Genomic DNA, 51128 nt, shown 5'->3' on the forward strand with positions numbered 1-51128 from the left:
CCGGACGACCGGCGAAATAAATCGACCGCTGAGGCGCGTTCCCGACGGCCGGACCCTGGCCTCGCTTCTTATTTTTACCCTCACCCTAACCCTCTCCCTGGAAGGGAGAGGGAATAAATAATGTACCCCATCGTCTGTTTTCCCCCTCTCCCTCTGGGAGAGGGCTGGGGTGAGGGAATATTTGTTCCCGGCGATCATCGCGGCGGGTTCACCGTGCTCCGAGCGTGCAGGGGAAACAAATGTACAGGGGAATGGAATAACTGCGGAGCGAAAGATATCTCCTGGAGAATTTGAAAGGAAAATGTGTATAAGTGATAGCCTCAACGCCCCCAGCCCACTTGCCGTCAGTATCCCGTCGGGCGTATCATCACGCCAATTGATTGGAGAAATAATGACTATCAAAGAAAATGATTTCCGCAAAATCGATCTTAATTTGCTGATCGCTTTTGCGGTGCTGTTCCGCGAGCAAAGCGTGTCGCTGGCTGCCGACAAGCTGCACCTCGGGCAGCCCGCAGTGAGCGGCGCGCTGGCAAGGCTGCGTGATATGTTCGACGACCCGCTGTTTATCCGCAGCGGCCACCGCATGCAGCCCACCGCCCGCGCAAGCGAACTGCACACCGAGCTGATGCCCCTGCTGGAGCAGCTGCAAAGTGCCCTTTTCCAGCAGGCGGAATTCTGCCCGGCCAGCGCCAAAGCCACCGTCACCATCGGCATGACCGACTGGGTCGAAATGTGGCTGATGCCAAAACTCATTCCCGCGCTGAAACAGGATGCGCCGGGCATGCGCATTAACGTCGTGGCAAGCGATCCGTTTACCGATGCTCAAAGGCTGGAAGGCGGCGAGCTGGATATGGCGATAAGCGTGGCGAATCAAAGCGCCCGCTGGCTGGAGCGCGAGGTGCTGACCAGCATGGGTTTTGTGACGCTCTGGCAACCGCAGCAAGTAGAGGCCAGCGCTTCGCTGTCGCTGGAAGAGTACGTAGCCCATCAGCACGTGCTGGTCAGCTATCGCGAAGCCAACAGCAGCCAGATAGACACTCTGCTGGCGAAGCTCGGGCAGACGCGCCACGTCAGCTACACTACGCCGCATTTTGCCGCGCTGCCGGGCCTGCTGATGCAAATGCCCGCGCTGGCAACGGTGCCTGCGGGGCTGTCAGAGAGCTGGCAGAAAACCTGGGGGCTGACTGCCAGCCCGGTTCCCGTTGAAATACCGCCGTTTGAGGTCGCTCTGCTCTGGCATCAGCGCCATAACAGCGACGCCGCGCTGATGTGGCTGCGCGGGTTTATTCAGCGGCTGGTGAATGTCGCCTGACAGAGGGCAAGGTGAAGAGCCCTCCTGTGGTTACAACTTAGCGCTTGAGGCTGCCGCCGTTGGTGGCAATAACCTCTTTGTACCAGTGGAAGCTTTTCTTTCTTGAACGCGCCAGCGAGCCATTTCCCTGGTCATCACGGTCCACATAGATAAACCCGTAGCGCTTCGACAGCTCGGCCTTCGAGGCGCTGACCAGGTCGATAGGCCCCCAACTGGTGTAACCCAGCATTTCTACACCGTCCTCAATTGCCTCGCCCACCTGCACCAGATGGTCGTTCAGATAGCTGATGCGATAGTCATCGTTGATCGTACCGTCGGCTTCGGGTTTGTCTTTCGCCCCCAGGCCGTTTTCAACGATAAACAGCGGCTTCTGATAGCGATCCCACAGCGTGTTGAGCAAAATGCGTAGCCCTACCGGATCAATCTGCCAGCCCCACTCGGAGCTTGCCAGATGCGGGTTCGGCACCATGCTGAGAATGTTGCCTCGCGCCTTTGCGTTAAGCTCTTCATCCGCCGTGACGCAGCCGGTCATGTAGTAGCTAAACGAGATAAAATCGACGGTATTTTTCAGGATCTCACGATCGTTCTCGCTGATTTCAAGCTGAATGCCGTTATCACGGAAATAGCGCAGCATATAGCCCGGATAGCTGCCCCGGCACTGAACGTCGCCGAAGAATAACCAGCTACGGTTTTCCTGCAGCGTTTCCAGCACGTCGTCTGGCTTGCAGGTGAGCGGGTACATCAGGCCACCCAGCAGCATATTGCCAATTTTTGCGTCAGGAATGATTTCATGGCAGGCCTTAACCGCCAGGCTGCTGGCAACCAGCTGGTGATGAATAGCCTGGTAAACTGCGCCTTTCTCCGGCTCGCCTTCAAGCCCAACGCCGGTCAGCGGCGCGTGCAGCGACATGTTGATCTCATTGAACGTCAGCCACAGCTTTACCTTGTGCTGATAGCGGCTGAAAACGCAGCGCGCATAGCGTTCGAAGCAGTCAATAACTTTGCGATTGCCCCAGCCGCCGTATTGCTTAACCAGGCCCCACGGCATTTCGTAGTGGGACAAGGTCACCATCGGCTGAATGCCATGCTGCGCCAGCTCATCAAACAGCTTGTCGTAAAACGCCAGCCCGGCCTCGTTCGGCTCAAGCTCGTCGCCCTGCGGGAAGATACGCGTCCAGGCGATAGAAATTCGCAGGCAGCTGAACCCCATTTCGGCAAACAGCGCAACATCCTGCGGGTAACGATGGTAGAAATCGATGGCGATGTCTTTGATCCCGTTATCCCCCGGCACGCGCTCTTTCTGCGCGCCAAAAACCCCCTGCTGCATGACGTCCGAGGTAGAAATGCCCTTCCCGTCCTCCTGCCACGCGCCTTCGACCTGATTGGCGGCAATAGCGCCGCCCCACAGAAATGTCTTCGGAAATGCTGTCATATCATTCTCCTTTGCTTAACGTTCTACCGTCAGGAACGGCATACCTGAATTGAGGGTGGACTGCTGCGCCACGCGCGTCACACCCTGGTAATCATCGCTATTGCTGACGATTATCGGCGTGGCGAGATCGTACCCGGCGGCAAGGATCGCCTCGCGGTCGAATTCAATCAGCAGATCGCCGGGTTTAATTTTGTCCCCCGGCTGGACGTGTGCGGTGAAGTGCTGTCCATCCAGCTTCACCGTGTCGATACCAACGTGGATTAAAACTTCGATACCGCTGTCGCTCAGCAGGCCAATGGCGTGGCGAGTCTGGAACAGCGAGGCAACCTCACCGTAAAACGGCGCGCGGACTTCATTGTTCAGCGGAATGATGGCCGCGCCCTTGCCTAACAATCCCCCGGCAAAAGTGGCGTCAGGGACCTGGTCCATCTCCAGCACGGTGCCGCTCATCGGGGCCAGAATGCTGTCATCTCCGGCTATGGCCGTTGGTAATGAAGCGGACTGCACGCTGCGCGGCAGGCCAAAGGCCCAGGTCAACCCGCAGGCCAGCACCAGCGACAGTACGGTACCGATAATCGCGCCCCAGACGGTGCTGTCCATGCCGCCAGGAGGCAGCATTTGCGCCAGGCTGAAAATGCTCGCCAGCCCGAAGGAGTAGAGGTTGCTCTGGCTAAAGCCGACGATAGCCCCGCCGATGCCCCCCGCAATACAGCCAAAAATGAAGGGGCGGCGATTGGGCAACGTCACGCCATATACAGCGGGTTCTGTTATGCCAAAGAGCCCGGCGGTGACCGCCGAGCCGGACAGCACTTTAAGTTTGGCGTCTCGCGTGGAGAGGAAGACCCCGAGCGTGGCCCCCACCTGCCCCATCACCGCCGGAAGCAGGAGCGGCATCAGCGTGTCGTGACCCAGCACGCTGAGGTTGTTGATCATGATGGGCACCAGCCCCCAGTGCAGGCCGAAGATCACGCAGATCTGCCAGATAGCCCCCATCACGGTTCCCGCCAGCCACGGTGCAAAGGCGTAAATAGCCTGATAGCCGTGTGCCAGCATCTGGCTAAGCCAGGTTGCCGCCGGGCCAATCACCAGAAACGTAAGCGGAACCACGACGCCCAGGCAGACCAGAGGGGTGAAAAAATTCTTCATCGCCGCCGGGAATACCTTATTGCAGCGCTTTTCGAGCCAGCAGCTGGCCCAGGCGGCAAAGATAATCGGGATGACAGACGAGCTGTAGTTGATAAAGGTCACCGGAATACCAAGAAAACGTTCCGGCTGGGATGCGGCTTCAAAAGCCTGAGTAATCAGAGGGTGCGTTAAAGCCCCGCCGATGGCCATGGTCAGGAACGGGCTGCCGCCAAATTTTTTCCCGGCCGTGTAGCCCAGAACCAACGGGAAGAAATAAAACAGCGAATCACTGGCCGCAAACCAGATTTTATAGGTGGCTGATTCGGTATTCAGCCAGCCACAAACGACGCTAAGCGACAGCATCCCCTTGAGAATACCGGAGGCGGCCATAACGCCAAGGAAAGGTGTAAAAATAGCCGAAACAATGTCGATCAGCCGGTTCAACGGATTGTTTTTTTCCCCTTTGCTTTCCTGTGGCGAGGCGTCTTCATTGATGCCCGCAGCCAGACACACTGCCGAATAAACATCGTGCACGTGGTTGCCAATCACCACCTGAAATTGCCCACCGCTCTCCACTACCATGATAACGCCGGGATTATTCTTTAGCCCGGCGTCCGCGAGGGCGTTGTCTTTCAGCTTAAAGCGCAGCCTGGTCGCACAGTGCACCAGGCTAACGATGTTCGCCTTCCCGCCGACATGCTTCAGAATGTCCTGCGCCAGCCCTTGATAGTCCATAACCGCTTTCCTTTTACGTCACGCCCGCAGGCGAAATGTGCTGAGTAAGGTTAAAAAAAAACCTGAGCCGGCCGCCCCGCAGGGAAGCTAATGCTCAGGTTTTGCCTGCCGAAGCAGTAACAATCCGTCTTGTTGTTTAAGCCTTTTGGCTCTCTTTACGTACTCGCTCGATATGAATGGCGAGGAACATTATTTCTTCGTTGGTCAGCTCACGCTGATAGCTTTTGGCCAGGTGGCGCTGAAGTTTTTCCGCACAGCGCCACGCCAGCGGATAGTTCTCTTTCACCGCCACGTGCAGCGTTTCGTCGTCATCCGCGACGGTGGTACGATTTAGCATTCTTTGGGCAAAAAACTTCAAATGCGTCACGAAACGCTGGTAGCTCAGGCTCTCTTCCTGGTACTCAATTTGCAGCTGGTACTTCACGATATGCAGAATTTCCTGCATCACGCGAGTAACGTCCATGACCTCCGGCATCTCTCCTGCAAGCTGGGCGGTCACCAGGTGCAGCGCAATAAACCCTGCCTCATCTTCCGCCAGCCGCACGCCAAGGCGCTGGTCGATAATGCCAAGCGCCTCAACGCCCAGGGAAAACTCCCTGGGATAAAGGCGCTTGATCTCCCAGAGCAGCACGTTGCGAATGGCCATGCCCTTTTTCTGACGCTCAATCGCAAAGTGGCAGTGGTCGGTGAGCGAAATGTAGAGACTTTCCTGCAGCTTGCCGAGCCGCTCACGCGCCAGTTGAATAATCCTGTCGCAGGCGGTCATCACCTCCAGCGGGATCTGGTTCAACAGTTCACTTAACCGCGCCACCAGCTCATCGCTTTGCAGGGCAAAAACCTTTTCTATCTTGCTGCGGTCGAGGCTATCGCCCGGCTGCTTTTGAAACCCCAGCCCCTTTCCCATTACCACCTGCTCGCGCTGGTGTTCGTCGAGGATAACCACTACGTTGTTGTTCAGTATCTTGGCAATTTCCATGGTTACCCCAGAAACAAAAAAACCTGACCTCTGGCAGAGCCAGATAATCAGGTTTTGCCTGCTAAGCGCAGTAACAATCCAACTTCCGCACTCTATCACGGAGAATATATCGCTCAAGCGCGCAGGGCGAAAAGCGTGATAACGATCGCGGCACCGGGTTGCTATTTGGCTTCAGCCTCCACGGAAAACAGCTTGCGGTACTGTTCGTCAAACTGCGGGGCGTTCCACTCTCCGTCAAAAACGGTCCAGGTGATGTACCCGCGGTTCAGCCAGCCGGTATCGGTGTCAGTGTCCACCGGCGTCAGCACTTTTTCACTCATGATTTGCTGAGCTTTGCCGTCCGGGAGCAGCTTGTAATAGTGCTGCGGCACCGGGTTACGCTCGTTCTCAACAAATTTCACGCCCTTAACGGCCTTCTTTTCCAGCGGCGGATAGTTGATGCTTAAACCTGACCCCGCGGGCAGAACCGGCTTGCCCGGCTGCCAGGTTTTTGCCAGCGTATCCACCAGGCCGGAGACGTAATCGACGGAATCCGGCCAGTACTTATGGGTACTTGGCCAACCAGCCTTCATCTCCTGCTCGCTGAGAATATAGCCAATGCTGGCGGCAATAGACGGGTAGCCGTAACGAACAGCACGAGCGGCAGCACCAATAGTGCCCGAATTAAGCTGCGCGACGCCGGTGTTTGGCCCATCATTAACGCCGGAGATAACCAGATCAGGAGGCGTCTCTTTCATCACGCCCAGCACGCCAAAATCAAGGGAGTCTGCCGGCGTACCCGGGAAGCAGTAGCGCTTATCAGCGACCTTTTTGACGTCGAAAATTTTATTCGGCTTGAAGGTAATGGCCGAGCCAATACCGCTTTGATTAGTGGCGGGGGCAACCATCCAGACGTCATACCCTTTCGCCGCCAGTTTCTCCTGCAATGAGGTGGTCCCCACCGACTGGCAGCCATCGTCATTGACTAACAGAATACGCATGGGGCGCTCGGCGGCAAAGGCAGAGCCCGCCATTAACGTAAGCACCAGTCCGGCGATAATATTCTTTTTCATATTTACTCCTTATTTATAACGTTATCAAAGTAGATTAAACCGATATTCAATGCGCACACTTCCCCCAACGCCTTTCGCACGACGGAAAGTACTATTATCACTGGCGAGAGAAGGCGCTCCGGCAGAGGTTAATTTCCAGCTATAGCTCGGGCCGAACCCGGCAAATACATTCAAGCCTTTAATCTGCGGGCTATTCCAGAGAAAATAGCCGCCATACTCCCACTCTTTTAAACTCACGCCTTTATATTCCATTCCAAAGCCGTAATTACCGTACACGCCGACTAATAGCTCAGGCAGGAGCTGATACTGGCTGTATAAATACAGCATCTGCTCCCCGTCATTGATATAGTCATTACCTTCACCGTCGGCTTTGCTATTAAAGGCACCTCGCGTATTTTTACCAAAATGCCAATAGAAGTGGCCTAAACCATTATCCAGACTGGCCTGGGTATGCGACCAGCCGAACCCGGATTCAGAACGCCCGTACTGATAGCCGACAAGTGCAAACAGGTGTTGTGCGCTGCGGCTAAACCCACGGGCACCCTCCCATTCGCTAAGGCCGCGGGCGTAATAGTAGGTGCTCCTTGCCAGCAGGTTGAAGTCATCCGTCAGCGGCACGAGAGCGTTGGCCTCAAGCCCGTGACGCAGAAGATAGCTATCACTCTCGGCGGCGATATAGCTGATTTTACTGCCCTTAGCGGGTACCCAGCTCAGCTCTCCGGTGGCGATATAGTCTATTTGCTTGTTGGATTTCAGGGTTCTAAAACGGCGCTTTTCCGGCTCATCTCGTTCCGAAAAACGGTTAACGACGGCGGCCTTTGCGCCAAAGGCATCCCAGGCTAGTTCAGAGCTAACGCCTTCCCAGGTACTCGGCGCGGCGCGGCTGCGGGTCACATTTAGCGCGGCAAATTTATAGAGCTGCCGCCAGCCTGCCCACAGCGACAGGTGGCGTTGTGGATCGCCCCAGCGCGCTTTGGCGTACAGTTGCCCGAGCTTATTGAAGCCCTGTGCTTTACCGTTTTTATCCCGCAGTAAATCCCTGCCGTAGAACGCGTCGTTAGCATAGAGTTTAGCCACCCCATACCACGAAGCATCGACCCCAACATGATCCCACAGCCAGCCGCTTTGCCAGTCCAGGTGCAGCGCCTGAGCCCAGGCAATCTGGTCCCCGATGCCCCGATCTGCCATCGCATCTGACGTGTTAAGCATCCAGACATTTTTTAACGTAGCGTCAAGATGGCTGTCCGTGAGCAGCCCGCCGTCATAGTGGGAATAATCCGCTAAAGCATCTGGAATTCCTCCCAAACTCAGCAGCAGCATCATGCCGCCTGTTATTTTTGTGTGTGAGCACATGGTAAACGTCCCTTGTTTTAATAAAAAAAAGTTAAAAAAAAACCTAAGTTTCGCCCCCGACTACCGGAGAAAAAACTTAGGTTTTGCCTGTTAGACAGTAACAATCCTTTATTTATTTTACGCCGTCATACTGTCATCTCACTGAAATAAGCTCCAGCATTAAAAAGAAGAAAGATGGAAATTTGTGAAGCCGATTCAGAATTGAATGTAAGAAAGGAAGTTATACAACAAAAAAAGCCCATTAATTAAAGCATCAATTAACGGGTTCTATAGGAAAATTTATTTCAACGCACCAATCACGTGGGCGATATCTCCAGACGTTTTTAGCGTACGAATAACCGTAAACAGCTCCGTTGCCTCTACGTATTCTTTACGTAAATAGCCAAGCCACTGCTTAATACGCGCCACGTGGTACATGCCTGTGTCGCCCTGTTTTTCGAGGCGGCTGTATTTTTGCAAAAGCGTAACGACGTCGGCCCACGGCATACGTGCTTCGTTATATTTAATCACGCGGCTCAGGTTCGGTACATTTAACGCCCCGCGGCCGATCATCACAGAGTCACACCCCGTCGCCGCAAGGCAGTCCTGCGCGCTCTGCCAGTCCCAGATTTCACCGTTAGCGATGACCGGAATCGACAGCCGCTGGCGAATTTCGCCGATAGCACCCCAGTTGATAAGCTCGGCTTTATAGCCATCTTCTTTGGTGCGTCCGTGAACCACCAGCTCCGTCGCCCCCGCCTGCTCCACCGCATCGGCAATTTCAAACTGCCGCGCGCCGCTGTCCCAGCCAAGGCGAATTTTTACCGTGACCGGTAAATGCGCGGGAACGGCCTCACGCATGGCTTTCGCCCCACGATAAATAAGTTCAGGATCTTTCAGCAGAGTAGCGCCCCCGCCGCTGCCGTTGACCAGCTTAGACGGGCAACCGCAGTTCAGGTCAACGCCCCAGGAACCCAGCTCGACCGCGCGAGCGGCGTTCTCAGCCAGCCACTGTGGGTACTGCCCTAACAGCTGAACGCGGACCAACGTTCCAGACGGCGTGCGGCTGGCGTGGTTAAGTTCAGGGCAAAGTTTGAGAAAGGATTTAGCCGGTAAAAGCTGATCGACCACGCGAAGGAATTCGGTGATACAGAGATCGTAGTCGTTAACCTCGGTAAGAAGTTCGCGAACTAAAGAGTCGAGAACGCCTTCCATCGGGGCAAGAAGAACACGCATGACGCATCCGATAATATTTGTGTTGTTGTCCCCTCACCCCGGCCCTCTCCCCAAAGAGGAGAAGGGGGAAAACATAGCCCCTCGCCCCGAAGGGGAACACAGGACGTCTTTAATCCCCTCTCCCTTTTAGGGAGAGGGTTAGGGTGAGGGTATAAAAAACTTACTGCGCCGAGGCTGGCTTACGCGGTGGACGACGACGACGGGCGTTTTCACCTGCCGGCTTCGCTGCACCTTCGCCCTGCGGTTTACCGCTGCGACGCGGGCCGTTGTTACGATCGCCGGAGGCATTAGCGCTACCGCCGTTGCCGCTGCGACGTTGGCCCTGACCCTGGCTTTGACCACCGCGACCGCCCTGGCCACCACGACCGCCGCCGCCGCCACGCTGCTGGCGACCGTTCACGATAGGCTCGGCTGGAATCGACGGATCAACCGCGTATCCCTCCAGCGCCATACGTGGGATCTCACGCTTCAGTAGACGCTCAATATCGCGCAACAGCTTATGCTCATCGACACAAACCAGAGACAGCGCTTCGCCCGTGGCCGCTGCACGACCGGTACGGCCAATACGGTGCACGTAGTCTTCCGGGACGTTCGGCAGCTCGTAGTTAACGACGTGCGGCAGCTCTTCGATATCCAGACCGCGAGCCGCGATATCGGTCGCAACCAGCACGCGAATGCCGCCGCTTTTGAAGTCGGCCAGCGCGCGAGTACGGGCACCCTGACTCTTGTTACCGTGGATTGCCGCCGCGGTAATGCCGTCTTTTTGCAGCTGCTCAGCAAGGTGGTTAGCGCCATGCTTGGTGCGGGTAAACACCAGCACCTGCTGCCAGTCGCCTTCGCCAATCATCTGCGACAGCAGTTCCCGCTTGCGCTTTTTATCCACAAAGTGAACGTGCTGAGTGACCTGCTCAGAAGCCGTGTTGCGGCGAGCCACTTCCACTTCTTCCGGGTTATGCAGCAGCTTTTCAGCCAGGCCTTTAATGTCGTCGGAGAAGGTTGCCGAGAACAGCAGGTTCTGGCGACGCGCAGGCAGCTTAGCCAGCACGCGGCGGATATCATGGATAAAGCCCATGTCCAGCATGCGGTCGGCTTCATCCAGTACGAGGATCTCGATCTGGTCGAGTTTCACGGCGTTCTGATGCTCAAGATCCAGCAGACGACCCGGGGTCGCTACCAGCACATCCACGCCACCGCGCAGCTTCATCATCTGCGGGTTAATGCTCACGCCGCCGAAGACAACCAGCGAGCGGATATTCAAATATTTGCTGTAGTCGCGGACGTTCTCACCAATCTGCGCCGCCAGTTCGCGGGTAGGGGTGAGGATCAGCGCACGCACCGGGCGACGGCCCTTCAGGTGAGGCGCGCTGTCGGTCAGACGCTGTAACAGCGGCAGGGTAAAACCTGCGGTCTTGCCGGTACCGGTTTGGGCACTGGCCATCAGGTCACGGCCTGCTAACACTACCGGAATTGCCTGACGCTGGATTGGGGTAGGCTCACGATAGCCCTGCTCTTCCACCGCACGCAAAATATCGGCATTCAGGCCGAGAGAATCAAAAGACATAGGAACTCCAGAACCGCCCTGACCGCAATGTGCGGTGTAGTTTCCAGGGGGAACATCACGCGCCAGCGCTAAGCTGGCGAAGAGAGGAGGCGCAAACCACGGCGCCGTTCGCGAGCAGTGTAGCAGTTTTTGTGATCTTCCGCATAAATTCTCACTTTCGGCGCAGTCAACAGAATAAAGCCTTGTGCTGGACAGGCTCGATAACTTTGCTTACGCTTAATCAATCGATTGATTAACTTTTAAGAGGTCGGTATGACACCTTCGCCGACGCCCGTCACCAGCCGCGGAGAGCAGGCTAAAAATACGCTAATTACCGCCGCGATAGCGCAATTTGCCGAATACGGCATGCATGCTACTACGCGCGATATCGCCGCTCAGGCCGGGCAAAATATAGCCGCCATTACCTATTACTTTGGCTCCAAAGAAGCGCTGTATATGGCCTCCGCTCAGTGTATTGCCGACTTCATCAGCGGTAATTTTCACGAGCACGTTGCCGCCGCAGAAGCACTGCTGAGCCAGACCGAGCCGGACCAGCAGAAAATACGCCATCTTATTCATACCGCGCTCGGGCAGATGATCGCCCTGCTGACCGCGGACGACACGCTTAATCTGAGCAAATTTATCTCCCGCGAACAGCTTTCCCCCACCGCTGCCTATCAGCTTATTCACCAGCAGGTTATCGACCCCATGCACTCCCTGCTGACCACGCTGGTTGCGCACTACACCGGGCGGGATCCTTTTGATACCGACACGATTTTGCATACCCATACGCTGCTCGGCCAGGTGCTGGCCTTCCGGCTTGGGCGAGAAACGATTCTGTTACGCACCGGCTGGCCGCAGTTTGACCAGGCAAAGGTGCAGCAAATAAGCCGCGTGGTGCTGAGCCACGTTGATTTCATCCTGCAGGGATTATCCGTAAACAGAGGACACGTTAGTGATGAACAGTAAGAAGCCGGTGATTGCCGTCATTGTCATTTTAGTGCTCGTGGCCGCGGCCTTTGGTGGCTGGAAATGGTATCAAAGCCAGCAGAACAGTGAGCTAACGCTTTACGGCAACGTGGATATTCGCACCGTTAACCTGAGCTTCCGCGTTGGCGGTCGTCTTGCAGCGCTTGAGGTTGACGAGGGCGATGCCATCAAGGCCGGTGAGCCATTGGGGTTGATTGACAAAGCGCCTTATGAAAACGCCCTGCGTCAGGCAGAGGCAAACGTGGCGGCGGCGCAGGCCAAATACGATTTGATCATTGCCGGCTATCGCGATGAAGAAATTGCTCAGGCGGCCGCTCAGGTTAATCAGGCCCAGGCCGCCTATGATTATGCGCAGAACTTTTACCAGCGCCAGCAGGGGCTTTGGGCGACAAAAACCATCTCGGCGAATGACTTAGCCAACGCCCGCTCCTCAAGCGACCAGGCAAAAGCCACGCTGAAAGCGGCCCAGGACAAACTCAGCCAATACCGCAGCGGCAACCGCCCGCAGGAAATTGCTCAGGCTCAGGCCAGCCTGCAGCAGGCCAAAGCGCAGCTGGCACAGTCTCAGCTCGACCTGCAGGACACCACCCTGCTCGCTCCTTCTGACGGCACGCTGTTAACCCGCGCCGTTGAGCCCGGCAGCATGCTTAACGCAGGCAGTACGGTACTCACGCTTTCACTTACCCGCCCGGTGTGGATCCGCGCCTATATCGACGAAACCAATCTTGGGCAGGCCAAACCCGGCAGCGAACTGCTGATTTACACCGATGGCCGCCCGGACAAGCCTTACCACGGCAAGGTAGGTTTTGTGTCACCGACTGCGGAGTTCACCCCAAAAACGGTTGAAACACCGGATCTGCGCACGGATTTAGTCTATCGCTTACGTATTATCGTCACCGATGCAGATGACGCGCTGCGCCAGGGCATGCCGGTCACGGTGAAATTCAACGGCGGAACACAGCATGAGCAGCAATGACGCGGTAATTCGCCTGCAGGGGCTGGTAAAACGCTTCCCCGATCTGGAAAAACCGGCGGTCGCCAGCCTTGATTGCGAAATTCACGCGGGAGCGGTGACCGGGCTGGTTGGCCCCGACGGCGCGGGGAAAACCACGCTGATGAGGATGCTTGCCGGTTTGCTGCAACCTGGCGAAGGAACGGCCTCGGTTATCGGCCTCGACCCGATTAAAGACGATCGCGCCCTGCGTGCTGAACTGGGCTATATGCCGCAAAAGTTTGGCCTGTACGAAGATTTAACGGTGATGGAAAACCTCACGCTTTATGCCGACCTGCGAGGCGTGACCGGGGAGCAGCGTAAGAACACGTTTGCCCGACTGCTGGAGTTTACATCCCTGGGGCCATTTACCGGGCGCCTGGCGGGCAAGCTCTCCGGTGGGATGAAGCAAAAACTTGGCCTCGCCTGCACCCTGGTCGGCCAGCCTAAAGTGCTGCTGCTGGATGAGCCCGGCGTGGGCGTTGACCCTATCTCAAGACGCGAACTATGGCAGATGGTGCACGAGCTGGCGGGTGAAGGCATGCTGATCCTCTGGAGCACGTCATATCTGGACGAAGCCGAGCAGTGCCGGGAAATTTTGCTGATGAACGAAGGTGAGCTGCTTTATCACGGCGCGCCGAAAGCGCTGACGCAGAAGATGGCCGGGCGCTCGCTGCTGGTCAGCCATGAGCACGAAAACAACCGCCAGCTTCTTCAGCGGGCCCTGAAGCTGCCGCAGGTCAGCGACGGTGTGATTCAGGGACGCTCGGTACGGCTTATCCTTGCTAAGGATTCCAACATCAGCGAACTGGCTAACGCGTTGAATGTCTCTGAGTCCAGCCTGAAAGAAACCGACCCGCGCTTTGAAGACGCCTTTATTGATTTACTGGGCGGGGCCACTACTAACGAATCCCCGCTCGGCGATATTCTTCATACCGTTGAAGGCGAGTCCGGCGAGACGGTAATTCAGGCCGAAGAGCTGACCAAAAAATTTGGCGACTTTGCGGCAACCGACCACGTTAACTTTGCCGTTAAGCGCGGTGAAATCTTCGGGCTGCTCGGCCCCAACGGCGCGGGGAAGTCCACCACCTTCAAGATGATGTGCGGTTTGTTAGTCCCCACTTCGGGTAAGGCGCTGGTGCTGGATATGGACCTGAAAACCAGCTCAGGCAAGGCGCGCCAGCATCTTGGCTATATGGCTCAGAAATTCTCGCTTTACGGCAACCTGACGGTAGCGCAGAACCTGCGTTTCTTCTCCGGGGTTTATGGCCTGCGTGGACGTGCCCAACAGGACAAAATTAACCGCATGAGCGAGGCGTTTGCGCTGCAGCCTATCGCCAATAGCACTACGGACTCGCTTCCACTGGGCTTTAAGCAGCGGCTGGCGCTCGCCTGTTCGCTGATGCACGAACCGGACATTCTGTTTCTTGACGAACCGACTTCCGGCGTCGACCCGATCACCCGACGCGAATTCTGGCTGCATATCAACAGCATGGTGGAGAAAGGCGTCACGGTGATGGTGACCACTCACTTTATGGATGAGGCCGAATACTGCGACCGTATAGGCCTGGTGTACCGGGGCAAGCTGATTGCCAGCGGCACGCCGGACGACCTGAAGCAGCAGGTGGCGGATGACGAAACGCCGGACCCGACCATGGAGCAGGCGTTTATCGGGCTGATTCACGAATGGGATAAGGAACATAGCGATGAGCGAACATAGCCAGAGGGTATCGTGGCGCCGCGTCCGTGCCCTGTGCGTGAAAGAAACGCGGCAAATTGTGCGCGACCCCAGCAGTTGGTTAATCGCCGTGGTTATCCCTTTGCTGCTGCTGTTTATCTTCGGCTATGGCATCAACCTCGACTCCAGCCGCCTTCACGTCGGCGTTCTGATCGAGCAGCAGAGTGAAGACGCTCTGGATTTCACCCATGCCATCAGCGCCTCGCCGTTTATTCAGCCCACCATCAGCGATAACCGCGAACAGCTTATTCAGCAGATGCAGGCCGGGAAAATTCGCGGCATGGTCACTATTCCCACCGACTTTGCACAAAATATGGCGCGGCCCGGCGCCACGGCCCCGATTCAGGTCATTACCGACGGCAGTGAACCGAACACGGCTAACTTTGTTCAGGGCTATATGCAGGGGATCTGGCAGCTTTGGCAACAGCAGCGGGCGGAAGATCGCGGCGAACATTTTGAGCCGCTAATCGACGTGCAGCTTCGCTACTGGTTTAACCCCGCCGCCATCAGCCAGCACTTTATTATTCCCGGTGCGGTGACCATCATTATGACAGTTATCGGCGCGATACTGACCTCACTGGTCGTGGCCCGGGAATGGGAGCGCGGCACCATGGAGGCGCTGCTTTCAACCCAGGTGACGCGCACCGAACTGCTGCTCTGCAAGCTGGTGCCTTACTACGTGCTGGGCATGCTGGCGATGCTGCTTTGTATGCTGGTGACGGTGTTTATCCTCGGCGTGCCCTGGCGCGGCTCGCTGATTCTGCTGTTCCTGATAACCAGCCTCTTTTTACTCAGCACGCTGGGCATGGGCTTGCTGATTTCCACCATTACCCGCAACCAGTTCAATGCCGCGCAGGTCGCGCTTAACGCCGCCTTTTTGCCGTCCATCATGCTGTCAGGCTTTATTTTCCAGATAGACAGCATGCCGGCCATTATCCGGGCAGTAACCTATGTTATTCCGGCGCGCTACTTCGTCAGCACCCTACAAAGCCTGTTTTTGGCCGGCAATATCACCTCGGTGCTTATCGTCAACACGCTGTTTTTAATTGCCTCGGCGGTGATGTTTATCGGCCTGACGGCGCTGAAAACTAAACGTCGGCTCGATTAAGGGAGAAAGCATGTTTTATCGTTTATGGACGCTAATTCGCAAAGAGTTGCAGTCGCTGCTGCGCGAGCCGCAAACCCGCGCCATCCTTATTTTGCCGGTGCTGCTACAGGTGCTTTTGTTTCCGTTTGCCGCCACCCTTGAGGTGACTAACGCCACCATCGCCATTTATAACGAGGATAACGGCAGCCATTCGATTGAGCTGACCCAGCGCTTTGCTCGCGCCAGCGCCTTCAGCAACGTGCTGCTGCTAAAAAGCCCGCAGGAAATACAGCCGACCATCGACAACCAGAAAGCGTTACTGCTGATTCGCTTCCCGGCTAATTTCTCGCGCGACATCGCCAGCCAGCAGCCGGCGAAGCTGCAAATTCTGCTCGACGGGCGCAACTCAAACAGCGCCCAGATTGCCGCCAACTATCTCCAGCAAATCGTTAATAACTACCAGCAAGAGCTGATGACGGGCATGCCGAAGCCAAACAATAGCGAGCTGACGATCCGCAACTGGTATAACCCAAACCTGGATTACAAATGGTTCGTGGTGCCGTCGCTGATAGCGATGATAACCACTATCGGGGTGATGATCGTGACATCGCTTTCCGTCGCCCGTGAACGTGAGCAAGGCACGCTCGACCAGCTGCTGGTTTCTCCTCTGGCGACCTGGCAAATCTTTATCGGCAAGGCGGTTCCGGCACAGATTGTGGCACTGGTTCAGGCCAGTATCGTTCTGGCGGTAGGGATTTGGGGGTATCACATCCCCTTCTCCGGCTCGCTGCTGCTGTTTTACTTCACGATGATTATCTACGGGCTGTCGCTGGTGGGATTCGGGCTGCTGATTTCCGCCCTCTGCTCCACCCAGCAGCAGGCGTTTATCGGCGTGTTTGTCTTTATGATGCCGGCGATCCTGCTTTCCGGCTATGTCTCGCCGGTAGAAAATATGCCGGTGTGGCTGCAGGATTTAACGTGGATAAACCCGATTCGCCATTTCACCGACATCACGAAGCAGATTTACCTGAAGGATGCGAACTTTGGGATTGTCTGGCAGAGTTTATGGCCGCTGCTGGTGATTGCGGCCACGACAGGATCAGCGGCGTACTGGATGTTTAGGCGCAAGATTGCCTGATTTGTCTTTCGCGAGCAGAGAGTAAATAGCCGGTCCCGCGAGCATCGCCAGGCCGGCCAGCCCCAGAAGAAGGTGGCTCTGCACCACGCGTGACAGTAGCCACAGGGCAATCATCGCATTGCCGAAATACCAGGTGGTGGTCAGCTCTTCGAGGAAGTCACCGATGTCGCGCAGCAGGCCGGTATGAAAACGCTGGAAGATAAACATCATGACCACGGTGGCGACATAAAGCAGGCACAGCCCTACTCCCACGGGGATCAGGGTTGCCGTTTTCCAGCCAACGAGCAGGACAGCGACCACCGCAAGATGCAGCATAATCTGCCAGCAACCCAGTCCGGTTCTCACTCTTACACGTTGTTGCCACTTCATGTTTTATCTCCTGGAGTATTTCTTCCTGTTAATCAGAGTACGCAAGTGTACGGAAATTTCCTCAATACGCCCCCTTTTTGTGACAGGTATTGCAATATATTTCCGTTCTGGCAGGCAAAAGTGCTGGAAAGAAAAGCAAAACTGCGGGGGTAAAACCCTCTCCCGAAGGAGAGGATATGGGTATATTAGCGGCGGTTACCGAAGATACGCAGCAGCATCAGGAACAGGTTAATAAAGTCCAGATACAGCGTTAAGGCGCCAAGAATGGAGTACTTACGCAGCATTTGCGCGTCGCGGGTATCAATCTGCTCGCCGATATTTTTCAGTTTCTGCGTGTCGTAAGCGGTTAAGCCCACAAACACCACCACGCCGATATAGGTAATAGCCCACATCAGCACATCGCTTTTCAGCCAGAAGTTAACCAAAGAGGCGAGAACGATGCCGATCAGCGCCATAAACAGCATGTTGCCGAAGCCGCTCAGATCACGCTTAGTGGTGTAGCCATAGAGGCTCATGGCGCCAAACATCCCGCCGGCAACCACGAACGTGCTGGCGATAGACGAGTAGGTGTATACCAGGAAAATACTCGCCATGGTCAACCCGGTCAGCGCCGAGTAAAGCATAAACAGCGACGTCGCGACGCCAGCGCTAAGCTTATGCACCATGCCTGAGAGCACAAAAACCAGCCCCAACTGGACGATAATCAGGCCAAAGAAGGTAATTTTACTGGAGAAGACAAACTGCATTACCGCCGGAGTATTGGCTGCATACCAGGCAATAAAGGCGGTCAAAAGCAGACCGCAGGTCATCCAGCCGTAGACCTGCGCCATAAAGGTCTGGAGGCCAGTGTTGGCACGCTGCACGATAGTCTCATTGGGACGCGGGAATCGGTCCATGATGCTTCCTCTGTGTTGTGAATTTAGCTTTTGACGCGAGCTGTTTGGCTCACCCGCTTTAAGATTAACACATCCCACAGGCCGCGCAGCCTACCAGCGTTTAGCCGCCTGTTTGTCGCTGTCTCTCGCCTCAACCCAGCGGTCGCCTTCCTCAGTCGCCTCACGCTTCCAGAACGGCGCGCGGGTTTTCAGGTAATCCATAATGAACTGGGCGGCTTCAAACGCCGAACTACGGTGCGCGCCCGTCACGCCGACAAAAACAATTTCGTCCCCCGGCCACAGTTCGCCGATGCGATGAATCACCGTCACGCGCTGGAGCGGCCAGCGGCTTCTGGCATCGTCAACGATTTCGGCCAGCGCTTTTTCGGTCATCCCCGGGTAGTGTTCGAGCGTCAGAGCGCTAACGCTATCTCCCAGATTATGATTGCGGACCTTGCCGGTGAAGGTTACGACCGCGCCGTCCTCATCACACTGAGAAAGCCACTGGTACTCTTCGCCGACGTTAAAATTCTCGCGGCCAACAATAATACGCGTGCTGTCCACTTAGCCCCCTGTCACAGGTGGGAAGAAAGCGACTTCGTCACCTTTAGCAAGCGGATGGTCGAAGCTCACCAGCGTTTGGTTTACCGCCGCCAGCAGCTTGCCGGATTCCAGCGCCAGCGCCCAGCGATCGCCTCTGGTGGCTAACGCTGCACGTAGCTGCTCTACATCCCGGTAGGTTTCATCCAGCGTCAGGCTGTCGCAGTCGACCAGCTCGCGCACCTGGGCAAAAAACAAAACATTAAGCATTGTGTTCCACCCTGAAGTCACCGGATTTTCCACCGCTTTTTTCCAGCAAACGCACCGGGCCGATAACCATGTCTTTTTGCACCGCTTTGCACATGTCGTAGATGGTCAGCGCCGCGACGGACGCCGCCGTCAGAGCTTCCATCTCAACGCCGGTTTTACCGCTCAGACGGCACAGCGACTCAATACGTACGCGGTGGTGTTCAGTCTGGGCTTCCAGCTGCACTTCTACTTTGCTCAACAGCAGCGGATGGCACAGCGGGATCAGTTCCCAGGTACGCTTCGCGGCCTGAATACCCGCGATGCGCGCCGTGGCAAACACGTCACCTTTGTGGTGGCTGCCGTCAACGATCATTGCCAGCGTTTCCGGCTTCATGGTAACAAATGCTTCTGCGCGAGCTTCGCGCGCCGTTTCAGCTTTGGCGGACACGTCCACCATATGCGCTTCTCCGGCGGCGTTAATGTGGGTGAGTTGCGACATAACTTACTTCTTAAGATGTGGGTGGAAATTGCAAGGACGCTGGCGGGCATCCAGCTGTACCTGAATGATATTTTCCCAGGCGGTGCGGCAGGCTTTGGTTGAGCCCGGCATGGCGAAAATCAACGTTTTGTTTGCCATACCCGCCACGGCGCGAGACTGCAGCGTAGAGGTTCCAATCTCTTCAAAAGAGAGCATGCGGAACAGTTCCCCGAAACCTTCAACCTCGCGATCGAACAGCGGCAGCAGCGCCTCTGGAGTTTGATCTCCATCCGTAAATCCGGTTCCACCGTTAATCAGCACAACCTGAATTTGCTCATCGGCAATCCACTGCGAAACCACAGCGCGGATGGCATAACGGTTTTCTTTGACGATAGCTTTATCCACCACCAGGTGCCCCGCTTCCGTCGCGACTTCCCGCAGATAGTGACCTGATGTGTCGTCTTCTTCGCCGCGGCGGCTGGACACCGTCAAAATAGCAATTCGTGCCGGGATAAACTCTGCGCTTACCTGACTCATCGATATTCTCCTTTTGGGCAGACTTTAGCCGCCGATATACGACAAATTTTGGGTGATGCCGGTGTTACCGTCATGCAGGAAATGGGTTTGCTTTTTCTGCGCCAGCGCGGAAGCGATACGCCCTTCCAGCTCGCTCTGTTGGGCGTCATCCGCCAGCAGATCTCGTAGCGCAATCCCCTGTTCGCCAAAAAGGCAAAGGTGCAGGTTGCCGACCGAGGAGACGCGCAGCCGGTTACAGCTGGCACAGAAATCTTTCTCGTACGGCATGATGAGCCCGATTTCCCCTTCATAGTCGGGGTGACAGAAGACCTGAGCGGGGCCATCGCTGCGCTGACGAAGCTGGTGAACCCAGCCGCGTTCAAGCAGCTGCTCACGGATGGTTTTGCCGGAGATATGGTGTTTGCGGAAAAGCGTGCCGCCGTCGCCGGTTTCCATCAGCTCAATAAAGCGTAGCTGGATAGGGCGAGGTTTGATCCAGGCAAGGAAGGTTTCGAGCTGATTATGGTTTACGTCACGCATCAGCACGGTGTTCACCTTCACACGCTCAAAACCGGCGTTGAAAGCGGCATCAATCCCGTCCATCACCAGGCGGAATTTATCCTGGCCGGTGATGGCATGAAACTGGCGGGCATCGAGGCTGTCGACGCTAACGTTAAGGGCGGTCAGCCCGGCATCACGCCACGCGTTAACGTCCCGAGCCAGGCGATAGCCGTTGGTGGTCACGGCAAGCTGGCGAATAGAGGCGTTTTCACGCACCGCGGCGATGATGTCGGTAAAGTCCCGTCGCAGAGAGGGTTCACCGCCGGTCAGGCGTACTTTCTCCGTCCCCAAAGCCGCAAAAGCCCGGGTGACGCGGCGGATTTCATCGACGTTGAGAAAGCTTTTATTGGCCACACCGTGGGGCTTGTAGCCGTCGGGCAGGCAATAGCTGCAGCGGAAATTGCAGACGTCGGTTATTGATAAGCGCAAGTAATAGAACTTACGCGCAAAAGCATCGGTAAGCTGGGACACTGAGTACACCTTTCCAAATACGGGAGATGCAGTCATTTCTTCCTGCACCCTGGCAACCTCAGGGGCTGCGGCCAGGGCACCTTATCTTGTGACTTAGGTACCAGGGCTTGAGTGTGTGTTACTGCGATAGTAGCGCGACATCTTGCTTCGCGCTATATCAGTTTTCGTTATATAAATCTATACATAACGGAGTTATTGCTTAATTTCGCTACAGAGTACTTAAAAAGATAATTTTTACTTTGACGTGAATCATTATCCACGGAGCAAGAATCGTCTTTCTAGCGCTTTTACGCTACCTTAAGCGCCTGTATGCCTCTTAAGGATTATCTTTTCTATGCGTAATCGCACGCTTGCAGATCTCGATCGGGTAGTCGCGCTCGGCGGTGGCCACGGTCTGGGCCGCGTAATGTCATCACTTTCCTCGTTGGGTTCACGTCTGACCGGCATAGTCACCACCACCGATAACGGCGGTTCTACTGGACGTATTCGGCGCTCGGAAGGCGGCATTGCCTGGGGAGATATGCGCAACTGCCTGAACCAGCTGATTACCGAACCAAGCGTGGCGTCGACCATGTTTGAATACCGTTTTAGCGGTAACGGCGAACTTTCAGGGCATAACCTCGGAAACCTGATGTTAAAGGCGTTGGATCACCTTAGCGTGCGCCCTCTGGAGGCCATCAATTTAATTCGTAACCTGCTAAAAGTGGATGCACAGCTGATCCCTATGTCGGAACACCCGGTCGATTTGATGGCGACCGATGACCAGGGCAACACCGTTTATGGTGAAGTCAGCATCGACCAGTTGCTTAACCCGCCACAGGATCTGGCGGTTTACCCTAAAGCACCGGCCACGCGTGAGGCCCTTGAGGCCATTGCCGAAGCCGATTTGATCCTGATTGGCCCCGGGAGTTTTTATACCAGCCTGATGCCTATTCTGCTGCTTGAAGAGATGGATCAGGCGTTGCGCCGCACGCCAGCGCCGATGGTGTATATCGGAAATTTGGGCAAAGAGCTTAGCCCTGCCGCGGCCAGCCTTTCACTGCGCCAAAAACTGGAGCTGATGGAACAACATATTGGAAAACGTGTTGTGGATGCCGTGGTAGTTGGCCCCCAGGTCGACGTCAGCGAAGTGAGCGACAGGCTGGTGATTCAGCTGCCGCTGGAAGCCAGTGATATTCGATATCGGCACGACCGCCAGCTGCTGCGAGCCGCTTTAGAAGAAGCGGTGCAGCAGCTCGGCTAAGCCTCACCGCTTACGAAGCGGCGATAAACAGTTCGCGCAGCTTGTGAAGCTGGTCGCGAATCTGCGCCGCTTCTTCAAACTCAAGATTCTGTGCGTGTTCCAGCATCTTCGCTTCAAGCTGGTGTATTTTCTGCTGCAGCGCTTTCGGCGTCATCACGATTTCATCATCTTCAATCACGCTACGCGCTTTGGTTTTAGCCCGCCCTTTGGTCTTCGCCATGCCTTCGCCAAGCTGCAGGACGTCCACCACTCGCTTATTAAGACCCTGCGGCGTAATACCGTTCTCTTCGTTGTAACGCTGCTGCTTCTCGCGGCGGCGCTCGGTTTCGCCAATCGCCTTCGCCATCGACGGGGTAATTTTGTCGCCGTAGAGAATCGCTTTGCCGTTAATGTTACGCGCTGCGCGACCGATGGTCTGGATAAGCGAACGCTCGGAGCGCAGGAAGCCTTCTTTGTCCGCATCGAGAATCGCCACCAGCGACACTTCCGGCATATCAAGACCTTCTCGCAGAAGGTTTATCCCTACCAGCACGTCAAACTCACCCAGGCGCAAATCGCGGATGATCTCCATACGTTCTACGGTGTCGATATCCGAGTGCAGATAACGGACACGCTCGCCGTGCTCTTCGAGGTATTCGGTCAGGTCTTCCGCCATACGTTTCGTCAACGTTGTCACCAGCACGCGTTCGTTAACGGCCACGCGCTTGCGAATTTCCGAGAGCAAATCATCCACCTGAGTGCCCACGGGACGTACCTCAATCAGCGGATCGAGCAGCCCGGTAGGACGTACAACCTGGTCAACGATGTCCTCGCCGGATTTCTCAAGCTCGTAGTTACCCGGCGTGGCGGAAACGTAGATAGTTTGCGGGGCCAGCGCTTCAAACTCTTCGAATTTTAGCGGGCGGTTATCCAGCGCGGACGGAAGGCGGAAGCCATATTCCACCAGCGTCTCTTTACGCGCACGGTCTCCTCGGTACATCCCGCCAATTTGCGGAATGGTGACGTGGGATTCATCCACCACCAGCAGGCCATCGGCCGGAAGGTAGTCAAAAAGGGTTGGCGGCGGCTCGCCGGGACCACGCCCTGAAAGATACCGAGAGTAGTTTTCGATACCCGAGCAATAGCCCAGTTCGTTCATCATCTCGAGATCAAACTGGGTACGCTGGGCAATACGCTGTTCTTCCAGCAGTTTATTATTGGCGAGCAGAAATTTACGGCGCTCGGCCAGCTCAACCTTGATGTCTTCCATCGCCTGCACAATGCGCTCACGCGGCGTAACGTAGTGCGACTTAGGGTAGATGGTGAAGCGCTGAATGGTTTGATCGATCTGCCCGGTCAGCGGATCAAACAGCGACAGCCTCTCAACTTCTTCGTCGAACAACTCCACGCGCAGCGCAAGGTCATCCGACTCTGCCGGGAAGATATCCACCACCTCCCCTCTCACGCGGAACGTGCCGCGCTGGAAAGCCTGATCGTTACGCGTGTATTGCAGCTCGGTCAGGCGGCGCAGGATCGAACGCTGGTCGATGATCATGCCCTTCGTCAGGTGAAGCATCATCTTGAGGTACAAATCAGGGTCGCCCAGGCCGTAGATTGCCGACACGGAGGCCACCACGATAACGTCTCTGCGTTCAAGCAGTGCCTTCGTCGCCGACAGACGCATCTGTTCAATGTGCTCGTTTACCGAGGCGTCTTTTTCAATGAAAGTGTCCGAGCTTGGGACATAGGCCTCTGGCTGGTAGTAATCGTAGTAGGAGACGAAAAACTCAACCGCGTTGTCCGGGAAAAACTCTTTCATCTCGCCATAAAGCTGCGCTGCCAGCGTTTTATTCGGTGCCAGCACCATCGTCGGACGCTGAAGGTCGGCAATAACGTTTGCCACCGTGAAGGTTTTACCCGACCCCGTTACGCCCAGCAGCGTCTGGTGCGCCAGTCCGTTTTCAAGCCCGTCTTTCAGGCGATGGATTGCTTCTGGCTGGTCGCCAGAAGGCTTAAATGCTGAATTCAGTTTGAACGCTTTACTCATGAACGGGCTACCTGATGAAGAAACGAGCGGGCCGGAGAGTAATTTTACCCGGCAGCGCGATTTTTGCCAGTAGAAAACTGTATAAAACACCAGTTCTCATTTTTACTACGCCTGCTAACCAATACATTTTGCCGTTTTGTTTGCCCACAATTTCCCCCTTTGCCAGATAAATCTCCAGCCGCCAGCGGTTATCCCCAAATTTTTTCGCCTTTTAACATTTGTCAAGGGAGGTAAGGAAACCACAGGCCCATTGTTTGACAGTTTTATTGCAGCAGTTGATTTTATTTAAGCGATTGAATTTAAGTAGATATTTCATAAAGACCGGTTTCGCGCCAATTTGCCCGCAGGCCGCGCCCGCTCTCGCTTTCATCAAGTTTTCTAACTCTAATGCACAAGGTTATCCACAGGAATAGTGGATAACTGCAGCAAGCCCTTTTGCTTAGCCACTCGGAAAAACCCCTGATCTTTCTGTGCCGGGGTCGAAAAAAAAATTTCGCTAATTTTTTTGCTTCTATTCATTCGATTTCGCTATACCCGGCCATGTTGAGCAAGATCTCGAAATCGAGATATATCCTGAGGTTAAAAGGCGTTTTATTGCACCAAATTCGTTCTTTTTAGCACCTGTCAGGTGCAGCGAAGCGGGAGCCTCTACCTCATCCTCCCCCCGCCCGGGAGACAATACTCAGTTTTATCCTGGAGAGAGGGTCGTTTTCAGGCTTTATCACCAAGCTGGCAAGCTAATTGCAGCATATCCATGGGGAAGCCTCCCCCAACCAAGGAGATGAGCCATGCTGAGCTTACGCGCTGTTAATCAGTTCTACGGTGACAATCACATATTGTGGAATCTCGACCTCGAACTGACGCCGGGCGAATGCACCTGCGTGCTTGGCGCGCCCGGACAGGGGAAAACCACGCTGGTAAACTGCATTACCGGCTACTTGCCCGTACAAAGCGGCAGCATGCTGTGGCAGCAGGCAGGATTGCCACCGGAGGATCTGGTCAATAAGCCCGTTGAGAGCCGCGCCGCGCTTGGTATCAGCTACGTTCCACAGGACAGACGCATCTTTTCCCAACTGAGCGTCGAGGAGAACCTGCAAATCGCGATGATGGCGGGTCACCGGACGCCCCGGGTCATCCCTGCGCTCATTTACGATCTTTTCCCCGAACTCTACAGCCTGCGGCAGGTGAGAAGCGGTGAACTCCAAACGGATTTGCAGCAGCAGTTAGCGCTTGCCAGAGCTCTGGTCTTACAGCCTAAGCTGCTCATACTGGATGAGCCCACTCTGGGCGGAGGCCAGCGCTTCATCACGGAAATGGGCAACCTTATTCGGCGCCTGAACCGCGACTTTGGCCTGACCATTCTGCTGGTTGAACAGCGTCTGTCGTTTATACGTCGTGTAGCAGACAAATTTTGCCTGTTGCACAAAGGCAGAAATGTCGCTCAAGGCAATGTTTCTCAGCTTGATGATAAGCTCGTCGCGGGCTGGCTGGAGCCTTGAATGCTCTCCCTCTTACAGGTTTTCCAGCCGTGCCTGAAATGCCGGATTCAGAGCGGTTAATGCCCGGCGAAGATTGCACTGGCGGGTCACTTTTGCAACATCCAGCAGCGGCGCAGGTATCGACTTCACGCCGGTGCTATTCATCCAACGTAAAACCGTTTCTAGATTCCACAACGCGGTTTTTCCGTCGTGTATCGGCGTGGGAAACGCTTCGCGGGAAACCATCACTTTTCGAATATACTGCCGGGAAACGCCCAGCAGTTCGGCTACGTCGCTCAGCCCAACTAAATCAGGTGCGGCTTCAACCAGCGAAGCACCTGGAATAATGCGAGAGACGTCCTTTAGCGCGCTCAGCAGTGCATCTTCTGCACCGTTGGCTTGACGGGTGAAGTTCAGGGCGATACGCCCCGTTACGCCTATGCCAATAAGGGCATCATCACAGCCCCCTGCTCCCAGCATGCCAACCCACTGCTCAGGTTCCTTCTGGCTATTGGGCAGGTTAAAAATAAGCGTAAACGTGTATTCCGCCATGATGCGTTCTCCTTATTAGTGCAGGACGCTGCGGGATGCTATGTTTGCACATCCGTCCACAAGCCTGCGAATTTGCCTGGCATGGTTCTCTGCATTTCGCGGCGTGCTCCACACGCAGCTGATGCAAAACTCTCCGCAGCGGCAGGCTTTATCGTTCCACGGACAATAAAGTTTTCCCCAGCAGTGAGAACCGCCCTCTTTGACCCGCCATCCTTGAAATTCGGCGTAGCTTAATGCCGCTTCTATTTCTTTTTGCGGGTGCCGTTTTCTTGCCATATCTCCTCCGGCTAAAAAATCATCTCATAAAGGTTGTCATATGACAACTCAAATTATGAAATACTCTATACTCTTTGCCGGCAGAGAAAAATCTTCGTCTTTGGGGAATGTGTTAAAGCGGGAGCCAGCCCGAGGCGCTGCTGCGAGCGTGGCTTTTGTTGCGTTAGTTTTGCGGCTTATACCGCAATGACGGAGAGATCGAGATAGTGGCCAAGCGAGGTTTCATCGCTGATATCCTCAAGCCAGGGGATCTCCCCCAGCAGAGGTGCCGGGAGCCGCTGCTTGAGCGTGGCCAGATACTCTGCGTGCCTTTTGCCTGCTGGCTGAACGCCGTTTGCGATCCAGCCAACAAGCGGCAGCCCGGCGGCAAGTACGGCCTGTGCCGTGAGCATCGCATGGTTAATACAGCCCAGCTTAACCCCTACCACCAGAATGACCGGCAGCCGTTCACTGATGGCCCACTCGGCAAACGTAGTGGTGTCAGAAAGTGGAGTAAACCAGCCTCCCGCCCCCTCCACCTGAATCCAGTCGGCTTTACCGGTAAGATTTTGCAGGCCTTCAGACATTGCGGAAAAGGTGATGGGACGCTGCTCTTCAGCGCTAATGATGTGCGGAGAAGTAGGTTCAATGAAAGCCAGCGGATTAATTTGCTCATACGGCAGCGCGACCGAACCGTTGCGTTGCAGAGCCAGCGCATCGCTGTTACGGATGCCCTCTGGCGTCATTTCACTGCCAGAGGCTACGGGCTTATAGCCCACTGAACGATACCCGGCTGCGCTGGCCGCCTGTAGCAGCGCACAGCTGGCAACGGTCTTCCCTACTTCAGTATCGGTCCCGGTCACAAACCACTTCTTAATCACGTTCAATCACTCCAAAAATTATCTGCCAACTGAGGGAAAACTGCCCATCTTGCTTTGGCCATGTTTCGCTGAGCCGATTCAACTGCCCACGCGTCATCAGGGTATTTTTTCGGCCTTCATGCAGGTGAGTCGCGCCGACGCCTTTCAGCGAACGCATCGCGCTCATCACGTCGGGGAACTGCTGGCTAACGGTCCGGCAGGTCAATGCGGTTCGCCAAAGACTGCAGGCTTGTTCTATCTCGGTAACGGATAAAAACTGATTAGCGTGCGCCCTTTCATCCACGCCGCGCCAGGCCTGTTGCAGTTCAGGCAGTGAGCCTGCCGCCAGCGTGGTAAACGCAATGCAACCGTCCGGTTTTGCCACGCGATACAGCTCGGATAGTCCCTGACGAAGGTCGCTGCACCACTGCACGGCTAGATTACTCCAGACCAGATCGACTTGTTCATTCGCCAACGGAATGGACTCGATATCACCCTCAAGGAATCGGTGCGCCGACCGGGTTTTCTGGCATTGCTCAAGCATCGCTTTGGAAATATCCAGCGCCAGAACATCGCTTCCCTTCTCCCGCCATATACGGCTGTACCAGCCCGTACCACAGCCGGCGTCCAGCACGCTGGATGCACAACGACCATGTAGCCCCTCCAGGAGGTAATCTCCGCAGGTCCGCTGCAAATCGGCAAAGCGCTCGTAGCTGCCTGCTGCCCGGCCAAATGCTGCCGCGACTGAGGCCTTGTCAACCAGCTGCGTCATAAAGCGCCTCCAGCAGGGCATCGATATCGTCTGACGTATGGGCGGCCGTGAGGGTGATACGCAGGCGCGCGCTGCCAGGCGGTACGGTCGGAGGGCGAATAGCCGTTAGCCAGAAGCCCCACTCCCGCAGTTGAGAAGCGAGATCCAGCGTGCGCTGATTCTCGCCCACAATCAGCGGCTGAATAGCGCTGTTCGAATCTGCAAGCTTCAGGGAGAGCTGCGTGGCCCCCCGTCGAAAGCGCTGAATATTTTCAGTAAGCCGTTCTCTGAGCACATCACCCTGCTGAACCACTTTTAATGCAGTTTGCAATGAGACTGCCTGCGCCGGAGGCATGGCGGTGCTGTAGATCAGATGGCGAGCAAACTGCAGCAGATAATGAGCAGTTTCCTCGTTACACAATACCGCTGCGCCGCTGCCGCCAAAGGCTTTACCAAAGGTGACGACCAGGATGTCTGGTCTGATATTTTGCTGATGGCAGCTGCCGCGGCCTTCGTGACCCACTACGCCAACGCCGTGGGCGTCATCGACCATCAGCCAGCCACCAGCATGTCGTGTCGCCTGCGCAATATCAGCCAGCGGCGCGCTGTCCCCATCCATGCTGAAAATACCCTCAGTCAGGGTCAGCCGCTCGCCCTCATTCGTTTTTCCAAGCTGCGTAGCAAGTGCATGAACGTCGTTATGATGGAACCTGCGCAGCTGGGCCGGACTTTGCATCGCCGCTTCCATCATCGAGGCATGGCAAAGCTTGTCGGCGATAATCGTGTCCGTTTTTTGCGCCAGCGCGGAGATAGCCGCCTGATTGGCGCTGTAGCCGGAGATAAACAGCAGCGCTCGCTCAAATCCCAGCCACTCGGCAAGCTGTTCTTCAAAAGCCTGATGCGCACGGCTATAGCCCGTAACATGCCCGGAGCCCCCGCTGCCAACGCCAAACTGCGCGGCACCTTTTTGCCAGGCATCCACAATTTGCGGGTGATGGCTTAGCCCCAGGTAGTCGTTACTGGAGAAGTTGAGATATTCCCGGTCGTTAGCGGTAAAAATACGCCCGTTTCCGAGCGTACTGGCCTGCCGGGTGCGGAAGCTTGCGCTCGCCCGCCGTTCGCTTAAGGCTTCAGAGATTCGCTGCTGCCAGCTCATACCGCCGCCGCGTTGTAGTAACTGTCGGTATCAGCGTTCAGTAGCTGCCCGGCGAGCCGTTCCTGCTGTTCGTTATCACCCATTTCGGTGGTGGTTTGCTGCGGGTTCAGCCCCAGCTTACGGAACAGCTGCAGATCCTTGTCCTCTTCCGGGTTTGGCGTCGTCAGCAGTTTGCAGCCGTAGAAGATGGAGTTTGCCCCGGCCATAAAGCACATCGCCTGTGTCTGCTCGCTCATTTGTTCACGGCCTGCTGAAAGGCGCACGTAAGAAGCTGGCATCATGATTCGCGCCACGGCAATGGTACGAATAAAATCAAAGGCATCCACGTCTTCGTTCTCCGCCAGCGGCGTCCCCTTCACCTTCACCAGCATGTTGATTGGTACGCTTTCAGGCGGGGTGGGTAAATTGGCTAGCTGCAGCAGCAGGCCGGCGCGGTCGGTGACTGTTTCGCCCAGCCCGACGATGCCGCCGGAGCAGACTTTAATCCCTGCATCACGCACTTTATCGAGGGTATCAAGACGTTCCTGATAGGTTCGCGTGGTGATGATATTGCCGTAGAATTCCGGGGAGGTGTCCAGGTTGTGGTTGTAGTAGTCCAGCCCTGCCGATGCCAGACGCTGCGCCTGTTCATTGGTCAGCGTACCCAGCGTCATGCAGGTTTCCAGCCCCATGGCGCGAACGCCTTGTACCATCTGCTCAAGGTAGGGCATATCTCGCTCATGCGGGTTCTTCCAGGCCGCGCCCATACAAAAACGCGTCGAGCCTGCGTTTTTAGCCTTGCGGGCGGAGTCCAGCACCTGCTCAACTTCCATCAGGCGTTCGGCTTCCAGGCCAGTTTTGTAGCGTGCGCTCTGCGGGCAGTATTTACAGTCTTCCGGGCAGGCGCCGGTTTTGATCGACAGTAAGGTACTGACCTGTACCTGCCGCGGATCGAAGTGCTGACGGTGGGTTTGTTGGGCTTCAAACAGCAGATCCAACAAAGGTTTTTGAAATAAAGCAGTGACCTGCGACATTGTCCAGCGTGCGTGGTGAGCCATGGGGCCTCTCCAAAAGGGGTGTTTTAGAAAATCGATTGACGTTATACTCGTAAACCTAAATGTTTTTTAAATGGTTTACAAGTCACCCTATGACTCCTGCTGATTTAGCGTTCGACCAGCGACATATCTGGCACCCTTACACTTCAATGAGTCAGCCGCTGCCGGTTTATCCCGTTGTGGCTGCGACCGGCTGCGAACTGCAGCTGGATGACGGACGCCTGCTCGTCGACGGCATGTCGTCCTGGTGGGCGGCTATCCATGGCTACAATCACCCACGGCTGAATCAGGCGATGAAGGCCCAGATAGACAGCATGTCGCACGTGATGTTTGGCGGAATCACCCACCCGCCTGCCGTTGAGCTTTGCCGCAAGCTGGTGGCGATGACGCCCGCGCCGTTGGAATGCGTGTTTCTGGCCGATTCCGGTTCAGTGGCCGTCGAGGTCGCCATGAAAATGGCGCTGCAGTACTGGCATGCAAAAGGCCAGCCTCGCCAGCGCTTCCTGACCTTCCGGAACGGCTATCACGGCGATACTTTTGGCGCGATGTCGGTCTGCGATCCCGATAACTCTATGCATAGCCTGTGGCAGGGCTATTTGCCTGAACATCTGTTTGCTCCGGCTCCGCAATGTAGGTTTGGCGATGAGTGGAACGAGATGGACATGGTTCCGTTTGCACGCCTGATGGCCGCACATCGGGAAGAGATTGCTGCGATTATTCTGGAGCCGGTGGTGCAGGGAGCCGGGGGAATGCGTTTCTACCATCCTGAATGGCTACGTCGCATCCGCCGTATGTGCGATAGGGAAGGAATCTTGCTGATTGCCGATGAAATCGCATCGGGGTTTGGCCGCACCGGGAAGCTGTTTGCCTGTGACCACGCGGGTATTTCACCGGACATTATGTGTCTGGGCAAAGCATTGACCGGCGGCACCATGACGCTCTCCGCTACGCTTGCCACCCGTCACGTTGCGGAAACCATCAGCGACGGTGAAGCCGGATGCTTTATGCATGGCCCAACGTTTATGGGGAACCCTCTGGCCTGCGCCGTTGCCGGCGAAAGCCTGGCGCTGCTGGCAGAGGGAGACTGGCAGCAGCAGGTTCCGGCCATTGAGCATCAGCTTCGGGAAGGCTTGCTGCCGCTCGCCGCAAGTGAGCACGTTGCCGACGTCCGCGTTTTGGGCGCAATAGGCGTTGTAGAAACACACAGGCCTGTCGATATGGCGGCGTTACAGCGTTTCTTTGTCGAACAGGGCGTCTGGATCCGTCCGTTTGGCCGCCTGATTTACCTGATGCCACCTTATGTCATCAGCCCTGCGCAGTTGGATAAATTGATTTCTGCCGTTGCAACAGCGGTGGAAGACCCTGCGTTTTTTAGTTAGCTCCTGCCTCAACCACGCCGGTATCGCTTGCCGGCGGGTTCTTCTTACTCGCTAACCTGTTTCTGAAATTAATTTACACAAATAAATCCAGTTAAGTTATTAATCCCTTCCCGCCTCGCTGCCGATTAACGTTTCACCAGTTTCACATCACAGAGAGACAGAAAATGAAGAGAATCGTTGTGCTCAGCTTCTGCCTGATGGCAGGCAATGCCTTTGCCGACACGGGGTCGCCACAGCTAAAATCGGAATCGCAGTCGGTGATTCGCCAGGCGGGTTATCAATGCGATACCGTGAACAGCGTTTATCCTGCGGCATTTGGCGGCTCACTCACCGTCTCCTGCGACAGTGACCACAAATATATTATTCGCAAGAAAGACGGCCAGTACACCGTAGAAAAAGATTAACCACGCCCTTTTCATCATCGGATAATGCCCTCTTCCCTCTTTCTGAAGCCGATTTGCACAAATCGGCTTCCCGTTTCGCTCAACTTAGTATAAAAAGCAGGTTTTGAAATAACCCTCTATTCCACCGTACAGCAAGGAGCAACCTTGAACACATTATCGGTTTCTCGTCGCGCCGCAGCCCTGGCTTTCGCCGTGGCGCTGAGTGCATGTAGCTCAACCCCACCCCAGGACAAACCGTCTACTCAGGTGGCGCCGGGAACCCAGTCCCGCCCGATCCTGGCGGCTGACGAAGCGCAGAATTTTGTGGCTGCACGCTACTTCACGTCAATGAATCCAAATGAAGCCGCGTGGACGCCATCCTCGATTCGTACTCCTCAGCAACCTGATTTCGTGGTTGGCCCTGCTGGCACAGCCGGGGTAACCCACACGTCAATTCAGGCCGCCGTCGATGCAGCGATTATCAAGCACAGCAGCTCCCGACTTTATATCGCCATTATGCCGGGTGAATATGAAGGTACCGTGTATATTCCGGCCGCCTCCGGGAGCGTAACGCTGTACGGGACTTCAGGTAATGCAGACGATGTTAAAATTGGCCTGACGCTGGACTCCGAAACCGACCCGGTAACGTGGCGCCGCACCGTTAACCCGGCGGGTAAATACATGCCTGGGAAACCGGCATGGTACATGTTTGACAGCTGCCAGAGCCGCCGTAGCGCGACCGTTGGCGTGATGTGTTCCGCCGCCGTTTGGTCGCAAAATAATGGTCTGCAGCTGCAGAACCTGACTATCCAGAACACCCTGGGTGATAGCGTGGATGCCGGTAACCACCAGGCCGTGGCGTTGCGCAGCGATGGCGACAAAGTACAGTTGAACAACGTTCACCTGCTGGGCCGTCAAAATACCTTCCTGGTGACCAACAGCGACGTTCAGAACCGCATGCTGACCAACCGTCAGCCACGCACGCTGGTAACCAACAGCTACATCGAAGGGGATGTGGACGTGGTCGCAGGCCGTGGTGCTGTCGTGTTCGATAACACCGATTTCCGCCTGGTGAACAGCCGCACTAAAGAAGGTTCGGTGTTCGCGCCGGCCACTCTGTCGAACATCTACTACGGCTTCCTGGCAATCAACAGCCGCTTTACCGCAGCCGGTGACGCTCAACTGGGTCGCTCCTGGGATTTAGCCGGCAGCGAAAACGGCCAGACTGCAAATGGTCAGGTTGTTATCCGCGACAGCGTGATCAATGAAGGCTTCAACACGGCTAAACCGTGGGGCGATGCGCTGGAGTCTAAGCGTCCGTTCGCTGGCAACGTTGGCACCAAAGACGATAAGGGTGCGATCAAACGCGACCTGAATGACCCAGGCTTCAACCGCATGTGGGAGTTCAACAACCGCGGTTTAGGTAGCCCGGTCGTCGAAGAGAAGTAATTCCCGAACGCTAAATAAAAAACCTCGCCGAAGCGAGGTTTTTTTATGCCTGAAAATCAGTGCGCGAGAATCGCTACCCACATTGGGCCCTGTCCCACCGCATAGCGGCCTTTCTCTTCCAGCAGCCCCTGCTCACCGTTAATTTTATAGACGGCGGCATGATGGGATTTCTGCCCCACGGCAACCAGATATTTACCGCTGTGATCGACGTTAAAGCCGCGAGGCTGCTCTTCCGTTGGCTGGTAGCCTTCGATGTTCAGCACGCTGCCGTCTTCGGAAACGCTGAACGCGGTGATAATGCTGGCGGTGCGGTCACAGGCATACAGGTGGCGACCATCCGGCGTGATATGGATATCCGCGGCCCAACGGGTGCCGGAGAAGCCCGGCGGCATAAAGTCCAGCGTCTGCACGCATTCGATTTTGCCGTGCGGGTCGCGCAGTTCCCAGACGTCAACGGTGCTATTCAGTTCGTTGACGCAGTAAGCATATTGCTGGTTCGGGTGAAACGCCATATGGCGAGGACCAGCACCTTCTACGGTGGTCACGTCAGCAGGCGTTTGTGCCACCAGCTTGCCGTCGTCGGACAGCGTGAACAGGCAAATACGATCCTGCTTCAGGGCCGGCGTCCAGAGCGTGCGGTTATCCGGGGAGATATTTGCCGAGTGGCAGCCATCCAGCCCGTCGACCACGTCAACGGTTTCACCCGGCAGGCCATCATTTTCCAGGCTTATCACCGCCACGTTTGCGGCGTTGTATGAAGCGCTGAACAGGAAGCGACCTTTACGGTCGGTAGAAATGTGGGTTGGGCTGCCCGGCAGCGGGGCCACGCCAGCCTCCGTCAGGGAACCATCATCCGGCGTAATACGATAGGCGATGACGCGAAACTCAGGGCGCACGCCAACGTACAGAAAGCGTTTGTCCGGGCTGATGACCATCGGCTGAACCTGCCCAGGGGCATCGACGACCTGTACAAGGGTCATTTCACCACTGGCGTGCAGCGTCCAGACGTGGATCTGCTGGCTTTCCGGGCTGGCGGTATAGACTGTCTGTTTCATGACTTAACTTTCCTCCTGACGTCGTAAGTAAGCATCATAAGGCTGGCTCACGGTCGCGGGCTATTTTGCGCTACGGCGTGAGCGGTGTACCATCGGAACGAACCTTATGAATAATGACTGGAACCCTAAATGAGTTATCGCGTAATTGCTCTCGATCTCGATGGCACCCTGCTGACACCGCAAAAAACCATTCTTCCGGAATCTATTACGGCCCTTCAGCACGCCCGCGAAGCCGGCGCGAAAGTGGTTATCGTAACGGGTCGCCATCATGTCGCCATACATCCTTTTTATCAGGCACTGGCTCTGGATACACCTGCAATTTGCTGTAATGGCACTTACTTGTATGATTATCATGCAGAAAAGGTTCTGGCGTCCGATCCTCTTCGCCCGGAACAGGCCGCTCAAATGGTAGATTTGCTCACCGCGCACCGGGTGCATGGCCTGATGTACGTAGACGATGCGATGCTTTATCTGGAAAGCTCGGAGCATGTGAAAGCCCACGTTGCCCGTACCCAGAATTGGGCGCAATCATTACCTGAAAGTCAGCGTCCGGTTTTCCGCAGCGTGCCTTCACTGAAAGAAGCCGCGCAGGAGGTGAAGTCCATCTGGAAATTCGCCCTGACTGACTCAGACATTCCCAAACTCAAGCAGTTTACCTCTGAAGTAGAACGCGAGCTGGATCTGTCCTGCGAATGGTCCTGGCACGATCAGGTTGACGTCGCTCAGCGGGGCAACAGCAAAGGCGCACGCCTGGCACAGTGGGTGAAGTCTCAGGGAATGTCGATGGATCAGGTGATTGCGTTTGGCGATAACTATAACGATCTGAGCATGCTGGAAAGCGCCGGGATGGGCGTCGCGATGGGGAATGCGGACGAGGCGATAAAATCGCGTGCCGATATGACCATCGGCACCAATCTCGAAACCGGCATCGCCGAAACGCTGTACAAGTACGTGCTGTAATCAGGCCGTAATCGACACGCTTTTCACCTGCGCATACAGCCACTGACCGGGCTTCACCGCCAGTTCATCCCGGGCCCAGGGGCTGATGCGCGCCCACAGCGTGCGGGAACCCACCTCGAGCTGAACCTCCACCTGCCCTTCGTCATCAAAGCACTGGGCGACCCTGGCCCGCAGCACGTTACGAATACTGCTGTTCACCGGCGGCTGAAGCACCAGGGAGACGTCCGAAGCCTGAATGCGAATACGCAGCGGGGCCTGCACCGGCTTGTCGATTTTATTCACCCAAAGATGCTGATCGCCGAGGGCGAGCGCCGTCATGGCGTAGTGGGGATGGTGTTCCAGCACGGTGACTTTCAGCACGCTACTTTGCTGCTCTCTAGGCAGCCACGGATGCATCACGCTGCTGCCCCAAACCTCTTCAAGATTCCCGAACGCCTTCACGTTTCCCGCATCCAGCACCAGTACTTTGTCCGCCAGATGTAAAATCTCCTCCAGCGAATGGCTCACGTACAGCATCGGAATATTAATCTCACGCGCCAGACGCTGGAGATAAGGCAGCAGCTCGCGTTTGCGTGGGATGTCCAGCGAGGCCAGCGGCTCATCCAGCAGCAATAGCTCAGGTGCGGTTAACAGCGCGCGGCCAATGGCAACTCGCTGCTTTTCGCCCCCGGACAGGCTCCACGGGAAACGTTCCAGCAAATCTTCGATGCCGAGCAGTGCCACCAGCTTGTCGAACTGGCCAGCCATGCTTTTTGCCATGCCATATTTTAGATTGCCGCGAACACGGTAGTGCGGAAACAGTCGCGCATCCTGGAATACGTAGCCAACGCGGCGTTTTTCCGGCGGCAGATACAGCTTTTTGTCCGCGTCGGTTAGCACACGATTGTTGAGGACTATCCGCCCCTGCTCCGGCCGGGTCAGGCCGCTAATCGCATTGATTAATGACGTTTTTCCCGCGCCCGACACGCCGAAAACGGCGGTGATGCCCTGGCCCGGTAGGGTTTCATTAATTTCCAGCCGATGCGTGCCAAGCGTTTGAATAAAGTTAAGCTCCAGCATCAGCTTGCTCCCATGCGTTTACGGCTTACTCGCGCCAGCCATTCAGCCACCAGCAGCGAAGCCATCGCCAGCGCAATGGCAATCAGGCACAAACGCGCGGCTGCGCTTTCCCCGCCGGGCGTCTGAATCAGGGTATACATCGCCGAAGGCAGCGTCCGTGTTTCACCGGGAATATTGGAAACGAAGGTGATCGTCGCGCCGAACTCGCCGAGTGAACGGGCAAATGCCAGCACGGTACCGGCAATAATACCCGGCAGCGTTAACGGTAAAGTGATAGTGCAGAAGACACGCCAGCGCCCTGCGCCCAGCGTTCTTGCCGCCTGTTCAAGGCGGATATCAACGCCTTCGAGCGCCAGGCGAATCGCACGAACCATCAGCGGGAACGACATGACCGCCGCCGCCAGCACCGCGCCACGCCAGCTAAAGGCAAAGGTAATGCCAAACCAGTCATACAGCCAGGCGCCGATAAACCCGCGGCGGCCAAAGGCCACTAATAACAGATAGCCCACCACCACCGGCGGCAGGACTAAGGGAAGATGAATCAGGCTGTCGAGCAAGGCTTTGCCCGGGAAGCGGCAACGCACCAGTACCCAGGCAAAGAAGATCCCGATGGGAAGGCTAAACAGTACCGCAATGGATGAGACTTTTAGGCTCAGCAGTACCGCCTGCCATTCGGGATCGCTCAATATCATTGTTTCGTCGTAAATCCGTATTTTTGGAAGACTTTCGCCGCTTCCGGTCCTTTCAGATAGCTATAGAACGCGGTCACTGACGGGTTATCGTGGCCTTTAACGATCGCAATCGGGTATTCCACCTTTTTGTGGGAAGCTTCCGGGAAGGTACCCACAACTTTCACGCCTTTTCCGGCCACGGCATCAGAGCCGTAAACAATACCCAGCGGGGCTTCGTCACGCTGAACAAGAGCCAGCGCACCGCGAACGTCTTCGGCCGGAGCAAGTTTACTGGATAAAGTGTCCCACGCGCCCAGTTTTTGCAGCGCTTCTTTGGCGTAAATCCCCGCTGGCACGTGGTCAGGATCGCCCACCGCCAGACGACCGCCTTTTAGCAACGAGGCCCAGTCAGTTTTCGCGTCAATGGCGATGTCGCCCTGCTTGCTGGCAGTCGGGGCTACCACCACCAGGCTGTTGCCCAGCAGCGTTTCACGGGTATCCGTTTTGATGGTGTCTTTCTCAACAGCATAATCCATCCATTTCTGATCGGCAGAAATAAACAGATCGGCAGGCGCCCCGGCTTCAATCTGGCGAGCCAGAGTAGAAGACGAAGCAAAAGAAGAGGCAATCTCAACCTTCTTCTCTGTCTGATATTGCGCCGCAATATCCTGCATCGCATTGGTTAACGACGCCGCCGCGAAGACGGTAATTTTGTTTCCTTCAGCCAGCGCCTGGCCTGCCAGAGAAACCGATAAAGCCGCGCCCAGGGCGAGGCGAACCCAACTTTGATTCATGTTTTCACTCCGTTTGTTTCGTTATGTAAGCTGAAATATAACGATTGCCAGGCGGAAGATACAGAATTTATCGGCAGAAAGGAGAAGGGCTTTAAGGTTCTTGACGGAGATCAACAGAAAGGCGGCGAGTGCGGGGCTAAGGCGGCAGAAAGAGAAAACCCGGCGAATGCCGGGCTTTCAGGGAATCAGTGATGCTGTTTCGGCTGTTGGTCGCGATGACCGACTTTTGAAAAGACGTTAAACACTTCACCCAATCCATAGATGAGACCCAGGATCACTGCCATCACAACCGGCACCATGACCACGGCAAACACCAGGCTTTTCAATAACTCGAACATAGTTGCCTCCGGCAAAAGCGAGAATGATTATTCTAGCGGCAGTTGAGAAAAACGCACTCTCCTTTTGTGCCATTTGCCCGGATCGGCACAATAGAGGAAAATAAGGGTTTTTCTGGCACGGAGAGACCATGCAAGCTGAAATTTTGTTAACGCTGAAACTCCAGCAGCGGCTGTTCGCCGACCCGCGACGCATCGCGCTGCTCAAGCAAATTCGTCATACAGGCTCTATTAGCCAGGGGGCGAAACTGGCGGGAATCAGCTACAAAAGCGCCTGGGATGCCATTAACGAAATGAACCAGCTGGCAGAATCAAGCCTGGTCGACCGTGCTACGGGTGGCAAAGGCGGCGGCGGCGCGGTACTCACCCGCTACGGCGAGCGTCTTATTCAGCTCTACGACCTGCTGGCGCAAATTCAGCAAAAAGCGTTTGACGTTTTGCAGGATGATGCCCTGCCGCTGGACAGCCTGCTTGCCGCCATTTCCCGCTTTTCACTGCAAACCAGCGCCCGCAACCAGCTGTTCGGTACCGTGCTCAAACGCGATGACGAGCAGGTTCAGCAGCACGTTGATATTCTGCTGGCGGACGGTGAAACGCGCCTGAAAGCGGCCATTACGCGCCAAAGTGCGGAGCGACTTGGGCTGGACGAAGGCAAAGAAGTTCTGGTGCTGATTAAAGCGCCGTGGATAGACATCGCCGCGGATGCCAGTGCGGCAGGAAATGCAGATAACCAGCTGCCGGGCAAAATCAGCAGCATTGAGCAGGGTAAAGAGCAAACCGAAGTCCTGGTTCAGCTTGCCGACGGCCAGACGCTTTGTGCGACCCTGCCGAATCTCCACGTCGAGCAGCAGGCGCTGGCGGAAGGTGCTGAGGTCACAGCATATTTCAATGCAGATCGGGTGATCGTCGCCACACTCTGCTAAAAGCAGCGTTCTCATTGACATCGACGCGGACAGGTCGTATTCCTGTAGCCTTATCGCTGCAAAAAATGGGATAAAACATGTCTGCGTTGCAAATTTCGCAAGGTACGTTTCACCTTAGCGACACAAAAACCCTTACCCTGAACAATCTTACTCTGCGCGCCGGCGAGAGCTGGGCGTTTGTTGGCGCGAATGGCAGCGGAAAATCTGCCCTTGCTCGCGCTCTGGCCGGCAGCCTGCCGGTAATGAAAGGCGAACGCCGCTGCGACTTCACCCGTATCGCCCACCTCTCTTTTGAACAGCTGCAAAAGCTGGTCAGCGACGAATGGCAGCGCAATAACACCGATATGCTGAGCGTCGACGAAGATGACACCGGCCGCACCACCTCAGAAATCATCCAGGATGAGGTCGTGGACGAAGCCCGCAGCCGCGAACTTGCTACGCTGTTTGGCATTGAACATTTACTCACTCGCCGCTTCAAATATCTGTCGACGGGTGAAACGCGCAAAACCCTGCTTTGCCAGGCGCTGATGTCGGAACCGGAACTGCTGATCCTTGATGAGCCGTTTGACGGGCTGGACGTGAAGTCTCGCCAACAATTGGCTGACCTTCTGGCACAGCTGAGCGCTCAGGGCTATACCCTGGTGCTGGTGCTCAACCGGTTTGATGAGATCCCGGATTTTGTGCAATTTGCCGGCGTGCTGGCAGACTGCACGCTGACGGAAAGCGGTGAAAAGCAGGCCCTGCTGGAACAGGCGCTCATCGCGCAATTAGCCCATAGCGAAAAGCTGGCTGGCGTGGCGCTTCCCGAGGCAGACGATCCCTCGGCCCGCTATACCCTGCCCGGGCAGCAACCGCGAATTGTGCTCAAAGACGGCGTGGTGGAATACAACGATCGCCCCATCCTGCACAAGCTTAGCTGGACGGTTAACCCAGGCGAACACTGGCAGATTGTTGGGCCTAACGGCGCCGGAAAGTCGACATTGCTCAGCCTGATCACCGGCGATCACCCACAGGGTTATAGCAACGATTTGACGCTGTTTGGCCGCCGTCGCGGCAGCGGTGAAACGATTTGGGATATCAAGAAACACATCGGCTATGTCAGCAGCAGCCTGCACCTGGACTACCGGGTTAGCACCACCGTTCGCAACGTTATTCTTTCGGGCTATTTCGACTCGATTGGGATTTATCAGGCTGTTTCAGATCGCCAGCAAAAGCTGACCCGAGAATGGCTGAACATGCTGGGGATGGATAACGCCACCGCCGACGCTCCTTTCCACAGCCTCTCGTGGGGCCAGCAGCGCCTGGCGTTAATTGCCCGCGCGCTGGTTAAACACCCGACGCTGCTAATTCTGGACGAGCCTCTGCAAGGCCTGGATCCGCTGAACCGGCAGCTGATCCGCCGCTTTGTCGACATTTTGATTGGCGAAGGAGAAACACAGCTGCTGTTTGTTTCTCACCACGCCGAAGATGCCCCGCAATGCATTACCCACCGGCTGACCTTCGTGCCGGATGAGGATAAATACGGCTATCAGATAGAAAATATTCTTCCCGCATAATCCTGCAAGGCGCTACGGCGCCTTTTTATATTCTGCCACATGCAGACTTTCGGAATAGACGCACGCTTTCATCTTTACGCATTTGTTTTACAATGCGTTACGCCCTTTTGATTCACGGTAAACAACACAGTGTAAACGATACCACTAATCTAGCACATATCACATTTTTCGGCTCTCTGTTATGCTATGGTTATCTTAACCCATAGGCTATATGGAGCGAAAAATGAGAGTTCTGGTTACAGGTGGTAGCGGTTACATTGGAAGTCATACCTGCGTGCAGTTACTGCAAAACGGGCACGACGTAGTGATCCTCGACAACTTGTGCAACAGCAAGCGCAGCGTACTGCCGGAGATTGAACGCCTCGGCGGTAAGCACCCGCTTTTCATCGATGGCGATATTCGCGACGAAGCGCTGCTGGCAGAAATTTTCCACGATCATCGCATTGATGCCGTCATCCATTTTGCCGGCCTGAAAGCCGTCGGTGAATCGGTGAACAAGCCGCTGGAATACTACGATAACAACGTTACCGGCACGCTGCGCCTTATCACCGCTATGCGCGCAGCTAACGTAACTAACTTTATCTTCAGCTCCTCCGCCACCGTCTACGGCGATCAGCCCAAAATCCCTTATGTGGAAAGCTTCCCTACCGGTAAGCCTGCCAGCCCTTACGGCCAAAGCAAGCTGATGGTTGAGCAAATTCTTACCGACCTGCAGAAAGCACAGCCGAACTGGAGCGTGGCCTTACTGCGCTATTTCAACCCGGTTGGCGCACATCCGTCAGGCGACATGGGCGAAGATCCGCAAGGCATTCCTAACAACCTGATGCCTTACATTGCGCAGGTTGCCGTCGGCCGCCGCGACTCGCTGGCTATTTTTGGCAACGACTACCCAACCGAAGACGGTACTGGCGTGCGTGACTACATCCACGTGATGGATCTCGCCGACGGCCACGTCGCCGCTATGCAGGCGCTGAACGGTAAGCCTGGCGTCCATATTTACAACCTCGGCGCGGGCGTCGGCAGCAGCGTACTTGACGTTGTGAACGCGTTCAGCAAAGCCTGCGGCAAGCCGGTGAACTACCACTTTGCCCCGCGCCGCGATGGCGACCTGCCTGCCTACTGGGCAGACGCCACCAAAGCCGATAAAGAACTCAACTGGCGTGTCAGCCGTTCGCTGCAAGAGATGGCAGATGATACCTGGCGCTGGCAGTCACGCCACCCCCAAGGTTATGAAGACTAAGGATATGTGATGGAGCAGTTTAACCCGGTCGATCACCCGCATCGCCGCTATAACCCCCTGACGGGTCAATGGATTCTGGTTTCGCCACATCGGGCGAAGCGTCCCTGGCAGGGCGCACAGGAAACGCCAGCGCAAGACAAACTCCCGGAGCACGATCCGGACTGTTTCCTTTGCCCTGGCAACACGCGCGTCACCGGGGATAAAAACCCTGATTACGCCGGCACTTTCGTTTTTACCAACGATTTCGCCGCGCTGATGACGGACACGCCCGATGCGCCAGCCAGCCATGACCCACTGATGCGTTGCGAAAGCGCGCGGGGTACCAGCCGGGTTATCTGCTTCTCTCCCGACCACAGCAAAACGCTGCCGGAGCTCTCGCTTCCTGCTCTGGAAGAAGTGGTAAATACCTGGCAGCAGCAAACCGCAGAGCTGGGGCAGACATATCCGTGGGTTCAGGTCTTCGAGAATAAAGGCGCAGCAATGGGCTGCTCAAACCCACATCCTCACGGACAGGTTTGGGCGAACAGTTTTTTGCCTAACGAAGTTGCCCGTGAAGACGCTCTACAACGTGAATATTTCGCCCACCGGGGCACGCCTATGCTGCTGGATTACGTTCAGCGCGAACAGGCAGACGGCAGCCGCACCGTGGTTGAAACCGAACACTGGCTGGCCGTTGTCCCTTACTGGGCAGCCTGGCCATTCGAAACCCTGCTGCTGCCCAAAACGCAGGTATTACGTATCACCGACTTAAGCGCGGAACAAAGCGCTGACCTGGCGCTGGCGCTGAAAAAGCTCACCAGCCGCTATGACAACCTGTTCCAGTGCTCTTTCCCGTATTCCATGGGCTGGCACGGTGCGCCGTTTAACGGTGAAGACAACCAGCACTGGCAGCTTCATGCCCATTTCTATCCGCCGCTGCTGCGCAGCGCCACGGTGCGTAAATTTATGGTCGGCTACGAAATGCTGGCCGAAACGCAGCGCGATTTAACCGCAGAGCAAGCCGCAGAACGCTTGCGTGCCGTCAGTGATATCCATTTCCGCCAGTCAGGAGCGTTATTATGAGTCTGAAAGAGAACACCCAACGTCTGTTTGCTGCACAATTTGGCTACCAGGCAACCCACACCATTCAGGCTCCGGGCCGCGTTAACCTGATTGGCGAGCATACCGATTACAACGACGGTTTTGTCCTGCCCTGTGCCATCGATTATCAGACGGTTATCAGCTGTGCGAAACGTGATGACCGCACCGTGCGGGTGATTGCTGCCGATTATGACAACCAGCAGGACAGCTTCTCTCTGGATGCCCCTATCGTGAAGCACGAAACCCAGCAGTGGGCGAATTATGTCCGCGGCGTGGTGAAACATCTGCAGAAGCGCGATAACAACTTTTCCGGCGTGGATATGGTGATAAGCGGTGACGTGCCGCAAGGTGCCGGGCTAAGCTCTTCCGCGTCGCTGGAAGTAGCCGTGGGCAAAGTTATCCAACATCTTTACCACCTGCCGCTTGATGGCGCGCAGCTGGCGCTCAATGGCCAGGAAGCGGAGAACCAGTTTGTCGGTTGCAACTGCGGCATCATGGACCAGCTGATTTCCGCCCTTGGTAAAAAAGATCACGCGCTGCTGATCGACTGCCGCTCTCTCGGCACAAAAGCCGTTTCGATGCCAAAAGGCGCCGCGGTGGTGATCGTCAACAGCAACTTTAAGCGCACGCTGGTTGGCAGCGAATACAATACCCGCCGCGAACAGTGCGAAACCGGCGCTCGCTTCTTTAGCCAAAAAGCGCTGCGTGACGTCGACCTGGCAAAATTCAACGAAGTGGCGCATGAGCTGGATCCAATCGTTGCTAAACGCGTTCGTCACGTGCTGACCGAAAATATCCGTACTGTGGAAGCCGCTGACGCGCTGGCCAAAGGCGACCTTGTCCGAATGGGCCAGCTAATGGCCGAGTCACACGTCTCCATGCGCGATGACTTCGAAATTACCGTGCCACAAATCGACACCCTCGTGGACATCATCAAAGCCACGATTGGCGAGAAAGGCGGCGTACGCATGACCGGCGGCGGCTTTGGGGGCTGCATCGTCGCGCTGGTGCCAGAGGACCTGGTTCCGGCCGTTAAGCAGGCGGTAGAAGAGCAGTACGAAAACAAAACGGGCATTAAAGAAACGTTCTACGTTTGCAAAGCCTCCGAAGGAGCGGGTCAATGCTAAAAGAGACCCCGAATCTGGCGCCGGACGGCCAGCCGTTTCGTCTTATCACTCTGCGTAACGGCGCAGGGATGGTGGTTACGCTGATGGACTGGGGCGCGACCTTGCTCTCCTGCCGCGTGCCGCTAAAAGACGGCAGCATCCGGGAGACGCTGCTGGGCTGCGCTTCGCCGGAGCACTATCTGCAGCAAAGCGCCTTTATGGGCGCGACCGTCGGACGCTACGCTAACCGTATTGCGGGAGGGAAGCTCACCGTTGGCGGCGAGACGCTCCAGCTTGACGTTAACCAGGGCGAAAACCAGCTTCACGGCGGGCCGGAAGGCTTTGACAAGCGCCGCTGGCGTATTGCCGTTCAAAATGAGCAGGAAGTGATTTACGAACTGGACTCATGCGATGGCGACCAGGGTTTCCCCGGCAAACTGCACGCGACGGCCCGTTACGCCCTGACGGAAGATAACCGCATTAGCATCGAGCTTCGTGCCACCGTCGATAAGCCCTGCCCGGTCAACCTCACCAACCACGCCTACTTCAATCTGGACAGCGTTCAGAACGACGTTCGTCAGCATAAGCTTCAGCTGCTGGCCGACAGCTACCTGCCGGTTGAAGCGAACGGCTTACCCGCAGGTGACCTGAAAAAAGTTGGCGGCAGCAGCTTTGACTTCCGTGAGCCAAAACCCATCGGACAGGATTTTCTGAACGATGCCGATCAGCAGGCCACCAAAGGCTATGACCACGCTTTCCTGCTGCAGGCAAAAGGCGATCTCAGCCAGCCGGTGGCCCGGGTCTGGTCAGCGGACGGCGAGCTGGAAATGGTGGTCTATACGACGGCACCGGCGCTACAGTGCTATACAGGCAACTATCTGGCAGGCACGCCAGCGCGCGATCGGGAAAGCTACAGCGACTGGAATGGTGTGGCGCTGGAAAGCGGGTTCTTACCGGACAGCCCAAACCACCCGGAATGGCCGCAGCCGAGCTGCTGGCTAAAACCAACGGAAGCTTACCTCAGCATCACGGAATATCAGTTCCTGCCTCGCTAACGTTCATTGCCCTTTTCATTAAGGGCAATTTCTCGCCAAATCGCTGACTTTACCGCCAAATCACGCCAAAAATATAACAACCTTTTACAACCACCTTACACTCCACGCGCTTTTTCGCTATGTTAAACGTTTATCATTGCCGTGGCTTATGGCGCGGCAATATAATGATAATTGTTATCATTAATCCCAGGCTCATTAAGGAGTAAATCATGGCTGTTACAAAGCTGGTTCTGGTTCGTCACGGCGAAAGCCAGTGGAACAACGAAAACCGCTTCACCGGTTGGTATGATGTTGATCTGTCTGATAAAGGGCGTACCGAAGCTAAAGCTGCCGGTAAGCTGCTGAAGGACGAAGGCTTCACCTTCGACTTCGCTTACACGTCTGTGCTGAAACGTGCCATCCACACCCTGTGGAACATCCTCGATGAACTTGACCAGGCCTGGCTGCCGGTCGAGAAATCCTGGAAACTGAACGAGCGCCACTACGGTGCCCTGCAGGGTCTGAACAAAGCTGAAACCGCTGAAAAATACGGTGACGAGCAGGTTAAACAGTGGCGTCGTGGTTTTGCCATCACCCCACCTGAGCTGTCTAAAGACGACGAGCGCTTCCCAGGCCACGATCCACGTTACGCAAAACTGACCGACAGCGAGCTGCCAACCACCGAAAGCCTGGCGCTGACCATCGACCGCGTAACGCCGTTCTGGAATGAATCCATTCTGCCACGCATGAAATCCGGTGAGCGCGTTATCGTTGCGGCTCACGGCAACTCCCTGCGTGCGCTGGTAAAATATCTGGATAACCTGAGCGAAGATGAGATCCTCGAGCTGAATATCCCGACCGGCGTGCCGCTGGTTTATGAGTTTGATGAGAACTTCAAACCGCTGAAACGTTACTACCTGGGCAACGCTGACGAAATCGCAGCCAAGGCCGCAGCGGTAGCAAACCAGGGTAAAGCGAAGTAATTCGCCGCCCATAAAAAAAGGCGTGGTATGCACCACGCCTTTTTTATTGCTCAAATCAGGCCATTAGCCGCGACGAGCCTTTACCGCATCGGCAAGCTTGCGCAGCGCCACTTCGGTATCTTCCCAGCCAATGCAGGCATCGGTCACGCTTTTGCCGTAGACCAGCGGTTCACCGCTCTCCAGGTTTTGGTTACCTTCTACCAGATGGCTTTCAATCATCACGCCGATGATGGCCTTCTCGCCCCCGGCAATCTGGCCGCAAACGTCGTCAGAAACGTCCATCTGCTTTTTAAACTGTTTGCTGCTGTTTGCGTGACTGAAGTCGATCATCACCTGGGGCTCAAGACCTGCTTTAACCAGGCCAGACTTCACCTCTTCCACATGTTTCGCGCTGTAGTTAGGCTCTTTGCCCCCGCGCAGAATAATGTGGCAATCGCCGTTACCGCTGGTGTTGACGATGGCGGAGTGACCCCACTTCGTCACGGACAGGAAGCAGTGCGGTGCGCCTGCGGCATTGATGGCATCAATTGCCACTTTGATCGTACCGTCGGTGCCGTTTTTAAAGCCAACCGGGCAAGACAGGCCTGAGGCCAGCTCACGGTGAACCTGCGACTCGGTAGTACGCGCGCCGATTGCTCCCCAGCTCATCAGATCCGCAAGGTACTGCGGGGTTATCATATCAAGGAATTCCCCTGCAGCCGGCAGGCCAGAATCGTTGATATCCAGCAGCAGCTTGCGCGCGATGCGCAGACCATCGTTAATCTGGTAGCTGCTGTCCATATGCGGATCGTTAATCAGGCCTTTCCAGCCTACGGTTGTACGCGGCTTTTCAAAGTAAACACGCATAACCACTTCCAGCTCGCCCTGAAGCTCTTCACGCAGCGCCAGCAGGCGTGCGCCGTACTCTTTGGCAGCCTTCGTGTCGTGAATGGAGCAAGGGCCAATCACCACCAGCAGGCGATCGTCGCTGCCTTTAAGGATTTTGTGAATCGCTTTGCGGGCCTGAGAGACGGTGTGGGCAGCTTTTTCAGTGGCGGGGAATTTTTCCAGCAGCGCTACAGGGGGGAGAAGCTCGTTAATCTCTTTGATTCTTAAGTCGTCGTTCTGATAATTCATGATAGTTCCGGAGTCATCCTGATATTTTTCTTCGTTGCAATCCTTTCAATCTAACTCGCATAACCACAAGTGTAAACGGGCTTTTACACTTCTCACAGATTAATCCTGAAAACTCGAAAAAAACAGCGGAAACATGGCGAACACTCTCCTGCTAACTACACTTTCCAACTGTTAACGCTGAAAAATATTAAATTTTCAATATTGAATACTATTTTGAAAATTAAAGCCCGGTGCAGACTGCTGCCCTGCAGGATTTTTCAGCATTTTGCACTGCACTGTTGGACGAAGTTATCCAGCAATAACGACCAGAACAGGAGCACTATATGAAAAAATTAACCACGCTGCTACTAACCGCCACGCTGACCCTGGGCAGCGGAATCGTTTATGCCGCCGACTCAACGTCGAGCGCAAACAACGGGCAGGCAAACGCCAGCGCCGAAGCAGGCCAGGTCGCGCCTGACGCGCACCAGAAAGTTGCTCCAAACGGAGTAAGTAATGACAAAATCAACGGCTCTCACCATAAAATGAGCAAAAGCGAAGTGCATAAAAACAGTATGTGCAAAGATGGACGCTGCCCTGATACCAACAAAAAAGTTGAGACCGGCAGCGGACAAGACGTGAACAAGAAAGTCGACGGCACTTCGCAGTAATATCCCGATGAAAGAGAGTTGTAAGAGAGCCGGACGGCTCTCTTTTTTTATCAGCATCTTTCAACTAGTTGAAGCCAGGAAGCGGTTATAATTAGCTCACCGTGACTGATATTTGTGAGAGATTATGGCGCATTCACACCAACACACCCCCTCCGACAGTAACGCAAAACGCCTGTTGTTTGCCTTTCTTATCACGGCGATTTTCATGGTTGCCGAAGTTATCGGTGGCCTGCTTTCCGGCTCGCTTGCCCTGCTGGCCGACGCCGGACATATGCTAACCGATGCAGCCGCCCTGCTGTTTGCCCTGCTGGCCGTGCATTTTTCCCGTCGCCCGCCTGACGCCCGGCACACTTTTGGCCTGCTGCGCCTCACCACGCTCGCCGCATTTGTGAACGCTATTGCACTGGTGGTTATCACCATCCTGATCGTCTGGGAAGCGATTCAGCGCTTCTCAAACCCCCAACCAATTGCGGGCTGGGCGATGTTGACTATCGCCATCGCCGGACTGCTGGCGAACCTGGTCTCTTTCTGGATCCTGCACGGTGGCAGCGGCGAGAAAAATCTTAACGTCCGCGCGGCGGCACTCCATGTTCTTGGCGATTTATTGGGTTCAGTGGGGGCCATTGTGGCGGCGGTGGTGATTCTCTGGACTGGCTGGACACCTATCGATCCGATCCTCTCGGTGCTGGTTTCCTGCCTGGTATTGCGCAGCGCCTGGAGCCTGCTGAAAGAGAGCGTTAATGAACTGCTGGAAGGTGCACCGAGCGCCATTGATATTGCCGCTCTGAAACGTAATCTGTCACGCTCGATACCGGAAGTGCGTAACGTGCATCACGTCCATATCTGGCTGGTTGGAGAGAAACCGTTGATGACGCTGCATGTTCAGGTCGTACCGCCCCACGATCACGATGCCCTGCTGGAGCGTATACATCACTTTCTGGAGCACGAGTACCAGATAGAACATGCCACGGTACAGATGGAGTATCAGGTTTGCCATGGGCCAGACTGTGACCTGAACGAGCATGACCATCCTGCCGGCCATGCTCATCATCATCATTGATCAGGAGAAGGCGCGCGAGCCCGACTGCCGCGCGCTTTTAATCCACATCCGGCTACCGTTTAGCGCAATAAAGGTCAGGATGAGATATTCCAGCGACATCGCATAAACACCCTGCAGCGCAAAGATAACAACGCTTATCACATTGATGATTGTCCACAGCAGCCAGTTTTCCACATACTTACGCGTCATCAGGATCATGGCCACAATCGACAGCACCATCATGCATGAATCCCAGAAGGGGTAAGCATCCGGCTGGAGTTCTGGCAGGGTAACGTTCATTCCCAGGCTCTGCATCACGGTCACGGCAATCCGGGTGAGGAAAGCAAAGACCGGGTCGATGAATATCGTCATCAATCCAATCGACGCAATGATAATTACCAGCCAGGCAATAGCCTTAGGCAAGGGAAGCCAGCGGATTTGCAGTAACGACTGATTATTGCTGCTTTGCCGTGACCACGCATACCAGCCGTAAATATTCGCCACGAAAAAGAACAGCTGCAGCAGCAGGCTGGCGTAGAGCTGGATTTGAAAGAAAATGATGGCAAACAGCGTGACGTTGATTAGCCCGAAAGCGTAGTTCCCAATTTTCTCCAGGCTGGCAAGCCAGATGCAAAGCAAACCCGCCAGCGTCCCCACCGCCTCAATCCATGATAAGTCGTACCCGCCCGCCCCAATGGGAATGTGGACGAGAATATTCTGCGTGCTAAAAAAATCCATGTACTTCCCCAGAGCGTAATTATCTTACGCGTTGCCTTTTATCGTCCGACGTAACTCTGCCGCGAACTCGAGCATACGATTAAGCGGAACGAGAGCCCCTTCACGCAGCGCAGCGTCCACTTCTATGGTGTGCGCAGCGCCACCCTGCTCCAGTCCCTCAGCAATCGCTTTAAGCCCGTTCATTGCCATCCACGGACAATGTGCACAGCTGCGACAGGTTGCCCCTTCCCCTGCAGTAGGAGCCTCCAGCAACTCTTTATCCGGACACGCCTGCTGCATTTTATAAAATATCCCGCGATCCGTTGCCACAATCAGCTGCTGATGAGGCAGCGTTTTTGCCGCGTTAATCAGCTGGCTGGTCGAGCCCACGGCATCGGCCATATCAACCACCGCCTGCGGCGACTCAGGGTGTACCAATACGGCTGCATTAGGGTACAGCGCCTTCATGCGTGCCAGGGCCTGAGTTTTAAATTCATCATGAACAATACAGGCCCCCTGCCAGCACAGCACATCAGCCCCGGTCTGCTTTTGAACGTAGCCGCCAAGATGGCGATCGGGCGCCCAGATAATTTTTTCTCCCAGACTATCCAGATGTTCAATCAGCTCAACGGCAATACTGGACGTAACCACCCAGTCGGCCCGGGCCTTTACCGCCGCAGAGGTATTAGCATAGACGACGACGGTACGATCGGGGTGCTGGTCGCAGAACGCGTTGAATGCCTCAATCGGGCAGCCCAGATCCAATGAACACTCGGCATTGAGGGTTGGCATCAAAATTGTTTTCTCAGGGCTGAGGATTTTCGCCGTTTCCCCCATAAAACGAACGCCCGCCACCAGCAGCGTAGAAGCTGGATGGTTAGCGCCAAAGCGAGCCATCTCAAGCGAGTCAGAGATACAACCGCCCGTCTCTTCTGCGAGAGACTGGATTTCCGGGTCAGTGTAGTAGTGAGCCACCATCACCGCATTCCGCTCTTTGAGCAGGCGCTTAATTTTTTCACGATAGAACTGCTTTTCGTCCCCGCTTAGCGGAGCTGGTTTAGGTGGAAATGGATAAATCGCCGTTTCCGGATCAAATATTACGCTCATCATGCAATCTCGTTTTACTGACTTAACATAACAGGCCGTATTAAGCGTGATTTACGCTATTACCTGCATTCACTGTTTTATATGCTAAACAAAATAGCGAAATTTAATCAAAATGTCGTGAGGAATTGCCTGGTGCTGTGAGAGAAAAAGAAAATGAGGAAGGCTGTGTTTGATAAGCGTGATTTTTCAAATCGCAGATAGCAAAAAGGCGCCTTTAGGGCGCCTTTCTACATTGGTGGGTCGTGCAGGATGATTATCACCCTCTGGGCCGTTGTTATCACAACGTTGTTTCGCTTTCGCTCAACTCGAACCTGCTGCAGGCTCGAACCCTTCCCGAATCGCAGATAGCAAAAAGGCGCCTTTAGGGCGCCTTCCTACATTGGTGGGTCGTGCA

At 55.5% G+C, this 51128-nt stretch carries 51 protein-coding genes, 1 other RNA gene and 1 riboswitch; of the genes, 21 read left to right on the plus strand and 31 right to left on the minus strand.

The features are described from left to right. Window positions 1-402 (minus strand): hypothetical protein (locus HX778_RS25060; RefSeq protein ID WP_218167256.1); only part of this gene is annotated, 402 nt, incomplete at its 3' end. Between HX778_RS25060 and HX778_RS23450 the strand changes: the two genes are divergently transcribed. Beyond that, window positions 392-1312 carry a LysR family transcriptional regulator gene (locus HX778_RS23450; RefSeq protein ID WP_176983205.1) on the plus strand — a complete coding sequence of 307 codons (921 nt, stop codon included), beginning with the start codon at window positions 392-394 and terminating at the stop codon, window positions 1310-1312. The genes HX778_RS25060 and HX778_RS23450 overlap by 11 nt on opposite strands. 37 nt (window positions 1313-1349) lie before the next feature. Here the strand turns inward: HX778_RS23450 and HX778_RS23455 are convergent, their stop codons facing one another. The 7 genes from HX778_RS23455 to rhlE form a co-directional block, all read right to left on the minus strand. Beyond that, on the minus strand, window positions 1350-2744 hold the full coding sequence (locus tag HX778_RS23455; RefSeq protein WP_176983206.1) for a glycoside hydrolase family 1 protein: 1395 nt from the start codon (window positions 2742-2744) through the stop codon (window positions 1350-1352). Between the two features lie 15 nt (window positions 2745-2759). Then, the gene (gene bglF / locus HX778_RS23460) at window positions 2760-4604 is read right to left on the minus strand and encodes a PTS beta-glucoside transporter subunit IIABC (RefSeq protein ID WP_038474410.1); all 1845 of its coding nucleotides are present in this window, start codon (window positions 4602-4604) and stop codon (window positions 2760-2762) included. 136 nt (window positions 4605-4740) lie between these two features. Continuing rightward, a complete protein-coding gene (gene bglG / locus HX778_RS23465; protein WP_038474413.1) occupies window positions 4741-5580 on the minus strand; it encodes a transcriptional antiterminator BglG in 840 nt (279 codons plus the stop codon). A 161-nt stretch (window positions 5581-5741) separates the two neighbouring features. Next, the gene (gene surE, locus HX778_RS23470) at window positions 5742-6632 is read right to left on the minus strand and encodes a 5'/3'-nucleotidase SurE (protein WP_176983207.1); all 891 of its coding nucleotides are present in this window, start codon (window positions 6630-6632) and stop codon (window positions 5742-5744) included. Between the two features lie 24 nt (window positions 6633-6656). Further along, on the minus strand, window positions 6657-7985 hold the full coding sequence (locus HX778_RS23475; protein ID WP_176983208.1) for an OprD family outer membrane porin: 1329 nt from the start codon (window positions 7983-7985) through the stop codon (window positions 6657-6659). Between the two features lie 279 nt (window positions 7986-8264). Then, window positions 8265-9200, minus strand: coding sequence for a tRNA dihydrouridine(16) synthase DusC (gene dusC / locus HX778_RS23480; protein ID WP_176983209.1), 936 nt, complete (start codon window positions 9198-9200; stop codon window positions 8265-8267). A gap of 160 nt (window positions 9201-9360) precedes the next feature. After that, window positions 9361-10761: an ATP-dependent RNA helicase RhlE gene (gene rhlE, locus HX778_RS23485; protein ID WP_176983210.1), complete on the minus strand. Its 1401-nt coding sequence runs from the start codon at window positions 10759-10761 to the stop codon at window positions 9361-9363. Window positions 10762-11013: 252 nt separating this feature from the next. Here rhlE and cecR point away from each other — a divergent pair, with 252 nt between their 5' ends. From cecR to HX778_RS23510, 5 genes are read left to right on the plus strand one after another with little or no spacing between them, the layout of a single operon-like run. Continuing rightward, window positions 11014-11709, plus strand: a complete 696-nt coding sequence (gene cecR, locus HX778_RS23490) for a transcriptional regulator CecR (RefSeq protein ID WP_176983211.1) — start codon at window positions 11014-11016, stop codon at window positions 11707-11709. Further along, entirely contained in the window at window positions 11699-12706 is a 1008-nt protein-coding gene (gene hlyD, locus HX778_RS23495; RefSeq protein ID WP_176983234.1) for a secretion protein HlyD, read from the plus strand. Before cecR ends, hlyD begins: the two co-directional genes overlap by 11 nt. Beyond that, window positions 12693-14441, plus strand: a complete 1749-nt coding sequence (locus tag HX778_RS23500; RefSeq protein WP_176983212.1) for an ATP-binding cassette domain-containing protein — start codon at window positions 12693-12695, stop codon at window positions 14439-14441. Before hlyD ends, HX778_RS23500 begins: the two co-directional genes overlap by 14 nt. Next, complete coding sequence (locus HX778_RS23505) at window positions 14428-15567, plus strand: ABC transporter permease (protein ID WP_176983213.1); 1140 nt, start codon at window positions 14428-14430, stop codon at window positions 15565-15567. The genes HX778_RS23500 and HX778_RS23505 overlap by 14 nt, the downstream gene beginning before the upstream one ends. A gap of 10 nt (window positions 15568-15577) precedes the next feature. Further along, window positions 15578-16684, plus strand: a complete 1107-nt coding sequence (locus tag HX778_RS23510; RefSeq protein WP_038474437.1) for an ABC transporter permease — start codon at window positions 15578-15580, stop codon at window positions 16682-16684. Here the strand turns inward: HX778_RS23510 and HX778_RS23515 are convergent. The 7 genes from HX778_RS23515 to moaA all read right to left on the minus strand — a co-directional run bounded on the left by HX778_RS23515 (window position 16646) and on the right by moaA (window position 20779). Next, complete coding sequence (locus tag HX778_RS23515) at window positions 16646-17053, minus strand: YbhQ family protein (protein WP_038474441.1); 408 nt, start codon at window positions 17051-17053, stop codon at window positions 16646-16648. The genes HX778_RS23510 and HX778_RS23515 overlap by 39 nt on opposite strands. Before the next feature lie 185 nt (window positions 17054-17238). Further along, window positions 17239-17949, minus strand: coding sequence for a Bax inhibitor-1/YccA family protein (locus HX778_RS23520; RefSeq protein WP_176983214.1), 711 nt, complete (start codon window positions 17947-17949; stop codon window positions 17239-17241). Window positions 17950-18039: 90 nt separating this feature from the next. Further along, on the minus strand, window positions 18040-18492 hold the full coding sequence (moaE, locus tag HX778_RS23525) for a molybdopterin synthase catalytic subunit MoaE (RefSeq protein WP_176983215.1): 453 nt from the start codon (window positions 18490-18492) through the stop codon (window positions 18040-18042). Next, on the minus strand, window positions 18493-18738 hold the full coding sequence (gene moaD / locus HX778_RS23530) for a molybdopterin synthase sulfur carrier subunit (protein WP_038474448.1): 246 nt from the start codon (window positions 18736-18738) through the stop codon (window positions 18493-18495). It abuts the gene before it with no gap. Then, window positions 18731-19216, minus strand: coding sequence for a cyclic pyranopterin monophosphate synthase MoaC (moaC, locus tag HX778_RS23535; RefSeq protein WP_176983216.1), 486 nt, complete (start codon window positions 19214-19216; stop codon window positions 18731-18733). Before moaC ends, moaD begins: the two co-directional genes overlap by 8 nt. Window positions 19217-19219: 3 nt before the next feature. Next, window positions 19220-19732 (minus strand): molybdenum cofactor biosynthesis protein B, encoded by a 513-nt coding sequence (gene moaB / locus HX778_RS23540; RefSeq protein WP_176983217.1) that lies wholly within the window; start codon window positions 19730-19732, stop codon window positions 19220-19222. A gap of 24 nt (window positions 19733-19756) precedes the next feature. Then, on the minus strand, window positions 19757-20779 hold the full coding sequence (gene moaA, locus HX778_RS23545) for a GTP 3',8-cyclase MoaA (RefSeq protein WP_176983218.1): 1023 nt from the start codon (window positions 20777-20779) through the stop codon (window positions 19757-19759). Further along, window positions 20735-20869: riboswitch (molybdenum cofactor riboswitch) on the minus strand. (Overlaps the previous gene by 45 nt.) A 208-nt stretch (window positions 20870-21077) precedes the next feature. Between moaA and yvcK the strand changes: the two genes are divergently transcribed. Next, entirely contained in the window at window positions 21078-21986 is a 909-nt protein-coding gene (yvcK, locus tag HX778_RS23550) for a uridine diphosphate-N-acetylglucosamine-binding protein YvcK (protein ID WP_038474458.1), read from the plus strand. Between the two features lie 10 nt (window positions 21987-21996). Here yvcK and uvrB read toward each other — a convergent pair whose 3' ends face one another. Continuing rightward, on the minus strand, window positions 21997-24012 hold the full coding sequence (gene uvrB / locus HX778_RS23555; RefSeq protein ID WP_038474461.1) for an excinuclease ABC subunit UvrB: 2016 nt from the start codon (window positions 24010-24012) through the stop codon (window positions 21997-21999). 788 nt (window positions 24013-24800) lie between these two features. Between uvrB and HX778_RS23560 the strand changes: the two genes are divergently transcribed. Then, a complete protein-coding gene (locus HX778_RS23560) occupies window positions 24801-25511 on the plus strand; it encodes an ABC transporter ATP-binding protein (RefSeq protein WP_176983219.1) in 711 nt (236 codons plus the stop codon). Window positions 25512-25523: 12 nt separating this feature from the next. Here the strand turns inward: HX778_RS23560 and HX778_RS23565 are convergent, their stop codons facing one another. The 6 genes from HX778_RS23565 to bioB form a co-directional block, all read right to left on the minus strand. Beyond that, the gene (locus HX778_RS23565) at window positions 25524-26042 is read right to left on the minus strand and encodes an AlpA family transcriptional regulator (RefSeq protein WP_038474467.1); all 519 of its coding nucleotides are present in this window, start codon (window positions 26040-26042) and stop codon (window positions 25524-25526) included. Between the two features lie 15 nt (window positions 26043-26057). Then, on the minus strand, window positions 26058-26318 hold the full coding sequence (locus tag HX778_RS25245; RefSeq protein ID WP_071842934.1) for a hypothetical protein: 261 nt from the start codon (window positions 26316-26318) through the stop codon (window positions 26058-26060). A 176-nt stretch (window positions 26319-26494) separates the two neighbouring features. Continuing rightward, window positions 26495-27178 (minus strand): dethiobiotin synthase, encoded by a 684-nt coding sequence (gene bioD, locus HX778_RS23570; protein ID WP_176983220.1) that lies wholly within the window; start codon window positions 27176-27178, stop codon window positions 26495-26497. Further along, a complete protein-coding gene (gene bioC / locus HX778_RS23575; RefSeq protein WP_176983221.1) occupies window positions 27171-27929 on the minus strand; it encodes a malonyl-ACP O-methyltransferase BioC in 759 nt (252 codons plus the stop codon). The genes bioD and bioC overlap by 8 nt, the downstream gene beginning before the upstream one ends. Further along, window positions 27913-29064 carry an 8-amino-7-oxononanoate synthase gene (bioF, locus tag HX778_RS23580; RefSeq protein WP_176983222.1) on the minus strand — a complete coding sequence of 384 codons (1152 nt, stop codon included), beginning with the start codon at window positions 29062-29064 and terminating at the stop codon, window positions 27913-27915. Before bioF ends, bioC begins: the two co-directional genes overlap by 17 nt. Further along, window positions 29061-30101 carry a biotin synthase BioB gene (gene bioB, locus HX778_RS23585; RefSeq protein ID WP_176983223.1) on the minus strand — a complete coding sequence of 347 codons (1041 nt, stop codon included), beginning with the start codon at window positions 30099-30101 and terminating at the stop codon, window positions 29061-29063. Before bioB ends, bioF begins: the two co-directional genes overlap by 4 nt. Window positions 30102-30190: 89 nt before the next feature. Here bioB and bioA point away from each other — a divergent pair, with 89 nt between their 5' ends. From bioA to HX778_RS23600, 3 genes are all read left to right on the plus strand, one after another. Next, window positions 30191-31477, plus strand: coding sequence for an adenosylmethionine--8-amino-7-oxononanoate transaminase (gene bioA, locus HX778_RS23590; protein ID WP_176983224.1), 1287 nt, complete (start codon window positions 30191-30193; stop codon window positions 31475-31477). 164 nt (window positions 31478-31641) lie between these two features. Further along, a complete protein-coding gene (locus HX778_RS23595) occupies window positions 31642-31881 on the plus strand; it encodes a hypothetical protein (protein ID WP_038474496.1) in 240 nt (79 codons plus the stop codon). Window positions 31882-32025: 144 nt separating this feature from the next. Then, on the plus strand, window positions 32026-33309 hold the full coding sequence (locus HX778_RS23600; RefSeq protein ID WP_176983225.1) for a putative acyl-CoA thioester hydrolase: 1284 nt from the start codon (window positions 32026-32028) through the stop codon (window positions 33307-33309). Between the two features lie 56 nt (window positions 33310-33365). Here HX778_RS23600 and pgl read toward each other — a convergent pair whose 3' ends face one another. Continuing rightward, on the minus strand, window positions 33366-34364 hold the full coding sequence (gene pgl, locus HX778_RS23605; protein WP_038474503.1) for a 6-phosphogluconolactonase: 999 nt from the start codon (window positions 34362-34364) through the stop codon (window positions 33366-33368). A 129-nt stretch (window positions 34365-34493) separates the two neighbouring features. On the opposite strand from pgl, the gene HX778_RS23610 reads away from it, so the two are divergent. Then, a complete protein-coding gene (locus tag HX778_RS23610; RefSeq protein ID WP_176983226.1) occupies window positions 34494-35324 on the plus strand; it encodes a pyridoxal phosphatase in 831 nt (276 codons plus the stop codon). Here HX778_RS23610 and modC read toward each other — a convergent pair whose 3' ends face one another. The 4 genes from modC to HX778_RS23630 all read right to left on the minus strand — a co-directional run bounded on the left by modC (window position 35325) and on the right by HX778_RS23630 (window position 38186). After that, window positions 35325-36383, minus strand: a complete 1059-nt coding sequence (modC, locus tag HX778_RS23615) for a molybdenum ABC transporter ATP-binding protein ModC (protein WP_176983227.1) — start codon at window positions 36381-36383, stop codon at window positions 35325-35327. It abuts the gene before it with no gap. After that, complete coding sequence (gene modB, locus HX778_RS23620) at window positions 36383-37075, minus strand: molybdate ABC transporter permease subunit (RefSeq protein ID WP_176983228.1); 693 nt, start codon at window positions 37073-37075, stop codon at window positions 36383-36385. The genes modC and modB overlap by 1 nt, the downstream gene beginning before the upstream one ends. Next, window positions 37072-37848, minus strand: a complete 777-nt coding sequence (gene modA / locus HX778_RS23625; RefSeq protein ID WP_176983229.1) for a molybdate ABC transporter substrate-binding protein — start codon at window positions 37846-37848, stop codon at window positions 37072-37074. Before modA ends, modB begins: the two co-directional genes overlap by 4 nt. A 185-nt stretch (window positions 37849-38033) precedes the next feature. Next, window positions 38034-38186 (minus strand): AcrZ family multidrug efflux pump-associated protein, encoded by a 153-nt coding sequence (locus tag HX778_RS23630; RefSeq protein WP_008456213.1) that lies wholly within the window; start codon window positions 38184-38186, stop codon window positions 38034-38036. Between the two features lie 128 nt (window positions 38187-38314). Between HX778_RS23630 and modE the strand changes: the two genes are divergently transcribed. The 7 genes from modE to gpmA all read left to right on the plus strand — a co-directional run bounded on the left by modE (window position 38315) and on the right by gpmA (window position 46105). Then, window positions 38315-39106, plus strand: coding sequence for a molybdenum-dependent transcriptional regulator (gene modE / locus HX778_RS23635; RefSeq protein WP_038474521.1), 792 nt, complete (start codon window positions 38315-38317; stop codon window positions 39104-39106). A gap of 77 nt (window positions 39107-39183) precedes the next feature. Continuing rightward, window positions 39184-40662, plus strand: a complete 1479-nt coding sequence (gene modF, locus HX778_RS23640) for a molybdate ABC transporter ATP-binding protein ModF (protein ID WP_176983230.1) — start codon at window positions 39184-39186, stop codon at window positions 40660-40662. Window positions 40663-40885: 223 nt separating this feature from the next. Then, window positions 40886-41902 carry a UDP-glucose 4-epimerase GalE gene (gene galE, locus HX778_RS23645; RefSeq protein ID WP_038474527.1) on the plus strand — a complete coding sequence of 339 codons (1017 nt, stop codon included), beginning with the start codon at window positions 40886-40888 and terminating at the stop codon, window positions 41900-41902. 9 nt (window positions 41903-41911) lie between these two features. Continuing rightward, on the plus strand, window positions 41912-42964 hold the full coding sequence (gene galT / locus HX778_RS23650; RefSeq protein WP_038474530.1) for a galactose-1-phosphate uridylyltransferase: 1053 nt from the start codon (window positions 41912-41914) through the stop codon (window positions 42962-42964). After that, window positions 42961-44109 carry a galactokinase gene (galK, locus tag HX778_RS23655; protein ID WP_176983231.1) on the plus strand — a complete coding sequence of 383 codons (1149 nt, stop codon included), beginning with the start codon at window positions 42961-42963 and terminating at the stop codon, window positions 44107-44109. The genes galT and galK overlap by 4 nt, the downstream gene beginning before the upstream one ends. Further along, the gene (gene galM / locus HX778_RS23660; protein WP_038474535.1) at window positions 44103-45143 is read left to right on the plus strand and encodes a galactose-1-epimerase; all 1041 of its coding nucleotides are present in this window, start codon (window positions 44103-44105) and stop codon (window positions 45141-45143) included. Before galK ends, galM begins: the two co-directional genes overlap by 7 nt. Before the next feature lie 209 nt (window positions 45144-45352). Continuing rightward, a complete protein-coding gene (gene gpmA / locus HX778_RS23665) occupies window positions 45353-46105 on the plus strand; it encodes a 2,3-diphosphoglycerate-dependent phosphoglycerate mutase (RefSeq protein WP_008456186.1) in 753 nt (250 codons plus the stop codon). 63 nt (window positions 46106-46168) lie between these two features. Here the strand turns inward: gpmA and aroG are convergent, their stop codons facing one another. Then, a complete protein-coding gene (gene aroG / locus HX778_RS23670) occupies window positions 46169-47221 on the minus strand; it encodes a 3-deoxy-7-phosphoheptulonate synthase AroG (RefSeq protein WP_176983232.1) in 1053 nt (350 codons plus the stop codon). A gap of 323 nt (window positions 47222-47544) precedes the next feature. Here aroG and HX778_RS23675 point away from each other — a divergent pair, with 323 nt between their 5' ends. Together HX778_RS23675 and zitB are read left to right on the plus strand one after the other, a co-directional pair. Beyond that, on the plus strand, window positions 47545-47871 hold the full coding sequence (locus HX778_RS23675; protein WP_038474541.1) for a YbgS-like family protein: 327 nt from the start codon (window positions 47545-47547) through the stop codon (window positions 47869-47871). A 124-nt stretch (window positions 47872-47995) separates the two neighbouring features. Continuing rightward, on the plus strand, window positions 47996-48931 hold the full coding sequence (gene zitB, locus HX778_RS23680) for a CDF family zinc transporter ZitB (protein ID WP_176983233.1): 936 nt from the start codon (window positions 47996-47998) through the stop codon (window positions 48929-48931). On the opposite strand, the gene pnuC is transcribed toward zitB, so the two are convergent. The 3 genes from pnuC to HX778_RS23695 form a co-directional block, all read right to left on the minus strand. Beyond that, the gene (gene pnuC / locus HX778_RS23685; protein WP_038474547.1) at window positions 48932-49648 is read right to left on the minus strand and encodes a nicotinamide riboside transporter PnuC; all 717 of its coding nucleotides are present in this window, start codon (window positions 49646-49648) and stop codon (window positions 48932-48934) included. Window positions 49649-49672: 24 nt separating this feature from the next. After that, complete coding sequence (nadA, locus tag HX778_RS23690) at window positions 49673-50734, minus strand: quinolinate synthase NadA (RefSeq protein WP_176983235.1); 1062 nt, start codon at window positions 50732-50734, stop codon at window positions 49673-49675. A gap of 233 nt (window positions 50735-50967) precedes the next feature. Next, window positions 50968-51083: non-coding RNA, RtT sRNA (locus HX778_RS23695), on the minus strand. Between the last annotated feature and the right edge of the window lie 45 nt (window positions 51084-51128).

The organism is Cedecea sp. P7760 (assembly GCF_013386425.1).
GTDB classification, from domain to species: domain Bacteria; phylum Pseudomonadota; class Gammaproteobacteria; order Enterobacterales; family Enterobacteriaceae; genus Cedecea; species Cedecea selenatireducens.

What these genes read in the sequence shown, in the direction of transcription:
- HX778_RS23565 (WP_038474467.1), bottom strand. Translation starts at nt 26,042, where the DNA reads ATGGCGGAATACACGTTTACGCTTATTTTTAACCTGCCCAATAGCCAG.
- HX778_RS23500 (WP_176983212.1), top strand. Translation starts at nt 12,693, where the DNA reads ATGAGCAGCAATGACGCGGTAATTCGCCTGCAGGGGCTGGTAAAACGC.
- bioB (WP_176983223.1), bottom strand. Translation starts at nt 30,101, where the DNA reads ATGGCTCACCACGCACGCTGGACAATGTCGCAGGTCACTGCTTTATTT.
- HX778_RS23560 (WP_176983219.1), top strand. Translation starts at nt 24,801, where the DNA reads ATGCTGAGCTTACGCGCTGTTAATCAGTTCTACGGTGACAATCACATA.
- HX778_RS23455 (WP_176983206.1), bottom strand. Translation starts at nt 2,744, where the DNA reads ATGACAGCATTTCCGAAGACATTTCTGTGGGGCGGCGCTATTGCCGCC.
- HX778_RS25245 (WP_071842934.1), bottom strand. Translation starts at nt 26,318, where the DNA reads ATGGCAAGAAAACGGCACCCGCAAAAAGAAATAGAAGCGGCATTAAGC.
- HX778_RS23595 (WP_038474496.1), top strand. Translation starts at nt 31,642, where the DNA reads ATGAAGAGAATCGTTGTGCTCAGCTTCTGCCTGATGGCAGGCAATGCC.
- gpmA (WP_008456186.1), top strand. Translation starts at nt 45,353, where the DNA reads ATGGCTGTTACAAAGCTGGTTCTGGTTCGTCACGGCGAAAGCCAGTGG.
- hlyD (WP_176983234.1), top strand. Translation starts at nt 11,699, where the DNA reads ATGAACAGTAAGAAGCCGGTGATTGCCGTCATTGTCATTTTAGTGCTC.
- modE (WP_038474521.1), top strand. Translation starts at nt 38,315, where the DNA reads ATGCAAGCTGAAATTTTGTTAACGCTGAAACTCCAGCAGCGGCTGTTC.
- modA (WP_176983229.1), bottom strand. Translation starts at nt 37,848, where the DNA reads ATGAATCAAAGTTGGGTTCGCCTCGCCCTGGGCGCGGCTTTATCGGTT.
- surE (WP_176983207.1), bottom strand. Translation starts at nt 6,632, where the DNA reads ATGAAAAAGAATATTATCGCCGGACTGGTGCTTACGTTAATGGCGGGC.
- galK (WP_176983231.1), top strand. Translation starts at nt 42,961, where the DNA reads ATGAGTCTGAAAGAGAACACCCAACGTCTGTTTGCTGCACAATTTGGC.
- bioA (WP_176983224.1), top strand. Translation starts at nt 30,191, where the DNA reads ATGACTCCTGCTGATTTAGCGTTCGACCAGCGACATATCTGGCACCCT.
- rhlE (WP_176983210.1), bottom strand. Translation starts at nt 10,761, where the DNA reads ATGTCTTTTGATTCTCTCGGCCTGAATGCCGATATTTTGCGTGCGGTG.
- bglG (WP_038474413.1), bottom strand. Translation starts at nt 5,580, where the DNA reads ATGGAAATTGCCAAGATACTGAACAACAACGTAGTGGTTATCCTCGAC.
- zitB (WP_176983233.1), top strand. Translation starts at nt 47,996, where the DNA reads ATGGCGCATTCACACCAACACACCCCCTCCGACAGTAACGCAAAACGC.
- aroG (WP_176983232.1), bottom strand. Translation starts at nt 47,221, where the DNA reads ATGAATTATCAGAACGACGACTTAAGAATCAAAGAGATTAACGAGCTT.
- galM (WP_038474535.1), top strand. Translation starts at nt 44,103, where the DNA reads ATGCTAAAAGAGACCCCGAATCTGGCGCCGGACGGCCAGCCGTTTCGT.
- HX778_RS23675 (WP_038474541.1), top strand. Translation starts at nt 47,545, where the DNA reads ATGAAAAAATTAACCACGCTGCTACTAACCGCCACGCTGACCCTGGGC.
- pgl (WP_038474503.1), bottom strand. Translation starts at nt 34,364, where the DNA reads ATGAAACAGACAGTCTATACCGCCAGCCCGGAAAGCCAGCAGATCCAC.
- moaA (WP_176983218.1), bottom strand. Translation starts at nt 20,779, where the DNA reads ATGACTGCATCTCCCGTATTTGGAAAGGTGTACTCAGTGTCCCAGCTT.
- galT (WP_038474530.1), top strand. Translation starts at nt 41,912, where the DNA reads ATGGAGCAGTTTAACCCGGTCGATCACCCGCATCGCCGCTATAACCCC.
- HX778_RS23505 (WP_176983213.1), top strand. Translation starts at nt 14,428, where the DNA reads ATGAGCGAACATAGCCAGAGGGTATCGTGGCGCCGCGTCCGTGCCCTG.
- yvcK (WP_038474458.1), top strand. Translation starts at nt 21,078, where the DNA reads ATGCGTAATCGCACGCTTGCAGATCTCGATCGGGTAGTCGCGCTCGGC.
- HX778_RS23475 (WP_176983208.1), bottom strand. Translation starts at nt 7,985, where the DNA reads ATGTGCTCACACACAAAAATAACAGGCGGCATGATGCTGCTGCTGAGT.
- HX778_RS23630 (WP_008456213.1), bottom strand. Translation starts at nt 38,186, where the DNA reads ATGTTCGAGTTATTGAAAAGCCTGGTGTTTGCCGTGGTCATGGTGCCG.
- pnuC (WP_038474547.1), bottom strand. Translation starts at nt 49,648, where the DNA reads ATGGATTTTTTTAGCACGCAGAATATTCTCGTCCACATTCCCATTGGG.
- HX778_RS23515 (WP_038474441.1), bottom strand. Translation starts at nt 17,053, where the DNA reads ATGAAGTGGCAACAACGTGTAAGAGTGAGAACCGGACTGGGTTGCTGG.
- uvrB (WP_038474461.1), bottom strand. Translation starts at nt 24,012, where the DNA reads ATGAGTAAAGCGTTCAAACTGAATTCAGCATTTAAGCCTTCTGGCGAC.
- HX778_RS23450 (WP_176983205.1), top strand. Translation starts at nt 392, where the DNA reads ATGACTATCAAAGAAAATGATTTCCGCAAAATCGATCTTAATTTGCTG.
- modB (WP_176983228.1), bottom strand. Translation starts at nt 37,075, where the DNA reads ATGATATTGAGCGATCCCGAATGGCAGGCGGTACTGCTGAGCCTAAAA.
- HX778_RS23610 (WP_176983226.1), top strand. Translation starts at nt 34,494, where the DNA reads ATGAGTTATCGCGTAATTGCTCTCGATCTCGATGGCACCCTGCTGACA.
- bglF (WP_038474410.1), bottom strand. Translation starts at nt 4,604, where the DNA reads ATGGACTATCAAGGGCTGGCGCAGGACATTCTGAAGCATGTCGGCGGG.
- moaD (WP_038474448.1), bottom strand. Translation starts at nt 18,738, where the DNA reads ATGCTTAATGTTTTGTTTTTTGCCCAGGTGCGCGAGCTGGTCGACTGC.
- bioF (WP_176983222.1), bottom strand. Translation starts at nt 29,064, where the DNA reads ATGAGCTGGCAGCAGCGAATCTCTGAAGCCTTAAGCGAACGGCGGGCG.
- modC (WP_176983227.1), bottom strand. Translation starts at nt 36,383, where the DNA reads ATGCTGGAGCTTAACTTTATTCAAACGCTTGGCACGCATCGGCTGGAA.
- moaB (WP_176983217.1), bottom strand. Translation starts at nt 19,732, where the DNA reads ATGAGTCAGGTAAGCGCAGAGTTTATCCCGGCACGAATTGCTATTTTG.
- dusC (WP_176983209.1), bottom strand. Translation starts at nt 9,200, where the DNA reads ATGCGTGTTCTTCTTGCCCCGATGGAAGGCGTTCTCGACTCTTTAGTT.
- nadA (WP_176983235.1), bottom strand. Translation starts at nt 50,734, where the DNA reads ATGAGCGTAATATTTGATCCGGAAACGGCGATTTATCCATTTCCACCT.
- galE (WP_038474527.1), top strand. Translation starts at nt 40,886, where the DNA reads ATGAGAGTTCTGGTTACAGGTGGTAGCGGTTACATTGGAAGTCATACC.
- moaC (WP_176983216.1), bottom strand. Translation starts at nt 19,216, where the DNA reads ATGTCGCAACTCACCCACATTAACGCCGCCGGAGAAGCGCATATGGTG.
- cecR (WP_176983211.1), top strand. Translation starts at nt 11,014, where the DNA reads ATGACACCTTCGCCGACGCCCGTCACCAGCCGCGGAGAGCAGGCTAAA.
- HX778_RS23510 (WP_038474437.1), top strand. Translation starts at nt 15,578, where the DNA reads ATGTTTTATCGTTTATGGACGCTAATTCGCAAAGAGTTGCAGTCGCTG.
- bioC (WP_176983221.1), bottom strand. Translation starts at nt 27,929, where the DNA reads ATGACGCAGCTGGTTGACAAGGCCTCAGTCGCGGCAGCATTTGGCCGG.
- modF (WP_176983230.1), top strand. Translation starts at nt 39,184, where the DNA reads ATGTCTGCGTTGCAAATTTCGCAAGGTACGTTTCACCTTAGCGACACA.
- HX778_RS23520 (WP_176983214.1), bottom strand. Translation starts at nt 17,949, where the DNA reads ATGGACCGATTCCCGCGTCCCAATGAGACTATCGTGCAGCGTGCCAAC.